Here is a 48,649-nt window from a genome sequence, read left to right on the forward strand (position 1 = left end):
ATGGCCCGCTTCTGGTACGGCTTGCATGTGGCCGGCGGCATGTATGCGCTTTTGCTTATACTGGTCATGGCATTGACCGGGCTTACCTGGTCTTTCGGCTGGTATCGCACGGCCTTTTACACAGTTTTCGGAGTTGATACGCCCTCCCGCATGGAACACGGACACGCAGCCGTGAATATGAATATAGAGAAAAGTAAGAAAGGAAACGGACGGAAAGAAGGTAAAGAGTATGACAGGAAAGGCGATGCCCTGCACGGCAATACCCTCTCTTTTGTCTATTGGCAGCAAGTGTACGAAGAACTGGCTAAAGAAAATCCCGGCTGCAAGCAAATCAGCGTGTCCGACGGCTCAGCCAGTGTGTCTTCCAACTTTTTCGGCAACACACGGGGAGCGGACCGCTATACCTTCGACTCCCGTACCGGAAAGATTACCGGCGTTTCCCGTTACGCAGAAATGGATAACTCCAGTAAAATACGCGGCTGGATTTATTCGGTACATGTGGGAAGCTGGGGAGGAATGCTTACCCGCATTCTATGGTTTCTCGCAGCCTTATTGGGAGCCAGCCTGCCGCTGACGGGTTATTATTTATGGATTAAACGCATTTGCCGCAAAAAGCATTCCTGATGCTGTTTCGGGAATCAACAACAAAAAAAACAAAGAATGACGACCATGAAATCGTCACTCTTTGTTTTCTATCGTTTCAGAAAGGGGTTATTTTCCTCTCTTTCCCGTTTCGAAGAAGAAGAGTTCCACCTTTGTATGCCGGTTGGCTTCCGTGGGGACATAATCGGAAATACCGCCTTCGCCGGTCTTGGTCAACCTGTCTGACGGTAATCCCCGTTTGTTCAGTTCCGAGGCGATATAGTCGGCCCTCGAAACACTCAAGGCATTGTTGATACCGATTGTTCCAGTCGCACTATCGGCTGCTCCCGTGACTTTGACCTTCAGACCGTATTTCTTTGCCACCCGTGCCAGTTCGTCGAGATTGACCAACTGGGAGGTGTCTGTCAGGTGCGACGTGCCGAGTTCAAAGAAAAAGAAGATGGGAGCACCGATACATTCCCGTCCGGACTGCATCCGCACGGCATAGTCTGCCAAGGTGCTGTCAGGAAGATTCTCGAACTGTCCTGTTCCGAGGCCAGACACGCTGTCCTGCCTATGCTGCAGGCTGTCTGCCCGGCCATTCCCGTTCAGGGCTTGTTTTTCCAAGGGCGATTTCCCGTTCCAATGCCTGTTCTTCAACCTTGCCCGCAGAGAGTTCAGTCCGCTATAATTGTTCCTCGGATAACCATTGCGCCCGATGGTATCGTCATCGTCAAAAAGATGACAATACGTGTCAAGCAACCCTTCGATTTCCAGAATCTTCTTCAACTCGGCCAGCGTCCGGCGGTCCTTGTCATGCTGTCCCGCATAACGGCTGTTCTGTTCCGACAGGACATTGACATAATCAACGAGCCACTGGTCGCGACGAACGTAGGGACTTGGGTCTATGGCCCGTTTCCAGCCGACTTTGCCAATATGGAAAGAGAATCCGGCGGTAAGTGAAAGCATGTGGTCGCCTAATCGGTTTGCCTTACCGTACCCGTCAAAGTCTTGGAAGGTGGTCGTACCGGAAAGTTCCACAAGGGCGCTAACCCTTTTGGAAATCCGGTACTGTCCCTGTATGCCGTAGGAGATGGCAAGTGGGTTGTGGCCATTCGTCGCATGATGCAGCAGCCCGATACCGGCAAAGGGAGCCAGATGCCAGCGAACCTGTTCCTGCCGGGCATAGCTGCCGCCGAGCACATTCCATAGCAGATCCGCATGGAGGTGGTGGTACTCTTGCACGGCCAACATACCGTCCTTGAACTGCAATCCGCTATAATTTATCCGTGCGCCGACCCACGGGGTGAACCACTTGCCGAGGGCAAAGCTGTACGAGGGTTTCAGCCTCCCGAACAGGTCTTCGCAGCCGAGCGGGGTGCCGAGAAAGGCCGTCGTGCCTCCGGCTATACTGACGAACCAGTTACCGTTCCCCCGTGCCGGAACGACCACTCCGTCAAGGTATGAGGGCTGTAACGGCTGCAACAGTTCTGTGTCATCGTAACGGAACGTGCAGCGTACAGTATCCTTCTCCGTGGGTTGTACATCCGCACGGGCTTGCAGCGTACAGAACGCCGCAAAGATAAAGATGATATTCTTTGTCATAATTCCAATGTTTTTAATTATAATCTATTCGGTTTCCAAACATTCTTTGCCGTTTATCGTTTGGGCTTTTTGCCGATGGCCGGACGCATCATGCGGCTCGCCATTCTCATGCAGCGGAGCGCCCATGCCCGGTTGTCCTCGTCGTCATCGCGTCCCCATTTGAGGTCACTGCCGCCACCACCTCCGCCATGTGTTTCGGCAAATGTAGTGGCATCATCGACCATGCCGAGGAACAACAGTGTGGCGCAGTGCATGACTTCCGTGCCTTGTTCTGCCACGGAGCGCACGAGCGTGTCATCGAACAGTTGCCGTTCGGAGGGCTTCATACGTGCCGAAAGTTCCCGCCACTCATCGACCATGTTTTCCAGCATGGCATCCTTGAGCAGGCTGTCCACTTTGGAATGTACATCACGGGTGTATTCGTAGGCTTCTTCCTTAAGCTGTTCCGTGCGTTCCTGAATGGCATCCATATTCTCTTTGAGGTCGGAAAGCTGTCGGTCGGCAGTCCGTAACTTCTCCTGTTTGTCTGCCAGTTTCCCTTGGATAGCGACCAGTTCTTTTTCGAGTTTCTCTTTCTCGGCGAATATGGCCAAGGCATCGTCTTTTCGGGAGTTCATGTCATTTTCGAGTGCTGCCAGTTGGGCCTCCTTTTCGGATTTCTCTCGTCGCAGATTTTCCACCATTGAAGTGAGACCTTTTACCCTGCGCTCTGCCAGCCGTATATCCGAATGAAGATCGGAAAGCACTTTTTGGTGGCGGTCAATATTCTCCTCGATAGTTGTACACTCTTCCGAGAGCATACGGCGGTATTCTTCCGTCGTCCTGTGCCGTGCGCCGGTCTCGGCGACGCTCCGGCCTCTCGCCATTCCCCATTTCGTGTTGACCTCGGCGAAAAAGTCCGTATGGAGCTGTTTCATCCTTGCGCTATATTCGAACTTGTCCTTTCCGGCGAATATCTCCTTGTACGCAAACTTCCCGTCTTTAATCGGCAGAAGCGTGCAATGCACGTGCGGGTTCAACTCATCGAGGTGTACTATGAAGGCGGCGACATTCTGTTCGCCGTATCTGCCACAAACGAATGAATAGACATCCTTGGCCCAGCGTTCGATGTCGCTCTTCCTTTTGATGCAGGTATTGTCCGCACCTTTTTCAAAATCCACCTTCTGCGTGCCGAAAGCGAGTTCGTGCATCCGCTCCCGCGAACCGCCGAAGATAATGTTTACCACCGTTCGGTACTTCGGTTCAATCAGTCCCTCATTTGGGTCCTTGATTCCGCGACGGTCCAATATGTCCGCTATCCGTTCCGGGATATTGCGGCTCGTGTCGATGGGGCGAACCTTTCCTCCGGGCACAATCTCGAAATTCAGATGTTTGCGGGTGGGGTCGTAGTTACCCTTGCTCATGGCGTACTGCTCCGCCTCTTTGCTGCGATTGCGCAGGTGTTCGTTGCCTTGGGCGGCAGTGATCCCTTTCGACACCTGAACGTCAAGAACCTGTTTTGCATTTGCCATACTGTTTCCGTGTTGTTTCGGACAATCCTCCGTGTCCCAGCTTGCTGCTTGTACGGACACCCTTCCCACCGACGAATGTCGGTCGGGGTATTAGGCTCCCCCTTCCCTTTGTTCAGTGGCAGGCGGGCAAGCCCGGATGCCTGCTATAACTGGAAGGATATTTGGACCGGAACCGGGGCGAATTACCCGTGGTTATACAATCTTTGTCCGCGAATCCCTGTTCAACTTTCTTCCTGCGCCTTCGCCAGAAGCGATAGAAAGGGTTTACGAAGCGATTCAAGGCGTTCCGTCTCTTCGTCCGTACCGAAGTCTGTTCCATTCGTCTTGCCGTCGATAATAAGCTCTGCAAGCTCTTTCGAGGCTTCGATGAATGCAGCCCACTCCCCACCAAGATCGAGCCGGAAGAATTGCACGAGCGGTGAGCCGTCGTCGAATCTTGACTTGCGCAGAACCCGCCAAAGGGCGGCATGGGCGATACACTCCAAAACGGTCTCACGCAATTGTTCTTCTGACCGGTGGGTATGCACGGATGTCGTACCGGAATGATTGTCCGGATAGGCCCGGCTGTCCCGTCCGGCTATCTCCGCCAAGGTCTGACGCATGATTTGTCCGCATGATTTGCCGACATCGAAAGAGGTTGCTTTGCCAATCACCCAATCGTACAGTATTCCTTGTATTCTTGCGGCAAAGTCCGTTTCTTTCTGTCCACTGTCCGGCATGTCAGGCGTACCGATTCGCAGGTGCATGGTAATGATGACGCTTTTCGCCAGCCGGATACGTTCCAACTGCCCGAATGCTTCGAGCGTGTCCAGAAACGAGCGGACGGTGGCGCGGTGCCAATGCCACTCGGATGCAAGGTCGGAAACGGTCACATGGCACTGGCAGGGACCGAGGTCGTAGTCCTGTTTCCTTAAAAACGGGGAGACGAAACCTGCCAGCGATTTATCCAACAGGTCGCAGTAGGCTTCTGTTCTTGTTTTCCGCTCGCCGACTTTTTCTTTCAGATAGTCGAACACTTCCGTGTTGGCCAGTATGGTGGCGGGCGCTTCATTTCTATTTCTCATTTTCGTTCTGTTTTTGATGATTCATATCGTGCGGATTGTATGAACTGCCATTATCCGCATTATCGTGACAGTCTTGCGTGATGATACTATGATAACTGTCGGCTAATGCTCCGGGATATTCCAACCATTCGAGGAATTTGCGCATGTCTGTCCTTTCGGACATGACCCTTGCCGACGGGTAGAACAGGGCAGCCAAAAGAATAAAGGCGATGGTTACGGACATCGTGTACAGATGCGGCACGAAGCCGATGACCAATGCCAAGAGCGCAAACCAGACGAAACGTTTCGGCCGGTCGAGCAAACAGCGCATCCATCGGTCCGCCCGCCGGAAAGAGGCCCATGCGGCACACACAATGGTGGATGGCACAACACCGAACTCGCCGGGGTGTCCGCTCGTATAGACATAATGGAAGAGGAGCAATACGATAAGCAGCACATGGGTGTACAACCTGCGGGCCTTTTCGCTCCATATCATTTTATCGTAGAATTTTGCCATGAAGTAACGTCTGCTCCTGTACAACAGTGCCGGAAGGACGACAGGCATTGCAAGAAACACAAACTGTAATATAATCCAAGTCATAACAGGTAATAGGGTTTGGAGGGTATGTGAACGGGCCGTACCACGAGTTCCAAGCGGACAATCCCGTGGGTGGCCAAGCGGATAATGTTCTCGGTGTCTTCAGCTGTCAGGGACGATGCGCCTTTCTTCATCCGGGACTTGAATGTGCCGTTCTGCTTACGGTATGTAGCCAGTGCCGCGTCCAGATCATGCTCCGGAATCGTCCACGTCATGCCCCGGTCGTATGTGCCATGCGGTTTGCAAGCACGCAGTACCAGCGTGCGGGACACCAGGAAATCGGTCCGGTTGTTCCTCGGAATGACGTGCTCCTTGTAGAGGTTGTCATCGGCCACCTCTATCCATGTGCGGTATGTGTCGATGCAGAAAATCATCTGGCGATATATCGTGTTTCGCATAGGAACTGTTTTACATGAAATCCAACAGCACGTCTTCCAGCTCCTTCTTGTACTTGAAGCTGCCGTTTCCGGTGTGGAGTTTCAAGTCGAGAGACAGGTCGCCGTACATCAGTTCCAACGAATCGTAAACGGTCGCGATGACGCGGTTTACCTTGCCGTCCGCGTCTGTCCGGGCGTTCATCTTGAACATTTGTCCGAAAGCGGGATTGGAGTAGGCACAGGTGCTATGACCGGATTTTTCCAATCCGACCGGCACATGGTGGTAGAGCGTGATCAGCTCCATGTCGTCCTCGAATATGTCCATGACCTCCTCCAAATCATAGGGGTCCCGCAACGGAAATGTGAGCAGAACGTAGTCACCGTAAAACTGCGGCTCCTCCATTGTCGCCACATTGAGAAGCTGCGGCATTTGCAGGGGCACGAACGACATAAAGTCATCCAGAAAGTGTCGTAACATAATCATATATCGTTTATTTTGTGAATAGGCTTTTACAAAGAGGCGATGAATATCTCCATGAGCATACCGGGCAGCTCGTCCAACCGATTTCTCTCCGATGGCAGGATTTTACGCAGTGTCTCGAAAGCGCCGGGTGTTTCGGTCGCAATCCGGTCGAGGGCTTTCTTATCATCCGGGGAGAGAAGCGTCATACAGAGGCCGTCCAAGGAAGCGTAGGGCTGGAGTATCATCCAGATGTAGGCGTGCGCCTGTTCGGGTGTCGCGACTTCGCCCCGATGTATGTCGTCGAGACAGGTACGCACGTTCTGTATCAGTCGGCGGTCGGCACGCAGGGCCATGTATATCAGGGCCTCCTTGTAGGTAATCTCTTTGCGTCCGGCAGCGAGAAACACCTCGGAACAGCACTTCTCCGTGTCGCGGGTAATGTCGGCCATGTTTGCACTGCCGGAATCGTGCAGACCGGACAGAAAAGCGCGAAAAACGGCGTCTTCTTTCTCGATGAATCTCTTGAGGTCACGACTGTCGTGTATGCCGTCGTTCAGGGTTCCGGCAAGCAACTTACGATATGCCGACAGCGTTTGCTCCTTGTTGCCACGGTAGGCAGGCCGTTTATCCAGTGCTGCGAAAAACGGACGGATCTCCTCGGCGGAACGGTGTAGTTCCACGTCTTCAGCATAGGGAGAGAACCGCTCTTTCAGGCTCAACACTTCCTTGTAGGTGCGCGGTTTCGACAGGGCCAACCGGGAAAGTTCCGAGCAAATGGAATCGTGTAACAGACGACATTCTTTCCGTGTGCCGGAATGGACCTGACGTGCCGTGTCCTGCCGAATGGCTGCAGCCACGGAATCTTTCAAGGTTTGCCATTTCCCGATACATACGGTCAGCTCTTCAAAGGAAAATTCTTGGGACTTGCGTATCTCGGAGAGGTACTCTCTGTACAGACCGGCAGGTGTGTCTTGGGGTTCCACCAGTGATTTGCCGTTCGGACCGTCGCATGACGGGAATGTAAAAACGGCAATCGAAGCGGCAGAAAGTCCAGCAATGGAAAGTATGATTTTTAAGTATGATTTTCTACTATTCATTGTTCAATTTTGAATTTTATAGCGCAAATCTAAGTATTATTTTCAAGATGGCAAGTGTTGAAATTTGTTTTATAAGCCATTTTTAACATTGTACTTAATAGTTTGATTTTCAGTGAAAACAAGTGAAGAAAACGGGAGGTTTAAGTGCTTTATTCGATTTTCCGTTCAAAGTATGGTTTAGTTTAAAATAAAACTGTTATATTTGTACTTGTTATCATAGAAGTGTACAATGAGATGGCAAAAGTAGGTTACATATTTAAGGCGGATCGTTACGACGGGTTCGAGGCTGACAAAGAATGGATGCAGAAGTACGGCTGTGTACAAGTGATAGAGGAACCGGTCGAAAGCGAGGCGCTACGGCCTAAATGGAAACAGCTTGTGGCGAGCCTCGAAAGGGGCGACGAGGTAGTGGTGGCCAAATTCAGCAATGCCCTCCGAGGGTCGCGCGAACTGTCGGCTTTCATTGAGTTGTGCCGTATCAAGGTGGTACGCATCATATCCATCCATGACCGGATCGACTCACGGGGTAAACTGTTTCCCGAAACGACGGTTGCCGATGTGCTGGAGATGTTCGGGGCGCTTCCCGAAGAGGTGGCGATACTGCGATATTCGTCCGCACATGTCTTGAGCCTGCAACAGAACGCGAAGATTCCGAAGAAAACGATGAAGGCTATGGATAAGGCCGACAAAGAAAATGCTATTGTTGACATGTATGTCAACGGTCATTCGTTCGAGGACATCATGGCGGTAAGCGGGTACAGTAGCCGGAGTTCGGTGTTCAGCGTGCTCAACAGACATGGAGTAAAGCTCAATAGAGGAAAATTCAAAGGACCGTTGGGCAAGCGTAAGCCGAAAGATGAGCAATGAGTTTTTACATTCTCGTGCGGATTAAATATTTTTGAGAATTAGGATTAATCCTTTCTATTCTCGTTGATTTTATAGTGTTTTGCATTAACTTTAAGTATTATAGAATATGGGAGAACTTATCGTTTTTATAGTGGTTTTCTATGTTATCGGAAAGATTCTGAAAGCTATATTCGGAGGTTTCAGCAAGAGCGATTACCATCATGACCGGTAAACGGGGGCTGGGTTCTTGCCGGCCTTGGTTACAGGATCGGGATTTGTATGTTTTATACTCCATTCCTTTTATCAGCGGTTGTCCGTATGTCTGGCGGGAGTAAAACGGTTTGTATAAATTACTGATATGAATGAACAATGAAGACTTATCTTATCTTGTTTTTGGCTATCGTTTTTGAAACCGTAGCCACCTCTTTTTTGAAACAGAGCGAACAGTTTACCAAACTCGTTCCATCCGTATTGACCATTTTGGGGTACGCGGCGGCTTTCTATTGCCTGAGTGTCGTACTGAAGAGCATCCCGGTAGGCATAGCTTACGCCATTTGGTCGGGAGTGGGTATCATTCTTATTGCGCTTATCGGCTTTTTCGTTTTCAAACAGCACCTTGACATGGCTGCCATTATCGGGCTGGCCCTGATTATTGCCGGAGTGGTCGTCATCAATGTTTTCTCTGACTCGGTTTCCCATTGATGGAAGTGTCCCGTCATTGTGTTCTATACCAAACGAAAAGAAAGAAATCATGTTTTTCATCAGCATGGTTTCTTTCTTTTTTCAGCATTATAGGAAGGAGTCAAATATATACATTCAACATAAGATACAAGTATGCCTTTTCGTCCTTACTGTTATGATGCTCAAGTTCGAATTGTACCTTATCTTCACGGGCCAACCAGCCAATAGCACTACCCAACTCGGCATCATCCATCCCTGTAATTTTCTTTATCTCTGAAAATTCCCATTTACGGAGATGGTCACTATTCAATAAACGCCAAACTTTACCAGCGTTCTCGCCAATGATGTATTTATCCATAAATTATAATATATTTATTGTTATATGCATATAATATGTTATGCAAATGTACAGTTTTGATAACGAATTATTGTTTATGCCCCATTAATGTTTATTAATACATCATGCATTTGGCGGAATTTTTATTCCGGATAACTGCTCAGAATGCCGCTACCAATCAAACTTTTTTGATAGCGGCATTTTACATGGAACCTAAATCCGAAAAAATTACCTGCAAATTATGGCACGTTGCCGGGAATATATCCAAAATGTAACGACAATCACTAAAGTCGTCAGAATTTCAGACAACGGTAAGGCGAGCCAAATTCCTTTTACTCCCATTATGGCAGGTAATACCATGAAGCACGGAACCAGAAAAACAAATCCACGTAAGACTGCAAATGTTATGGCCGGCTTTACCCGTTCCATGCTCTGATAATATCCAATAATGGAGAGATTCAAAATAAAGAAGATGAACCCCGTGCCATAATAAGGGAATCCTTCTATCGCTATGCGTGCGGCAGTATTGTCAATGCGCAGGAACAGTCCGACAAGCAATTCAGGAAACAGGATAAAGGCGGCAGTAGAAATGACTCCGCAAACTAATGCCGCAAACACGGAAACGCGTAAGGCGGAACGAACTCTTTCCGTGCTTCCTGTGCCGAAATTGTAACTGATAATAGGCTGGGCAGATTGGGCAATAGCGTTACCTATCATGAAGACGAACGGGAGATAATAACAGCTTACTCCGAAAGCACCTACTCCGTCATCTCCCAAATGGCGCATGAATACATGGTTACCGATGAACAGCAATATCGCCATTGTCAATTCGCCTAACAAGGCGGATGAGCCTATCTTGCACTGCATTCCTATATCATGGAAGAAGAACAAAATCCTTTTTCTACCCAGACGGAGAGAATGCAAACGAGTGTCACGGGCATAGAACAACAAGTAACCCATCGCCACTGCTGCCCCGGCCAAACAACTCAGGGAGGTAGCAAATGCCGCCCCCATCACTCCCCAGCCCAGCGGGAAGATGAACAGCCAGTCAAGAACGACATTCACCACTGCGGCTATGATACTGCACCACATGGCAAGTTTCGGAGCACCATCCAGCCGCATGGCAAACAAGGCAACGGCAATCCACAACTCGAACAGCAGAGACGGGGAAAACCAGACCAGATAATCGACAACCAGCGGCAGCAAATGCTCCGACGAGCCAAGCATACGGGCGGTTTCTTCGGGAAACGCCAGAATGAATCCCCCGACGGTCACGGATATGAGCGTCACGAAAAGCATGGCTTGAGTGATGGTCGCACGTGCCAAAACGGTTTTCCCTTTCGACAAGTAAATGGAAGCGATTACGGAACAACCTGCCCCCATCATCAGCCCGGCACCCATGAGTGACATCAGCAGAGGGACGCAGATATTTACAGCCGCAATCCCGTCGCTGCCCACGCCGTGTCCCACGAAAATCCCGTCGATGGTCGTTACCGCCGACATACTTAACATTCCCAACAGAGTGGGGAAAAACAGTTTCTTAAACAGAATGGAAACTTTCTCATTCCCAAAATCAATCACTTTTTCTTTCATACGTCTTTGTATTTTATGTTATATGGTTTACCTCCGGCAGAAAATGACGGAAGCCGGATAAGACGATGGTTTTACCCAGTCATCTTATCCGGCTTCCATAGCCCTCCGATGAGGATTATAAAATGTCCTTTGCGTTATTTCGCCGCAAAGGTGAGCCAAAGATTTGACTTATCCAAAAAAAGTTGCATTTTTGTACATTGCTATTTTTCTTACAAAGATATGACAAAAGCAGGGATTCTTACCCGGATTGCACAGCAGACCGGATTACAGAATGATGACCCGGCATCATTCGGATTTCCACTTTGGAATAGGGCTATTTTTCTTCATATTCCTCTATACGGAACCGATAGACAGTCACATTCAATAAATCATAACTTGCCCGATAAGCCACTGCACGTATTGCCATTCCGTCATTCGCTTCAAGAATATATTCATTTTTACTATTGTTCATACGATACCACATGCCATTTTGACTATAAATGAATCTTATAGAATTTGTTTCAGACTGGTAATCCCAACTGATTTTATATTTGGCAGTTTCACCTTTATGGAAAGAGAAGGTACACGTATGTTCGTCATAGTTGATATAGTCCAAATCCGTAATCTCTTCCTTATAGAAATTCAAGACTGCAACTTTACCTAAAGTATCATAGGCAAGCTGTACATAGTTTTCCGGAATACACTGATATTTAAAGGTCTCGCCCAAATGTAATTTAGGCAGTGGAGTATATTCTCCTATTTCATCATTGTCGCAAGACTGGCTTACACAAATCATAGACAAACACAACAATATAGTAAATATCTTGTTCATTTTCTTTTATTTAAAGTTATTAAAAATTTCCACTTCATTCCTCATGAACGAAGTGGAAAAATTGAATATGCAATGTGCGAAGTGGTTAAACTGTTTACCCATTCCGCTTCTTTTTACCGTTTTATCATCGGTACATGGCATTATTTGTTTTTATATGATTCAAAGTGCCCGTCCTTTGAAAACATCAGACTTGCCGGAAGGGAGTAAAACTCCGTAAAGCGTAACCCGGTTGGAGTGGAAATTGGGATTTACCGTTACAGAAGCCATGTAGCTGTTTTTGGGTAACGATATGTCCACCATTGCCGAGAGTCCTGTCCCAGAGACACTCATGGTAAGGATAACATTCCCTTTCTTGTCCGTCTTCAGCTTGATATTGGAAGCCCTTCCTTCAAGCGTTATTCCCCCGACACCGTTCGGGCCTCCACCATAGAAAGGCGCTATCTGTATGACGGCCTTGTCGTCCGACAGGGAGACAAAATTCGTGTTGGAAGTGACAAAGGCCGTTTCTCCCCGTTTGAAGGACAGCCTGTTTGCTTCCAGTACAAAGTCCAATTGCTCCAAGGCTGTAAAGGCTTCCACCGACCGGATAGAGTCCTGTATCGCCTCGATACGTTTTTCCACTTCACGCTTCTGGGCGCTTTCCTGTTCCGCTTTCGTATAAATGCGCCGTTCCGTCTGCGCTCCGGCTGCCACGGCACTTGCCAGCAGCATAACCAATAAAATCAATCTTTTATCCATAGTGCAAAAATTTATTGTATGCTTACATTGTTTCCGTCATCATCCGAATTTTCGGTCTCCTCATTGTTTTCAGACGAGGTGCGGTAATACCCGCCGTCCTCCCATGTAGCCACGGTACCTCGATGCGTGTACCACTGCCACTTGAGCTTTACATACACTTTCTCATTCTTTCCCTCCGTAACCTCTTCCATATTGAAGGAAGCGGTGGCGGTCCCCATTCTTGTCCGGACGGTATCGGCAAAGGCGTTGTGCCGCAGGGTCAGGAAAATGGTATCGGCCGTACTCTTCACATCGTCGTAAACCACGTTCACCAGATGCGAGGTATTCGAGGACGGATTGTATTCCAGTCCGAGCCTCATGTTGAGATAACCTCCGCCGAACCACGCATCCTTTACCTGTACCGGCTCATCGCCCAGCTCTTCATCGTCCGTATCGGAGGCCCGAACGATGTCCTTCGCCAGGAGCTGGTAGTATTTGTTGATCCTGACGCGGTAGGTGTTTATATCCTCCCGGTCCAGAATACTACAGTTGACAAACACCCGTTCGCCGTCCGTCAGGTCATGCCCGACAGAAGACTCGTCAGGAATCAACACATTCCCCTTGTCCGTGGTGATAGTTCCTTCACCGGCAACTCCCATACTGACAGAACCCGTATAAGGGGCAGGGACACGCACATACTTCTCGTCATCCGAACAGGAGGACAGAACAAACGGTAATGATACCGCAACAAGCAGCACCATACCCGACATCAAAATACTTTTTCTACCCATAACTATTCCTATTATTAAATTAAACAACCGTCTCTTTCATTCTCTTCTTCGTCCGCAGGAACAGGCAGACCGCCAGCAAAAGGGAGAGGACGTCCGCCACGGGCTGTGCCGCCACCGCCCCGCCCAACCGGAAGAGCCGGTCGAACAGCAGCAGGCACGGAATGAAGATGATGCCTTGCCGGCTGATGGAAAGCAGGAACGAGTACCCGGCCGCACCGACAGCCTGCAAAGCATTGATATAGATAAATAACACACCCATCACCGGACCGGACAGCAACAGGGTCCGGACGAACGGGACGCCGTATTCCCTGATACTTTCCGAGTCGATGAAACAGGCGACTAACGAATCGGAGAACCATCCGCACAGCAAGGTAAGCGAGATTCCCATCCCCAGTCCGGCCAGCAGGGACAACCGCATGACTGCCTTGAAGCGGTCCCAACGCCGGGCGCCGTAGCAATAGCCCAATAGCGGCTGTATGCCCTGCCCCAGTCCGAGCTGCACGAGGACGACCATCATGATGACCTTCGAGGCGACTCCCATAGCGGCGACCACCCTGTCGCCGTAGGAGACCAGACAGACATTCAGAATGATGGTCGAGACACTCATCATGATGCAGTTCAGCGAGGCGGGAATGCCGATGGCAAATACCGGAGCCGCCGTTTCCGCTTTCAGGTTGAAGCGGGACAGGGATATGGTCAGGCCGGAACGTTTGCCTGTCAGCAGGAGAACGTAATATGCGGTGGCTACCGTATAACCGATGACCGTGGCCCATGCCGCGCCGGCAATGCCGTAATCGAGCCACAGTATGAACACAGGGTCGAGCACGATGTTCAGCACGGTACCGATCAGCACCCCGTTCATGGCCTCTTTCGACTTTCCCTCGGCCCGGACGATGTTGCTGAAAGCCGTGGAGACGATGACGAAGGGGGCGCTCCACGCCACACACGACAGGTAAGTCCGCGCATAGCCTTCCGTGTTCCCGCTCGCCCCTATCCACTGTAAGATATAGTCCATGCCCGACAGAAAGACGAGGATACAGAGAATGCCCGTGAAAACAGACATCCAGAAACAGAAGGAACCGACCGTGCGGGCGAAATCGTCTCTCCCTTCCCCGAAGGCACGGGAGATGACGGACGTGCCGCCTATGCCGTAGAGTGTCCCGATGGCCATGAAGAGCAGGAACACGGGGGTGGCCAGCGACACGGCGGCCACCTGCATCTCGTCTCCCGTCTGCCCGATAAAGAAGGTGTCGGCCACATTGTAAATCAACGTGACGAGCATACTCAGGACGGCGGGAACCGCGTTCACCAGCACCGCTTTCGCTACCGGCATGTCTTCAAAGGCCTGTTTCGTATCCATATCTTTTTATCTTTTGTTACTTGATTCCGCCACCCAGGGCATGGTAAAGGCTGATTACGCCCTGAATCTCCTCGTACTTGTCCGACACCTCCGTCAGCTGTGCCTGCAGGAGCGTCTGCTGGGCGGTCAGCACTTCCAGATAGTTCGTGTTGCCGTGCTCCATCAGCAGCTGCGTGCTGCGTACAGCCGTCTCCAGCGTCTCCACTTTCCGGCTGTCCAGTTCCAGACTTTTCCGCGCCGTCTGCCACTGCGTCAGGGCGTTGTTCACCTCCGCCCCGGCGTCCAGCAGCTTCTGCCGGAAAGCGACCAGCGCTTCCTGCTGCTGTGCCTTGGCGATCTTCAGGTTGGCCACGTTACGCCCCCGGTTGAAGAGCGGCTGTACCAGCGAGCCGACCGCATTGAGCAGCCAGTCGCCCGGATTGACGATACCCGTCCCCGAACTGTTGGTCCATCCCGCCGAGCCGCTCAGCGTAATCTGGGGATAGAATGACGAGCGGGCCTTGTTGGTGGCATAAAACGCTTCGGCCAGCTGCCATTCCGCCTGCCGCACGTCGGGACGCCTGCCAAGCAGCTGCACGGGAACCCCGACGGACAATTCTTCCGGAAATGAAAGTTCCAGCAGCCGGCCCCGCTCGATCTCTGTCGGCACAATGCCCAGCAGCGTCGAGAAGGAGTTCTCCAGTTCGTGCAACTGCCTTTCCAGAGAGAGGACGGAGGATTCGGCTTCCAGCCGGCTCGCTTCCGCCTGTGCCACGGCTGCGTCGTCCCTTTCCCCTGCACGTTTCAAGGCTTTCATGGCACGCACGTTCTCCCCCCACTTGCGTGCCGTCTCACGGGTGATGGCCAGTTTCCTGTCCAATGCGAGAAGCGAGTAGTAGGTTTCGGCTATGGTCGCCACCAGCTGTGTCTGCACGGCCTGCTCGTAGGCACGGCTTGCTTCCAGTGCCGCACGGCTTCCCTTCTTCGCGTTACGCAGCCCGCCGAATGCGTCGATTTCCCATTCGGCCGTACCCCCTAATGAATAGGTCTTCGACGGCTTTGCCCCGCCGAAGCTGCCCAGCGAGCCTTGCGGCGTCAGCGAGACGGAAGGCAGGAAAGCCAGCCGGGAGGCTTGCAGCGAGGCTTGCGCCTCTTCCGTGAGAAGCCGGGCCGTCTGAATGTCGCTGTTCTTTTCCAATCCCACCTCTATCCATTTTACCAGCAAGGAATCGGTAAAGAGTTCCCGCCATGAGAGGTCGGCCAGCGAGGAGGTGTCCTGCATGGCCTCCGGCACGTCGCGGTAAAGGCTGTCCACCGGAAGCGATTCCGGACGGTGGTAGTTCGTATATATTCCGCAGCCGCTGAACAGCAACAGGGCCGGCAGAAAGATGATTATCCGTTTATAGTCCATATTTTCTCCATTTTAATCAAAAGTAATAACAGGGGACGGAAACGAAGAAACGCTCCTTTTCTGTCCGGGGATCACGGTCCATTTCTATGGTGTTGTCCCTCACGAGCCAGCCTATCGCTGTGTTCAGTTCCCTGTCGCTAAGGCTCGTGGCGGACTTTAATTCCTCATAGCTCCAATAAGTGTGTTGCCTGGAGGTGAGCAGTTCCCAGACAATGCCGGCATTCCGGCCTATCATGTTCTTGTCCATTTCTATTTCGTTTATAAATTCTTATCCATAGTTTCAATGCTTCCGTTTGGGCATCACCCGCTCTTCTATGCTCTGGAAGACGATAAACAGCACGGGGACGACAAACAGCAGGGCGACCGTCCCGATCAGCATACCGCCGACAGTACCCACACCGAGCGAGATGTTGCCGTTGGCTCCCGCACCGGTGGCCACCACCAGCGGCAGCAGGCCGATAATCATGGTCAGCGCCGTCATCAGGATCGGACGCAGGCGGACGGCGGCAGCCGAAAGGGCCGCCTGTGCGATGCCCATGCCGTGACGGCGGCGTTCCGAGGCGTATTCGGTCAGCAGGATAGCGGTCTTGGCCAGCAGTCCGATGAGCATGATAAGCCCCGTCTGCATGTAGATGTTGTTCTCCACACCGAATATCTTGGCGAACAGGAAACTGCCCGCCAGTCCGAACGGAATGGAAAGCATGACCGCCAAAGGTATGAACAGGCTCTCGTAAAGCGAGCAGAGAATGATATAGACGAAAATGATACAGATGATGAAGATAACCATGATGGACGTGCCTGACGAAGCCTCCTCACGCGAGGTTCCGCCGAACTCGAAGCCATAGCCCGCCGGCAGGGTTTCCCTGGCCACCTCCTGCACGGCCCGTATGGCGTCTCCTGAACTATACCCCGTGGCTGCCGAGGCGTTCACCGAGATGGTGCTGAACAGATTGAAACGGCTCAGGATTTCAGGCCCGTAGGTCTTGGTCAGCGTAACGAACTGCCCGACGGGAGCCATGTCGCCGGAGGAGGCACGCACGTACATGTTGTTGAGCGACTCCGTGTCAAGCCGGTATTCGGGTCTGGCCTGCACCATGACGCGGTATATCTTGGAGAAGCGGTTGACGTTGGAGGCGTAGTTGCCGCCCACATAGCAGGACAGGACATCCAGCACGTCCGAGGGCGATATGCCCGCACGCTTGCAACGTGCGGCGTCCACTTCCACGAGGTATTGGGGGAAGCGGGTGTCGAACGTGGTCACGGCACTCTGTATTTCAGGACGGGCGTTTAAAGCCGCTATAAAATCCTTGGTATAAGAGAACAGCGTCTCGATGTCGCCACCCTTCTGGTCCTGCACGTAGATTTCAAGCCCGTTGGTCATGCCGTAACCCATAATCATGGGGGGTGCGAAGGCGAATATCTGCGCGTTCTTGATGTCGGCAGTCCGGGCCATCACCTGACCGATGACGGCATCCTTGCTGTCCGCTTTTCCTTTACGTTCGTCCCAGTCCTTGAGACGGACAATGAACGTACCTCCCGCGCTGCTCTGTCCGCCGCCCATCATGTTGTATCCGCCTACACGGGCATAGAGGTCTATCTGGGGAATGTCGTTGATGCGCTTTTCCACTTCCTCCAGAATGCTTTTGGTCTCGGCCAGCGTGCTGCCCGGAGCGGTAGTGATGGACACGAACACCGTACCGGTGTCTTCATCAGGGATCAGTCCCGTCTTGGTGGTCCGGATAAGCACGAACAGCAGTACGCAGGCTGCCGCCAGGGCTACCCCTACCATCCATTTGCGGCGGAAGAAGTATTTCACGGCCGTCTTGTATTTATTCACCATCCGGCCGAAAGCCGTGTCGAAAGCGATATGGAAACGGGACGAGAAACTCAGTTTCTTCCCTTCCTCCGCCTGCATGTGCGGTGTCATGATAAGGGCGCACAATGCCGGGCTGAGTGTCAGGGCGTTTACAGCGGAGATACCTACGGCCACGGCCATCGTAAGACCGAACTGGGTGTAGAACGTACCCGTGGTACCACCCATGAAACTGACCGGAATGAACACCGCCATGAACACCAGCGTCGTGGTGATGATGGCTGCGGTGATACCGCCCATCGCGTCCACGGTGGCCTCGTATGGGGACTTGTAGCCTTCATCGAACTTCGCCTGTACGGCTTCCACCACCACGATGGAGTCGTCCACCACCGTTCCGATAACCAGCACCAGTGCGAAAAGCGTCAGCAGGTTGATACTGAAACCCGCCACATAGAGGAAGGCGAACGTGCCGACGAGCGAGACGAAGATACCCACCAGCGGGATAAAAGTGGAACGCACGCTCTGCAGGAACACGTACACCACGATAATGACTAAGATAATCGCCTCAATGAGCGTCTTGATAACGTTCTTGATGGAGGCGTCGAGGAAGGACTTCACGCTCATCATGTTCTCCAGCACCAGACCTTCGGGCAGGTCCGCCCGTATCTCGTCCACCACCCCGTTGATTTCCTCGATAATCTCGTTGGCGTTGGAACCGGCCGTCTGCATCACCATGAACGTGGCGCCGGGATAACCGGACACGCCGCCGCTGAAATTGTAGGACGTGGTGCCCAGCTCGATGTCGGCCACATCCTTCAGGCGCAGGGTGTTTCCGCCTTCGGTAGTCCGGATAACCATTTCCCCGAATTCCTCGCCCGTTTCGTAGCGCCCCCTGTACTTCAAGGTATATTGGAACGTGTTCTCCGAGTCCTCGCCCAGCGTACCGGTGGACGCCTCGATATTCTGCTCGCCCAGCACGGTAATGATGTCCGACGGTACAAGGCCGTACTGCGCCATCACGTCGGGTTTCAGCCAGATACGCATGGCATAGTCATTGCCCATCACCATGACCTCGCCCACACCGGAGATGCGCTGGATACGCGGCACGACGTTTATCTTGAGATAGTTGGCAAGGAATTTCTCGTCATAGTCGCCGTTGGTGCAGTAAAGCGACATGAGCTGCAACTGGCTGTTCTGCCGTTTCTGCGCCGTGACTCCGATTTTGGTTACTTCACTGGGGAGCGTGCCCTGCGCCTTGGTCACACGGTTCTGCACGTTGACGGCGGCCATGTCCGGGTCGGTTCCCTGCTTGAAATAGACGTTGATGCTGCCGCTGCCGGTATTGGTGGCCGAGGAGGTCATGTACATCATGTTCTCCACGCCGTTGATCTCTTCCTCCAGCGGCACGATAACCGCTTTCTGCACGGTTGCCGCGCTGGCTCCGGTGTAGGTGGCGGACACCTGCACGGTCGGAGGAGCTATATCGGGGTATTGCTCCATCGGAAGGTTGACAAGCCCGATGATTCCCAGCATGAGTATCAGTGCCGAGATACATGCCGCCAGAATGGGACGGTCTATGAACAGTTTCGGTTTCATTCCATCTCCTCCTTTCTTACTGTGCGGCGGCATCGCCGGCATCCGCGGTTATTTGATTCACAGAAACACCGTCACGCAGCAGTCCCGCCCCTTCGGCGATAATCACGTCGCCCGTTTCCAGACCGGATTCCACGATATACTCCTTCCCGTCGTTGATGCCGAACACCGTAATCTGTGCGGATTTGGTTTTCCCGTCCACGACCTTGTAGACGAACACCTTGTCCTGCAATTCGTATGTGGCGGTCTGGGGAATGACGATGCAGCCTTTTTTCTCGTAGGGGAACCGTATATTCCCCGTGCCGCCGCTGCGCAGGATACGCTCCGGATTCGGGAAGACCGCCCGCAACGTGACAGCACCCGTCGAGGTGTCTATAATACCGCTGATGGCGTCAATACGGCCTTTTTCCGGATATTCGCTCCCGTCGCTCAACCATAGCCCGACCTGGGGCATTGTTTCCAAGGCGTTCGTCAGAGAACCGTTCTGACGCGAGAGGGAGAGTATCTGCTTCTCCGTCATGGAGAAATAGACATACATCTCCCCGTTGTCCGAGACGGAAATCAGGGGCGAGGAGATGGAAGGACTGACCAGCGCACCGATACGGTAGGAACTCATGCCGGCAGTGCCGTCCACCGGACTTTTGATTTCCGTGTAGGAAAGGTTGTTCTGCGCGTTGGTCAACTCCGCGCGGGCCTGTGCCAGGGAGGCTTTCGCAGACCGGAGCGAGTTACGTGCCGTTTGCAAGTCGAACTGGGAAACCACGTTCTCCTTGAAGAGTTCCTCCTTGCTGTCGGCCGTCATCTGCGCCGTGGCGACATTCGCCTCCGCCGTCTCCACATTGGCCATAGCAGTTTCCAAAGCTGCCTTGTACGGTATCTGGTCAATCACAAACAAGGTTTGTCCTTTTTTCACGGCAGCCCCCTCGTTGACGCGGACTTCGGTTATCAGCCCCGAAATCTGCGGGTAAATCCCCACGTCCTGTTTCCCCTGAATGGTCGCCGAGAAACTGGAGTACAGGGTCCTGTCCGAAAGGGTTACATTCAGGGTCTTGTAATCGCCGCCGTCCGGCCGGCCCTGCTGCTCTTTGCAAGAAACGGCAAGGGTCAAGATACTTGTCAGTATCAAACTGTTAAACAAATTTGTCTTCATTTTCATATTGGATTTCTACTAAAACATTATTCAGTCGCTCTCTTCCCTCGCCGGTGCAGATACCCGCCAGATAGGTAAGAATGGCGTTGGTGTAAATTTCCGCCTGCCTGTTCTCGTCACCGTCTCCGGAAGGCACCGTGAGCAAGGTTTTCTCAAAAAACTGGAAGGCAAATTCAAAATTGCTTTCCGGCTGTATCAGCCTCATTCTTTTAGCCTCCTCGAAGTGTCCGTAGCACATTTTGCACAGCGGGGTGCGGTACTCCTCCTCGAATAGCACGAGGGCATCAGGGTATTTCGGAATATCCTTCCGGAAAGCCGGATAGAACATTCTGGAGAAAGCGTATGCACCGTAATTCATGCAAACAATCGCCTCTATGGGACCGGCCGAATCGCACCGCCCCTCAATCCGCCTCCTGCTCGTTTCCAACCGGAATGTTACACACGCCTTCAAAAGGTCGCGCTTGCTTGGAAACGACTGGTAAAGCGTCCGTTTGGAGATGTGCAGGATTTCCGATATGAAATTCATGGAGGTATTCTTTATACCATATTTCAGGAAACACTCTGCGGCTGCTCCAATGATTCTTCTTCTTAACATATTGTTATTCATAATCATATATCTTTTTTGCAAAAATCGCAGTATTCCGTGGAAACTCTATTGTTCTACACAAGCCAAAATTTGTCATATTAAAACCAAATTCCTGTATTCAAAAATAATTATTTGTTATTTAGAACCTAAAATTGTCAATATGAAACCTAATCTCATAAAAGAAATAAAAATGCAGGTTCAAAGGGAGTTAGGACTTGCATTTTGTATTTATATTTGTTCCGCTATTGTTTATTTAATCTGTATATTATAAAATGGAAGCGATAAATTTCATGGATTTCGGACGGAAAAACAGGAACTGCTATACAAGTGAGGGGTTCGTGCTTTGGGAGATAACCGGCAATGAGAGCGGGATACCGGTCTTCCTGAAAGGGGACGGTACCAATATGATCGTGCATGTTCTCGTGTTGGCCGGAGAGATAAAAATGGGCAGGGAGGACAGGCTATATCTGTTGACGAAAAATTGTTTTGCCAATTTTATAGATTGCTCTTCACTGGTCATACAGGATATATCCGAAGATGCCCGGGCGTATGTGATGCTCTTTACCGCTCCGTTCATCACTTCCCTGCTGAAGAACACTCCGCCTTTCCCGCCTTCGTATGTATTGAAAGTAAAGGTGTGGCCCGTGTCCGTCATGTTTTCCGGAACCATAGAAACCCTTTTGAAAAGGGTGGAAAGCATGGTGGAGATTTTCAAGGACAATACCCATCATTTCCAGGCAGAAATGTTAAGGTGTACGCTGTGGATGTTCATGATGGACATGGCAAACGAGCATATCCGGCAGGAAATCGAGAGAGGAGAGTATGCGGAGACAGGCCGTAAGAATGTCCTGTTCAAACAGTTCATAAGACTTCTGCTCACCCATATACATGAAGAGCATTCCGTCGGTTGGTATGCCTCGCAGCTGTGTGTAACGCCCCAGTATCTGAACCGCACAGTAAAAAGCATATCACAAAAAACGGTTTATGAGCACATTTGCACTACGCTGACCGGGGCTGTCATAGAACAGCTGGAAAACACGGAACATCCCGTATCGCAGATTGCGGAGGATTTTCATTTTCCGGATTTGGCCACGATGACCAAGTTTTTCAAGAGGCAGACCGGAAAAACACCCACCAAATACAGACGGGAACACACCTTGTCATTGTGAAAGGATAGTAAAAAGGGAAAAAACGAGGCATAGAAGGGGGCATGATGTGTCGGAAAACGACTGTACGATGGTTGCACAAGATAGCAAATACCGCAACTGTATTTCGTGAACGGTTGCGGTATTTGTGTGTGTATGTCGTGCGCTATAAAAGGAAGACTTACCAAAGAGTAGCCGACAAAAGCCGGCTCTCTATGCTTTCCGCATACTCCAACGGGAACAAACTTGGATATATACATTTAATCCGTCACCTCCCAATAATAGCTTAACTCGTTCTCTTTAAGATTCTCCTTTGCGTATTGGTCGGCTTGTTCCCAAAGAGTATTGTAAAGTGCCGCCATATCCGGTCTGTTTTCATAGTATTGCCATATCTTATGGTTAAGTACCAATGTCAGTTCCGTCAAGAACTTGTAGTCCTCTTTCCACTCCTTGAAAGCCCTGTTGAAAGTGTCCAGAATAGCCGTCAACCCAAATCTGTCCGCTATTGAGAAATCTTCCCAAAAGGTTGTTTGTAACTCGTAACCGTTCTCTTGCATAAATTCTCTAAATGTCATACGCTCCAAATTTTAAAATTGATTATTTTTTTGTTTTTCCCTTTGGTACAATCCTGTACCGAAAGGTTGATTATTTTTCTGCCTACAGGATTGACGGTCGGTCCGGACAAGAAGGCTGCGAAAAATACACTCTCCAACAAAGTCGGAGAGGAAGATTTTTCGACAGCAAGCGTAAGCGGTTCTTGACAGGACAGACAAGCGGCAATCAAACTTTGCAGAAAAAATAAGCGGGCTTTCGGCATGGAGTGTTGGGAAACGGTCGTAAGGAGGATAAAACGGGGAAGCTAAAATGTTATAAAAGGATTGCTTTCCGGTTGGATAATCACGGTACAAAGGGGAACGGACCGCATTTCGATAAAAGGGAAAGAGCTATGAAGATATAAAGGGGCAATCCCGGCAAAAAAATTCAGGACACATCCATTGTCAATGTATCCTGAACCCACATAAGGTCGTCATCCGTACCGAATGTTTAAGAAACCCACTTGTAACCTTCGTCCGTCAGTTCAAAATATTCATCCATTCCCGGTTTCACAAAAAACATGATTTCAAAGGCTTCGTTGCTTCCACCTTCGGGTATCGTCATGTTGATTTCTCCATTGCGGGCTGTTCCTCTTCCCGTATTGAAACCTAAGTCTTCGTCCGCATAGGCGTAATGAAATTCCACATCCGGAAATATCGCGGAAAGTTTTTGGATAAGCTGTGGCACGCCATTCCATGCCGTATCAAACCAAAGTATGTTCGGCTCTTCAAAATTCTGGTGATAGGCATTCCATTTTGTACCCCATGTGGCGATAGACCACTCGTACCAAGTGGGATAACCGTATTTTTTCCGGTTTTCCAGATACGATGCTCCAAGCTGTAACGCTTCTTTTCTGTCCTTTTCCGCCAATCCTTCCATCCATTGAATGGTTCTCAAAGCATCATCGTCCAATAAAAAATAGAATGGCTTCAGCTGCATTGCTTTAAGATATTTCATACCCAAATCTCCACTGCTATTTTTTTCTATCAACAGTTCTTCAGGCATAGGAATGATGTTGTTGAAGTCAATGTAACAAGGCGTATTGTCATCATCGGTTTTACCTTTTAAGAAATTCATTACTTTTTGTACTGTTTCCCGGTCTGCGTTTATTTCTAAACGGTTTGTCACATGATTAGGCATAATCTTAGTTTTTTGAAATTGTTAATACTTATTTTCCCTTTTGTCGGTTCTTTCTTCCTGAACCGCTTTGGGGTTTTACGGATGCGGTACACGGCTGTCGGGAAAACTTCATACGGTGGCTTTCCTTGGAAAATTACTCTTACCCCGGTAAGGAAGAATTTTGCAAGAAATGCACTTCAAGCCACCGGATCAAGTGCGACGGCCTACCTTTGCATCTGGTAAAACCAAACCGGTGATGGAAAGAAGAAAAGACGGGAGATATACGAAAGACCGGGGGCGGTATAAAAGGCGGATATTACTCCGTGAGTAGTGATAAAAAAGGAATGAAACTGATTATAAAAGGCGACGGTTCTGTGTCTCGGCCATTCGATAAAGGATACCGCAACCATCTCTGGCAGATGCGTTGCGGTATTTTGTGGGCAGCATTTATGCGGCCTTGTCCGGCTTGCGCTGCCTTGTTTTCCAGCCGTACACGGCGGCTACATACGGATAGAGGGAACGTGTTCTCCGGCGGAAACCTTCTTCGTCGATTTCACGGTTGTAAATCTTATCGGCGATACGCTCCGCTTCATCACGGTCTTTGGCGATACGATACAAGGTGTAGTTCGTACCGTCATGATGGCCCATCCGTCCGCGAATGTTATAGCCGTCGCCGTACCATTCTGCATCGTCGCACTGGGATTTCAAAATATCGGCGATGTTGCTGCCCAATATTTGATAGCCTTGTCTCCGGCCGTTCCATAATCCCAAGTTGCCGAACACGACAATAATGCCGTCCACTTCTTTATTCAGGTTGCTCCGTTCGTCGTCCAGCCAGCGATATACTTCTTCTGTCCATTCTTCATCGCTGACCTCGTAACAGTCATCGTCCAATATTTCCCGTTGGGAATCTTGATAGTATTCTTTTGCCGTTTCGTCCAACAAGTCTTGGCTTGACCAAATCATCTGTTTCATACGTTTTGAATTTTAAGTTTGACTTTTGTTTTTTATCCCTGCCTTCGGAGGGTTTCCCTCGTCCGGCGGGATTTGATTTTACGTGCGGACCACAAGGCGGACAGAAGGGAAACAAGGCAAGGAGGAAGCGGATAGTCCTGTGGACGATTTCATTTGTGTTGAACAAGTATTGACGAGCTTGCGAGTTGATGGTTGTTAACCTCAAATGAAGCCGCGCCTTGCCGGTTCCCGACCGCCTTAACTTTGCACGGGAAAATCAATGGACGACGGCGGACTTTTCGTGTGGAGTATGAAGAAGTATAAAAGTGTAGACGCTCCGGAACGGTAACAAGTAAAACAAAAGCGGCTTGAAAGCCGCTTTGTCCCAATAAGGCAGGAATTACTTCTTGCCCTTTTTAGGTTTCTTTGCCGGTTCCGCAGGAACTTCCTCCTCTTTCTCGACAGCCGGATAAAATTTGACTGCAACCGTCACGATGCGGTTGTGCAGCACACCGTCCTTGTCGGTCCATTCTTCGGGTTTGAAGTAGCCCTCCACGGTAAGCAGCGTGCCTTTGGTAAGCTGATCGAACGACCCGGTATTCTCGTTTTTGCGCCACGCTTCAATGTTCATGAAAGCGGATATACGCTTGGTATCTTCGCCGTTCTTCTCCTGACGGGCCACTGCCAGCGGGAAACGTGCGACACTTGTGGTGGTGAACTGACGGACTTCGGCATCTTTTGCCACGAATCCGGTTACTGCGAAATTGTTCTCGATCTTTTTCATTGCGATTGCTTTTTGAAGTTAATAAATCAGTTTTACGGTGCGTAAAAAGTAGGTGCAGTAAAGGGCTGCACCAAGGATAGCGCATAAATACTCTTTATTTTGGAGGCGAAGCCCCAAACCGCAGGCCCGATAAAGGAAGATTTGTGCGATACGCCATTGGTCAAGACCACCAGGTCGCGCCCGTCTGCATACTAACTTTGCAACGAAAAACGATATGGCGACTTCAAATATAAAGCGGTCGCGAAAAAGTCGAGGCAAAACAATCCGCAGCGGGTTCGGAAACATGAAAGACCTGTCCGTCCACCGACACAAGACCGCTCTCATTCCGGCAGGTGGGCGGGAAGAACATCAGGCGAGAAAGAGTATCGGCTGTTTGGGGTTGAAGCGGCAAGAACGATATGCCGTTTAACAACCATATACGCTGCATCGTGGGAAATACTATCGGACAAAGATCCGCCAAAAGGCGCGTGCGTCGTATAGATGTCTCTGTCTCTATCCGGCAAGAGAAATGAGGGAATGAAGAGGTAAAGGAAAAATGGCCGGAGTCTGCCTTGAAACAAAGCGGAGAAGCCGCCTTTGCATGAGTGGCCGTTCGATATAAAAGGATATGGCGCAGCCGAAAGGTATAAAGGGGTATTTCCGAAGGAAACGGTATGAGTGTCTGTTCGGAAATAAAAGAGGGTATAGCACCGGTATATCTGTCTTAGCCGGTGTAAACGGGCTGAAACTGATACTACAGCCCGTTACTGTATTTACCTTTTTCTGTTTCGGTCTGTAATTCTACCGGCTCGTCATCCCATGTCAGTTCTTTGCCGAGAAGTTTGTAAACAGTCCCTTTGGGGAGTTCTATCTCAATTGGTACGTTGTACACTTCTTCCAGATACTCCCAATGCCCACACCAGCCCCGAACGGGCTTTTCGGGCACAATCCATTCTGTTCCGTCTTTATTTACTGCCAACCATGCCATAATATCACATTTTTAGTCTGTTCCTTAGTAGTAATTTTATTCTTCTTGAGCTATCATTCTCTTACTGTATTCCAAAATTTTATCCATTGTAAGCCACTCCGGTTTTTCTCCCTCTTTGAAACTCTCATGCAGTTTTATCATAAACTCAATTTGTAATTTTTCATCGCCAGCCCACAAGGATTTGGGATGTCTGTTACCGTAATTAAGGTAATACTCGCAGTCTGACCGTAAGCGGTCTAACAATTGGTATCTGAAAACCGAATCCCTGTGTATTACTTCGTCTACCGTTACTCTTCCATTTGAGTTTGTTACATCGTTTGCCATAATCTATAAAATCTTGAGTTTTCTTTTTCCCCTCTTGTAGCACCTGCTACTTTCGGGCCTGATTTAATTATGTCGCCTCGAAAGGTGTCATGGCTCTTTATGCAAGGTTTCACGATTAAATACTACCCGTGCGAAGCGGAGGGTGGAGATTTTGTCGTGAACCGTTAGGCTTTGACCTTGCATACAAGAAAGACATGACAAGTACCTTTGCGACACAATTCATATCAGGCAGCCCGAATGCGGATGTGCAAACACAGGGAAGAGAAGGCCTCGTGTAAAAGGTTGATGGTTTATAAAAAGGGGGTTGCAGCGAAAAGAAAAATATGACGTGGAATGTTTTTTTCTTTTGGCTGTACAATGGGACCGGAGTGTTTTACGAAGTTCGGGAAAAGGTTTAGTTTAGTCCATTAGCCTATATATATGCTAAATCAAAGTAAACTATATTTAGGCAGACAAATTTGCCTGCCTATAAGTTTTTCCTTATCTTTGTATGAACTAAAGAATACTTGCTTTTTTCTTTTGGCTGCAGTGGTTTTTGGAAGCTCACATGCAACCATCGGACGGAAAAAAAATCTGGTGGGAAGCTGTTCAAGAAGTCCCGATTATAAGCAAGTGCAAAGAAAGAAACAGAGTGAAAACAAAAAATTGGGAAATACCTTTAATTAACGATTTTGTTTCTTGTTTGTTCCTCAATTAAAATTGCAAAAATTCCAATAAACTGATTTTTAAATCATTATATAAGCTATTTTTGAGAGATTGAATTTATTACCAATAAAACTCACTAAATACCCCTAACTGAAACTGTTTGTTTACGCAGGATTAAGCTGGAGAGAAAACTCTATTAAACTCATTTGGCAAGTGCCAAGTACTTTCTTTGGGCATAAGGCATGACGTTGTTGCAAATGATTTGTTTTATGCATAAAAAAAAACTACTTACAACATAAAATCAAATCCCTTCACATATAAATCAGTAAATAAGGGAATTTCGATTGTCGTTATAGTCAATTATTTAACGTGAGTTCGATATAACTTAAAATGACACAAGTTGCCTGTCCTTGATAAAAATCACATCAATGGCAGGCATCTTATCAAAATAGTAGGCAGCAATAGTTGAAATGATATTGGCTATAAAGTTGTTGGATGCCCTGTGTCTGGAATGTTCAATCTGTGCAATATTTTTTGTCTTATATCGGACTCACGTTAATTAAATGGGTGTAATGTTATATTGAACTCATGTTAATATCAGATTATCTGAATTTATCCTGAAACTAGTTACTAGTGTTCTTAGATATTATATATTAACTAAAAACAGTAATTATTAGCACAATTCTTTGTCTTGAATTATAATATTTGCAAAATATTACTTGTAATGATTGTGTATAAATGAAACAATGTAAAAAATTATAATTTATAAATACCTAAATCTTTAGCTATGATTGTTGAAAATAATTTACATGTAAAATTAATAAAAAAGGTAAAACAAGGTTCTTATGAAGATTTTACTCGTTTGTATTTTATTTATGCACACTTACTTTATGGTTTTATATTAAAATTAACAAAAGATCCTAATGATGCTGAAGACATTTTACAAGAAACTTTTTTGAGAATTTGGCAAACTAAAGAAAATCTTTCTTTAGAGATTTCATTTAAATCCTATCTTTATACTATTGCACACAATCTTATCATAGATTCATTTCGTAAGAAAATTGATAGTGTTGAATTTGAAGTTTATATTCAAAGTGACGCATATCAGAATTATACGGAAAATGATACAGAAAATAAAGTATATTTTGATGAATTTCTCGATAAACTAAATGAGGCTAAAAAGAAACTTAGCAGTAAGCAATTAGCTATTTTTGAGTTGAGCCGTGAAAAAGGATGTTCGATTAAAGATATTGCCGAAAAAATGGCTATTTCAGAAAAAACTGTAAAGAATCAATTGACTCTTGCATTGAAGACTTTAAAATTAGAATTATCTCCCTTGCATTATTTGTTATTAGTCTTATTATTGCATTATTAAGGAACGAATTTAAGTTTATGTTTTGTAACATATAAATTTGGTCGGGACTAGTCGGAGCTATTTGCGTATTTCTTAAAAATGGAAATATGAAAAATAATTTGCTCCAAGTTTTGTTAAGGCGGTTTTTTCATGAAAAAGTTAGTCCTGCTGAATATACAGTCCTTAAATCTGAAGTTCAAAGAGCAACGGATGAGACTATGGACTCTGTATTGGATATTTTGTGGGAAGAGCAAAACCTGCAAGTTCCGGTGATGGATGATACTGTTAAATTCAGAGTTCTTAATAATATTCGAAATCAGATAACAGACAACAGGCCTTCACATAATTTTTCTTGGGCACGAATTGCGGCTGCAATTTTGATACCGCTTCTTGTTTCGGCTGCTTCATTTTATTACTTTTCAGAAAAGTACAACAGGCAAGGGGATGTCTTTACCGTATTTGCAGAAAGAGGACAAAAGACACAAATATTCCTTCCGGATGGAACCCAAGTCTGGCTTAATTCGGATTCTTATCTTAGCTATTCTTCCGTATTCAATCGTGATAACCGTGAGGTGACTCTCAAAGGCGAGGCTTTTTTTGATGTGACCAAAGATGATGAGCATAGTTTTACTGTTAAAGCAGAAGGTATTAATGTAGTGGTACACGGTACAGCTTTCAATGTTTCTGCCTATCCGGACGAAGAAATGGCAACCGTTTCTTTGCTCAGAGGAGTTGTCACAGTGGAGAATGCTGTAGAAAGTGTACAATTAGAACCTGGGCAGCAGGTACAGATACCGAGAGACAGACAATCATGGAAACTATTTCCCTGTGATGTTGAGATGGAGTGTTTATGGACACAGAATATGCTTAGGTTTGAAAACACTCCGGCGGTAGAAGTGTTTACGAAGTTGGAAAAATGGTATGGAGTAAATATTCACGTAGAAAATTTGAATTCGTCTGTTAAATATGGATTTGTTCTGAAAAGTGAATCATTAAGAGAAATATTAGATCTAATAAATAGAATAACAGCAATTGATTACCAGATAAACGGAGAGGAGGTGAACATCAGATATAAGTGAAAATATAAATTAAAATATATATTAAATTAATCATTTCTTTTTTACTTAGTCATAATATTATGGAAAAAATAACAAAAAAGATACTTGTTAATGTCTTTTTTTTCTTATTGATATTTCAGTCTTTGAGTGCCCAAAATTCTCAAAGAATAGATTTATCTTTGAAAGAACAAACGCTTAAAGTCTTTCTTGAGATAGTCGAACAGAAGACGAATTATACATTCATGTATAATAATCTTGATTTGGAACAAAAAATATCGGTTCAAGTTAAACAAGTTACTATTGATGAATTGCTGACAAAAGCATTGCCCCCACTGCATATTAATTTTGAAATAGTCAATGATAAAATTATTTTAACAAAACCAGATCAGGTAAATAATGGTTCAACCACAGTAACAGTGAAGGGGGCTATTGTAGACAAAGCGGGTGAGCCTCTAATTGGAGTTAATATAGCTGCAATGTCCACAGGTAAGGGAACGATCAGTGATATCAATGGAGAGTTTACTGTCGAAGCAGCTAAAAATGAAATTTTGAATATATCTTATATAGGTTATATTTCACAACAAATAAAGGTCGGTACTCAATCTTCTATCCATGTAATCCTTAAAGAGGATATTCAGACTTTGGACGAAGTTGTTGTTACTGCATTGGGTATCAAGCGTGCAGAAAAGGCATTAAGCTATAATGTACAGCAGGTTAATACAGATGCGGTGACGGAACATAAAGATGCCAACTTTGTGAATGCCCTTAACGGTAAAGTGGCAGGTGTCACAATTAATGCTTCTTCATCAGGAGTCGGAGGCGTATCTAAAGTTGTAATGCGTGGAACAAAATCCATCATGCAATCTTCCAATGCATTGTACGTAGTAGACGGTGTCCCGATGTTTGCCGGTAGTAGTAAAGGTGGGGGAAAAGAATTTGATTCTCAAGGAGCTACCGAGCCTATTGCAGATATCAATCCGGATGATATTGAATCTATGTCAGTTCTGACTGGTGCCGCTGCCGCTGCGTTGTATGGTTCGGAAGCTGCCAATGGTGCTATTATCATTACGACTAAAAAAGGAAAAGTCGGTAAGGTTAGCATATCTGTAAATTCAAGTATGGAGTTCAATCAGCCTTTCGTAATGCCTCGTTTCCAAACCCGCTATGGAACCGGTGTAGGAGGAAGCTTCCTGGATGGTTCAGATCGTAGTTGGGGAGAAAAATTAACAGTGGCTAATTATCATGGCTATGATCCTAAGTCTGATTACTTCCAGACTGGTATTATCAACACGGAAAGTGTTTCTTTCTCTACCGGTACAGAAAAAAATCAAACTTATGCATCGGCTGCTGCCATCAATTCAAAAGGTATTACTCCTAATAATAAGTACAGCCGCTATAATTTCAGTGTACGCAATACCACTTCTTTCTTGAACGACAAGATGACTCTCGATATAGCCGCCAGCTATATTTTGCAAAATGACCGTAATATGGTGAACCAGGGAGAATATAATAACCCGTTAGTGGGAGCTTACCTGTATCCTCGCGGTAATGACTGGGAAGATGCGAAGTTGTACGAACTGTATGATCCGGCACGTAAAGTTTATCTTCAGAATTGGTCAATCGGTGATGCTGCAATGACGATGCAGAATCCATATTGGGTGAATTACCGCAACTTGCGTGAGAATAAGAAAGACCGTTATATGTTGAGCGCAAGTTTGAATTATAAAATATTGGATTGGCTGACTGTTTCAGGACGCGTAAGTCTGGATAATGCCAATAATGATTATACAGAGAAATTTTATGCTTCTACCAATACACAGCTTACGGAAGGCTCTTCTCGTGGTTTGTATGGTATAACCAAGACTTCGGATAAACAATTGTATGCAGATTTTTTGGTAAGTATCAATAAGGACTTTGGTGAAGACTGGAATCTGAGTGCTAATATCGGTGGATCATTTACTGATGTGCGATCAGATCAAATGACCGTCCGTGGTGGAATTGCTGATGGCAGTGATGCATTTCCGGGTGAGCAGGTCGGTTTGACCAATTATTTCGCTATTCAGAATTTGAGCCAGAAAGCCCGTCGTCTGCAAGAAGGATGGAGAGAGCAGACTCAGTCTATTTATGCTTCTGCTGAATTGGGATATAAGAGTACTTATTATTTGACACTTACCGGACGTAACGACTGGCCTTCACAATTAGCCGGACCTAATTCTACATCAAAGAGTTTCTTCTACCCGTCAGTAGGTTTGTCTGTTGTTCTTTCAGAACTGATGCCTAATTTGAATAAAGATTATTTGTCTTATCTTAAATTTCGTGGTTCGTTCGCCTCTGTCGGTTCGGCTTTTCAACGTTATCTTGCCAATCCGCGCTACGAATGGAGTACTTCTGCCAATCAATGGAGCGTACTGACTCAATATCCGATGTATTCATTGAAACCGGAACGTACTAATTCTTTTGAAATCGGTTTTAATGCTCGTTTCTTGAAATATTTTGAGTTGGATGCTACTTATTATAATGCAAAAACTGAAAATCAGACTTTTAATCCGCAACTTCCGATTAATAAATATTCAAAAATGTATATTCAAACCGGCAGCGTACGCAATCAAGGTATAGAGCTTGCTCTGAATTTTGAAAATACATGGCGTAATTTCACATGGATGAGTGGTTTGACCTATTCAATGAATAAGAACAAGATTGAATCTTTGGCGGACAATGTCATCAATCCTATAACCGGGGAGCTTTTCTCCATACCTTCACTTGATATGGGCGGGTATGCAGATTTACGTTTTATCCTGCGTGAAGGTGGTAGCATGGGAGATTTATATTCACGTACCGATTTACGTCGTGATGCTAACGGTGCTATTTATATGGATGAATCGAATAATGTATATACTCAGAAAATAGATAATCCCGATTCTTATATCAAGTTGGGAAGTGTATTGCCGAAGGGAAATCTTGCATGGCGCAACAACTTTATGTGGAAGAATTTCCATGTAGGATTCATGATTTCTGCTCGTTTGGGTGGTGTAGTATTCTCAAGAACACAGGCTGTACTTGATAAGTTTGGCGTTTCCGAGGCTTCAGCCGATGCGCGTGATAATGGTTTTGTATTGATTAATGGAAATGACAGAATTAATCCGGAGAATTGGTATACAACAGTAGGTAGTACCGCTGTGCCGCAGTATTATACTTATTCGGCTACCAACGTTCGTTTGCAGGAGGCTTCGATAGGTTATACTATTCCGAGAAAATGGCTGGCTAATATCTGTGATATCAAAGTTTCATTGATAGGTCGCAACTTGTGGATGATTTACAACAAGGCTCCTTTCGATCCGGAGGCTGTGGCATCGACAGATAATTTCTATCAGGGAATTGACAACTTCATGATGCCTTCTTTGCGTAATGTAGGTTTCAGTCTGAATTTCAAATTCTAATAAAAGTGACTATGAAAAAGATATTAAATACATTTATTTTCGCTTCATTAATGGTGGTTGTGTCATCCTGTACCGCCAAATATGAGGATATCAATTCAAACCCTTACCAACCGGGCGACTTGTCTGCCGATGACTATGCTTTGGGTTCGGCCATGAACAACCTTGCCGGTTGTGTGGTCTCTCCGGATGTCAATACGGCACAGTTTACAGATTGTTTGCTGGGTGGTCCTATGGGAGGATATTTTGCCGATTCCAAAGCATCATGGGAACGTACGATTTCGAACTTTAATCCTGAAGATGGTTGGACAAATGTTTTTCTGAAAAGTGATAAGGTGCTTCCGGTACTTTATTCCAACTTGAATATTGTAGAGGTGGTATCACAAAATACGAACAATCCGGTTCCTTTGGCTATTGCGACAATTATAAAGGTTGCAGCCATGCATCGTATTGCGGATGCTTACGGACCGATTCCGTATTCTAAAATAGGGGCGGATGGTTCTTTGACAACTCCGTATGATTCGGAACAGGAAGTTTATAATAAATTCTTTGAAGAACTGAATCATTCTATCGGTGTGTTGAATGAGCACCCGAATGACCGTTTGACAGCTTCGGCTGACTATATTTATCAGGGTGATGTGAAAAAATGGATTCGTTTTGCCAATTCGCTTAAACTTCGTCTGGCTATTCGCATAGCCAATGTTGACAAGGTGACAGCACAGAAGATGGCGGAAGAAGCTGTTGACCCCCAAAACGGTGGTGTGATCGAACAGAATACGGATAATGCGGCATGGAGTTATTTCTCCGGTTCTGTGAATAACCCTATTTATGTGGCTAAGGAATACAATCATGTCAGTGCTCACGAAGAAGATAATAGCGCCTGTTTGACAGGTGGAGATACACATGCAGCAGCCGATATTATCTGCTATATGAATGGTTATGAAGATGCTCGGAGGGAAAAATACTTTGTCAAGTCGGAATGGAAAGGATATGAGTATGTCGGATTGCGTAGAGGTATTATTATCCCGGTGCTTGAAACTACCGGACACAAATATTCTGGAATTAATATTAAGCCGAATGATCCGTTATATTGGATGAATGCTGCGGAAGTCGCTTTCCTGCGTGCAGAAGCAGCGGCTGTCTATAATTTCAATATGGGAGGTGAAGCCGGTGAGTTTTACAATACCGGTATTCGCTTGTCATTCGAACAGTGGGGAGCGGACGGAGCAGAGGAATATCTGAATAACGAGACTTTACGCCCTGAAACTTATGTAGATCCGGACGGAAAGAATTCTTATGACAGAGACTTGTCCAGAATCACAGTGAAATGGGATAATGCTGCTTCACCAGAAGAAAAACTGGAGCGTATTATCATTCAGAAATGGATCGCTAACTGGCAGTTGGGTAATGAGGCATGGGCGGATTACCGTCGTACCGGCTATCCGCACTTGATTCCTGCTACTACGGCCGGTAATAAGAGCGGTGGTATCGTCGACTCGGAAAGAGGTGCGCGGCGTATTCCTTATCCAGCATCGGAATATGGAGATAATCCTGTAAATATAAATTATGCCGTGACTACTTATTTGGGTGGCCGGGATGATATGGGACGCGATCTCTGGTGGGCTAAAAAAACAAAGTAATACATAAAGTAGATAATGTTTATGAAAAATACATTTGAATATAGCGGACTGTGTGTTGCGATATGCATGACTATGTCACTCTCATTCTGTTCTTGTGAGGACTGGACGGATGTGGAGAGCTTGGATATACATACTCCTTCGCTTGAAGAACAAAATCCTCAATTATACGCTGATTATCTGAAAGATCTAAATATTTATAAAGCAAGTGAGCATAAATTGACTATAGTATCTGTGGAGAATGTGGCAGACCCTTCCAAACAGGCCGAAAGATTGTCCGCTTTGCCTGACAGTATTGATTATATCAGTTTGAATAATCCGGATAAATTGTCCGGAAATATGCTGGACGAAATAAGAATAGTCAGAGAGAAAGGTACGAAGGTGGTGTATGGTATTGATTTTTCCAAATTTGAGGAAGAATGGAAGGAGATGAAGAAAGCTAATCCTGACTTGACGGAAGAAGAAGCGCGGGCGTATTTGGACAAACGTACGGATGAGATGCTTTCTTTGGCTGGTAATTATGATGGTATTATTGCTGATTATACCGGTCGTTCTTTGGTTAGCCTGAAAGGTGAGGAGCTTGAGGTATATACATCTCGTCAGACAAACTTTTTGAACAAACTGAAAGAGTGGAAGCAAGCATCCAATAAGTCGTTGCTCTTTTATACTAATGTGCAATATCTTACTGCTGAAAATCAGGGAATAATAGGGTTGGCTGATTACATTATTCTTAAAACAGCTTTGTCAACAAATGGTGATGATTTAAGTGTCAAGGCATTATTGGCTGTTCAGGCAGGAGAAGATGCGAAAGAACTGTATGAAGGGATAAATCCTGTTCCTGCTGACCGTTTTATTGCGTGTGTTCAATTGCCGCAGCCGGATGACAAGAATCAGGTGATAGGATATTGGAATACAGTTAACTCTGAAGGGAATAAAACTTTAGCTACTCAGGGAGCCGCATGGTGGAATGTGCAGGCGTCAACTGGATTTGAAAGAAAAGGAATGTTTGTTATGAATGTACAAGATGATTATTATAATAATACGTTCTCTTCAATTCGTGAGGTTATTAGTATAATGAACCCGTCAAAATAAAAGAAGATATGAAATTACATAAGTATATGTTTGCTTCCCTTTCTTTTTGCTCATTAGTATTGGGAAGTTGCCAAAATAATGATATTGATGATGAACACCATTATGATAATAAGGTGTTTGTCACTTCCCAGCAAGTTAGGGATGATTTGTTGATTAAAGAGACTGTTTCGGAAGCTACCCGGTCCATATCTTATCGATTGGCTGAGCCGTTGGATAGAGAAGTGAATATTTCTTTTGATGCTGCTCCGCAATTGACTGCTGCTTATAATTTGGCTTTTAATGATAGTGCTCAGGTTTTGGCTGCCGATTATTATGAGATTCCGGTTAAGTCGGTTACGATTAAAGCAGGAGATATCAGTAGTGATGATGTTGTTGTTAACTTTAAAAACACAAACAAGTTGGACAAGTCAAGGCGCTATGTGTTACCGGTTACAATAACGGATGCGGATATTGAGGTACTTGATAGTAAAAGAACTGCTTATTTTATATTCAAGGGTGCGGCATTGATCAATGTGGTAGCTAATATTGAGAAAATGTATTTCCCTATTAAATGGAAATCAAATGTGAATTCTTTGCAAACAGTAACTGTAGAAGCTTTGGTAAGAAGCAAGGATTGGGTTGCAGGACGTGACAATGCATTGAGTACTGTATTTGGAGTTGAAGGTACATTCTTGCTTCGTATTGGAGACGCTGACCGTCCTCGTGATCAATTTCAATGTGTAGCTCCGGGGGGAAATTTCCCAAATCCGAATGCAGTACCAGGTCTGTCGGTTAATGAATGGGTACATTTGGCTGTAGTTTATGATGCAACAACAGGTGAACGCATTTACTATAAAGATGGAGTGAAGGTGTATGCTGATACCAATGCACGAGGAAGTGTCAATTTGAGTGGAAGTAATGGTTGCTATATTGGTAAAGCTTGGGATGATTCTCGCTGGTTGCCAGGTGAAATATCTGAGGTACGTGTTTGGAATATTCAACGTAGTGCTGAGGAAATAGCAAAAAATCCTTATGAAGTAGATCCGCATTCTTCAGGATTGGTAGCATATTGGAAGTTTAACGAAGGAACTGGAAGTGATATAAAGGATCATACAGGAAATGGTAACAACATCAGTGCTGTAGATGGTACTCCGACATGGGTAAATGTTGAACTTCCGCAAATAAAATAATAACAAACTTAATATATGATTGTACATATGAAACGAAAAGATATATATACGTTATTGTTTGGTATTTTGTGTTGTGCAGGAACATCATTATGTTTTTCTTGTGCTGATGATTTAGAGATTGGAAAACAGTTTGATGAATCATCATTAAACAGTATTTATGAGAACCGTGTCTTTTTGGCAGATGGTTTGTCAGGCAGAGTAAGTAATGTTGTAGAATTGTATGTTGAGCAATATTCGACTACAGTGAGTATGTTTTTATCAAAAAATGCGTCAACTTCAACTTCAGCCAAAGTTATGATTGATGAAACATATTTGAAGACGTATAATGAATTGCACAATACTTCGTTTGAAATGTTACCGGCAGACATTGTAACTTTGGGTAATGAAGGTATTATGAAAGTGGCAGAAAAAGGTAAGCAGTTGGATGTTGAATTGACTTTTCATGTGGAGAACCAGTTAGAAGCAGGCAAGACTTATGCATTGCCGTTGGCTATTGCTGACAACAGTTCTGATATTATGATTAAGGATGAAGAAAACCGTCATTGCGTTTATTTGGTGAAAGATATGCGTGCTTTTGGAGATGCTTTTAAAGGAGAAGACAAACCAAAAGGATTTTTATTTTTTGAAGTAAATGACGTAAATCCATTGAATGCTTTCTCTTTTCAATTGGAAAATGGTAAATACTTGTGGGACGTTGTTGTCTTGTTTGCAGCTAATATCAACTACGATGCTGAAGCAGGCCGTCCATATGTAAAATGTAATCCGAATGTACAATATCTGTTAGATAACAATGAAACCTTATTGCAACCTTTGCGTAAGCGCGGAATTAAAGTATTGTTAGGTTTGCTTGGCAATCACGATATGGCCGGATTGGCACAACTTTCTAAGCAAGGAGCAAAAGATTTTGCGCGTGAGGTGGCCCAATATTGCTATGCTTATAATTTGGATGGAGTTAACTATGATGATGAATATTCGGGTATGCCGGATATAGACAATCCATCATTTGTATATCCTTCAACGGAAGCTGCTGCACGTTTATGTTATGAAACGAAGCAAGCAATGCCTGATAAACTCGTAACTGTGTTTGACTATGGACAAATGTATGGAGTGGATAGTGTAGATGGCGTTGACGCAGATGAGTGGATTGACATTGTTGTGCCTAACTATGGGGGGACAGCCTATCCTATTGGTAATATGTCTAAAAGGAAATGCGCCGGTTTAGCCATGGAATTTAATTTAGGCGTAGGTAGTAACTTGAGTTCTCAGACTGTGAAACACTTGTTAGCAGGTAATTATGGCTGGTATATGGGATTTGCTCCATTCCCTGATCGGTATAATTCTATTTTTAGACGATTGAGTGGAGCAGAAGAACTGTATGGTTCACGGTTAAAAGAACCAACAATCTTTTATAAGAAAAACGATCCTAATCCGTCCAATTATCCAGATGATCTGTAAATAAAAAATATATATCATGAAAATACAAAATATATTAATAATAGGAGTCTTGGGTATGGTTACATTACACTCATGCCAAGATGATGAAGTCCTTGATTTGAAAGATTTCCCGATAAATAGAGCTGAAATTATAATGCAGGATGGCGATAATTTGCCTGCAAAACTTTTTGCATCATATCAAAGTGATGGTACTTTGGCATTGAATGGTATCTTGGCAAGAACTTACATATATCGTTTTAAAGCTTCATCTGAAGAAATAAAAGTAAATTTTACACCAATTTGCACTAATATAGCTAGTGATAAGGTACAATTGAGTACTGATAATATTACATTAACTCCAGGTGAAACAGATGCGGTGGTTACAGTATCGTTGACTGATGATGATTTTAGTTTTGCAGCTTCGAATTTTAAATCAGAAATTTATGAATTGGGGGTAGCAGCTGTGGCTCAAGGTTATAATATTGTTTCAGAACCTCAAGAAAATAAGTTGATTATTGAAAAGGAAGCGTATCAAGTACATGCTTCTTTTAAATGTAATACTAGTATTACATTTAATCGTACGTTAGCTGCTGGTGATATATTAGAATCAGAACCCATGAAATATACTTTTTCGGTAGTTTTAGATAAACCTGCTCAGAAAGATATTTCTTTGTCTGTTATTACAGAAGGTTTAGATGAAAAGTACTTAGATTTAATATCATTAATTCCTGAGCAGATTATAATACCTGCGGGTGAAATGTCTTCGAAAGAGATTTCCTGGACTATAAGTAATGATCTTTTAAAAGAGAATGCTCTTCCTGCTGCATTCGATTTAGTATTAAGGTTAAAAGCTTACTCAGAAGATGAAACAGTTCAGTCTGAATCTGCAAATTGGGTAGCTATTGGTATTAATAAAAAAGTAGTCAATGTGGGGGTTGTTGATGGTGTGTTGGATTCTTGGTCAGAAATAGCTAAACAGTCTTGTTCTGTTTCTTCTATAACAGGGTTTACTTCAGGTGATGCAAAATGTTTATTAGATGGAAAAACTAGTCCTGGTACTGGTATGGTAGCATGCTATACATGGAATTTGCCTGCAACTATAGTTCTTGATTTGAATGATACAAGAATTGTGCAAGGTATAAAGTTGGACTATTCTGATTTTTATGGTTCTCCGACATGTGCAAATGATTTAACTGTTTATACTTCTAGGGATGGCAGTAAATGGTTGGAAGAGGCTAATGTTATGGATTTACCAAGTACTCTAAAGCATGTATTACGTTTTTATAATCCGATAAGTACACGATATGTAAAGGTACAATTCAATAGTAGTACTAACTCCCTTTTGGGTGTAACAGAGTTTACAACATTTGAGTAATAGTGTGTATTTGATTTAGTCAATATAGATTTGACGCTAATCGAATTAAGAAAGTGTATAAAATTTTTTGTTTGAGACTCTGTCCAAAATTTTGTGTAAATGGAAACAGGATTCAGCTGTAAGTTTATTCTTATATCTGGATTCTGTTTTCAAACATAAGCATAAATTGATTCATAATCAAGCCCTAGTTTGAAATAGGCATTGCCCATTTCTTTTCAATCTCCATAAGCGAAAGATATACGGTCTTTTTTACGGTATCGTCCGAAGGGAATGAAAGCTTTGATTTCGTGTACTTTCTGATTTTTCCGTTCAGATTTTCAATGAGATTGGTTGTGTAAATTATTTTTCTGATTTCCAGCGGGAACTGGAAGAAAACAGTCTGGTCATCCCAATTGTTCCTCCATGAAAGTATGGCGTATGGATACTTTCCTTCCCATTCCTTTTCCTGGTTGTCAAGTTCTGCGGCAGCAACTTCCTTGTTGGGTGCATTGTAGATATTCTTCATGTCTGCCGTAAACTCTTTCTTATCCTTATAAATGACATATTTACAAGAGTTTCTAATCAGATGTACCACACTGATTTGAGTGGAAGACTGAGGAAATACGGCACGTATGGTGTCGGTAAACCCGTTCAGGTTGTCAGTGCAGGTAATCAGTATGTCCTGCACTCCGCGGGCTTTCAAATCTGTCAGGCCCCTCATCTAGAATGAAGAACTTTCTGATTTTCCCACTCACATGCCAAAGACTTCTTTCAAATCGTTCTGTTTCAAATCGATACAGAGATGGACAGTCTTGTTTATGATCTTACCGTTATCCCATACCTTAAAGACAATACCGTTCATCCAGACTATCAGGTAAACAGGATCAAGGGGACGGTTCTGCCACTCCTGGGCAGCCTGATTGACTTTGTTGGTAATGATGGAAATGGCAGGTGTAGAGAGCTCTATTTTATAAATTTCACGCATCTCTTTCTCTATATCAGAAACGCTCATTCCTTTGGCGTATAGGGATATAACGAGCTTTTCTATGGAAAGTTCACGGCTTTCGTGTTTGGGCACTGTTATCGGCTCAAACTGGCCGTTACGGTCACGTGGAATAGAAATAACAGACTCTCCATGTTCGGTCTGGATTTTCTTCGGATAACTGCCATTCCGGGAGTTGCCAGTATTGTTCCCTGTCACAGAATTCTTTTCATAGCCCAAATGGGCATCCATTTCGCCTTTAAGCATCTTCTCCAGCACCTGGGCATGCAACTGTTTCAGAAACTTGCTCACATCAGTTCTGTCTTGAACTGGCTAAGGAACTTCTTGCTTAGCACCTCATCGGGCACTACTTGATTCTTTTCTTTCATAATCTTCTTCATTTTGTAAATCTGATAAATAAAAAATACGAGGCTCAAACTTGAATCCCGTATTTTCATTTACACAAAATATTTTATAGTTCCTTTTAAAGTAAAAATCGGAGAAGATGAAATACTTTCTTTGATAGAAAGCATAGAGGTTTTCATATAGTTCCAATCAGGTTTTCCATAACCATCTATTGGGAGTTTAATTGTTTCTCTCTTTAGCAAATTAGGGAATAATCCATTACTGTAAGAATACTTTCCGACTATAGTTTGAAGACAGGCTATCATAAACAGGCAAGATTCCTTGGGAATGCCACGTGTGTCTATGTAATAAATATCCCTTCCGGAACACCACTCTTCTTCTTGATAAAAAAACGTGGCATTTTCTGAACCGAAAGAAATGACACCATCGGGCGAAGTCACAATGCTGTTATTTTTAGAGACCCTATATTTTATTCCGTTATCGAATTTCGAACGAACTACATAAGGGATGCCATTCGGGTTTTCTTTTACTTCGTATGTATGATATACTTTGGGCTTATAGATTTCAAATAAATCGCCAACCATGAATGTATCCCATTTGCTTATGTTTAAGGACTTTTTGCCCCCCCCTATAACTTTTATTAACTTATCAAGGGAGGCTTTCGTTCGTTTCTTTACGGCTTTCATATATTGTTCCATATATCCCCAATCAGGCTCGCCGTAACAGTTTGCTGGCAATTTGATTGTTTGAGCAAGAAGTTTATCCTTTGTTACAGCATCGCCCCAATTATACTTGGTCTGCAATGAACATTTTAAGACAGTGATAACAAATAAGTACACAAGTTCATTGCCGCAATTTTTGCAATAAAGCACAATGTTATGGCTATCATTTGAAACAAAATCGTCTTTTTGATATGTCAATGTAAATGTCTTACCACCAATTAAAATACAATCACCTTTGATGATATCATATTTACTCGCATCTATATAGGCAGCAACACCATTATTGACACCGCTTGCTGTAACAAAGGGGGTACTACCTGAATCATCTATTACGTCTCTATTCAAAATATTGCCTGTATTTTTTGCATCAAAATAGACATCAATCAAGAAATCTTTCCACTCTTTTACGCTCATCTTGCTCATACCTTTGCATGTTTTGGGAATTCTATTACCACAGCGTCATTATTCTCTTTTATAGTACTGCCGTACAATACGGATTTTATAATTTTTTCATTGAAATCTTTCACATCTATCCCATGTTTGAACATCTCGTAGTCCATCATTGTTTTGACGAAATCTTCTTCAAATATCTCAAAAGGGGCAGTGGGCATCTGGTACGAAAGATGTTCTAAGGGATTGATTATTTGACGTGTATTATACAAAACATCTACTCCATCTCTGATGGCTGCAATCCAATAGTCCTCTTTTTCTTGCCAGCGGTTTTTGATGTCTTGCCGTCCTTGATTTTTCACTGTTTCTAATCCGTCTTCTTCAATGTAATAGCCTATAATGTTACGTCCGTTTTGTGGTTTCCCTGCTTCAAAGGCGAAGATGGAAGTTGTCACTCCAACACCGAAAAACAGATTTTCGGGTAATTTGATAATAGTTGTGAGTGTATTGTTCTTTAAAAGTTTGTTACCATATTTTTTGTCAGCATAATCTTTTTCCAATTTCTTATCGGGTAGAATGAAAGCACATTTCGTTCCAATAGGTACAGATTTCAATACATTTTCAACAATCTTCAAGCATCCGTATTTTCGTTCGTATGGAGGGTTCATTAGTACTTTTGTTATTTTCTTGCTCTTAATCCATTCGCAAGCCTCTTCCGTTCGAGTATCCAGTTGTTCTAGGTTCGTTTTCCCGTCTTTGTGAATGAGCATGTTGGCACAGGCAAGCGCAAAAATTTCTCTGTCAAATTCGATTCCAAACAATTGGCTTGATTTTATTGCCATTGCTTCCGAAGTGTTTACGCCACCGGCTTCTTTCACCATATTACACATTGCCTTCACAAGAAAAGCTCCAGAACCACATGTGGCGTCAAGTACTCGGTCATGTTGGTTTACTTCTATGAGCCTATACATGAAAGACGTAATATGGTCAGGCGTGAACACCTGTCCGCTTTCCGACTTTTTCTTGTAACGGTTAAACTCGTTGAAGAATATGCCCATTACATCTTCACCATTCCAATAATCGGAATTAACGCAATCGGAAATTTCAGAAACCCATGTTATGAAGTTGTCTATTGCCTCTTGGTTGTTTGTCATGTTCATCTTTATTTCTGAATAAACTTCAACAAGGAGGTCTAGTTTCAAGTTCTGTTTCCTGTCTTTCTCAAGCGACTTAGACAAAGTATTCAGTATGGAGGAGGTCATTAAAGAATATTCCATTCCTTTTTCTATAATTGTATTTAGAACGCCATAACAACCAAAAATAACAAGAAACATCCAAACATAAATCTTTAATTGTCAAGCTATTCTGAAAATTAACACTTCCCGGATGCTTTTTGATGCTTCCCAAATTTCCACATATTTTTGAGACATATTTCTGACGTGGAGAATTTGCGGAGCTTATTTTTTGTCACATCATGCAAGGAGTTGACAAGGGCTTACAACCGTTTACGATAAGCGACAACAACCGCCCCGATATGCAGCGACAATCACATCGTGCAGAAAGGCGACAACAGTTGACTTCCGTTTACACCCGTTCACCATTTCAGAGATATACGAGTGAAGAAATGAACACGTAAACGATAAAGCAGTATGAAAGCAACCAAGAAATGCCAATTTTGCGGCAAACCGTTTGTAACCCGAAGTGGTATGCAAAGGTATTGCAGCGAGGCTTGTCAGGCGGAAGCCAAGCGAGCCAGAACGGTACAGAAGAACAACCTCTTCAAAGTCGCCCGACCACTCATGGAGATACAGCATCAGGAGTATCTCACCTTTTCCAAAGCTGCCACGCTCATGGGCTGTTCCCGGCAGTACGTTTATAAACTTGTAGCCCTCGGCAAGCTGAAAGCCTCACGTATCAGCAGCCGCATGGCATTTATCCGCAAGGCAGACATCGAGCGGATGCTGGAGGGCAACCCGTATCATCGTGTTTTACCCGGCAGTACCTCCGCATCGAGAAAGCCAGCTCCATCTTCCTTGCCTGCCAAAAAAGAAAAAAGGGAAAAGGAAACCGATGAGGTGCCGGACTTCTATTCGGGCGAAGAGGTGATGACCCTTTATAAGGTCAAGCAGTCTTGGCTCTATACCACCGCCAAGCGCAACCGCATCCCCATCTGCCGCATCGCAGGAAAGAACTATTACAGCAAGAAGCATATTGACGATTTTTTCGGTGTGTCAGTTGATATAAGTAGGATTACCGACTGGCTCCTGACAGAAGAAGCGGAAGAATTGTTCGGCATGAAGCCCTCCGCACTCCGGGCATACGTCTATCGTCACAAGATACCCACCAAAAGAGAATACGGGCGCACCTATTATTCCAAATCCCATCTGGACGAGCTGCGCAGAACCGACCTTGTAAATGATGAACGCTACTATACCGTGGAACAGGTAAAGCAGATTTACGGGCTTTCCTCCGCCAACATCTGCCATATCGTCAAGGTAAAGCACATCGAAAAGATAAAGGTCGGTGTAAAGAACCTGCTTTTGCGCTCCGATGTGGAGCGTGTCATGGCAGAGAGGAACAAGTAACCGTGAACAACCTACATTACCGGAAAATTATTTCAGAATGATTGTCCGTGAGGTTTCTCACGGTTGTTTCACGTTGTTTCTTTGCCATCGAAAAGTTCGGGAAACACCCACAAACGTATTATCAATTAAAACAGTATCCATATGAGCAAATGCAAAACAGTGACCTTGCGCAAGCGCAAGATTAAGAACGGGACACAGTATTCATTGTGTCTGGACTATTATCCGGGCTACCGTGACAACACCACCATGAAAGTGATTACACGTGAAGCTCTGGGGATCTACATCTTCGCCAAACCTGCCAACCAGCAGGAGCGTGATTTCAACGCACGCATGATGAAAAAAGCGGAGATACTGCGTAACCGGCGTTACGAAGCCATCTTCAATGAGAACAATGGTTTCTTTGACAAAGCCAAGATGAAAGGCGATTTCCTTGCCTACTTCAAGGCATTGGCAGACAGGAAGAATATCAAGTGGCGACACGTCTATAAACATTTCGAGCGGTTTGTGAACGGCAAATGTACCTTTGAGGAAGTGGACGTGGACTTGTGCCGCAAGTTCATGGAGTATCTGCTTGGAGCTCCGCAGTCGATACATACCAACCAAAAGCTGCATATAAATTCCGCAGCAGGGTACTGGTCTGCTTTCCGTGCCGTTCTCCACACCGCCTACCGTGACAGGAAGATAAAGGAGAATCCCAACGGTTTCTTAGACCGTATCGAGAGCATTCCTACCATGAGGGAACATCTGAGCCAAGAGGAACTGATAAGGCTTGCCGAAACCCCATGCGAAGAAGAGGTCTTAAAAAGGGCGTTCCTTTTCGGTTGCCTGACCGGACTGAGGAAGAGCGACATCAAGCAACTCACTTGGCAACAGATACAACCGTACACTAACGGCAAGATGTTCGTAACCACCCGTATGCAGAAGACAAAACAGATTGTACACAACCCCATCAGCGATGAAGCCTACGGGCTGCTTGGGGAACGGTGCGAGGGGCTTATCTTTGACGGTTTCAAGGACAAGATGCTGCAAGGACCGCTGAAACGGTGGCTCTTGGCGGCAGGGATAACCAAGAAGATAACCTTTCACTGCACACGGCACTCATTCGGAAGCCTGCACGTGGAAATGGGTACGGACATGGCTGTCATTCAAGCCTATCTGGGACACAAGAACATTACCACCACACAGATTTATTCCAAGATGGCAGCGCGGCAGATGTGTGAGGTCGTGGATAAGATAACCCTGAAACGCAAGAAGGCATAAGGCGGTCTCAAGCCATGAATTGTTCACAGGGAGCGGTTATTGCGTGGAGCTTTAACCGCTCCCTATATTTTTGACGGTAGCCAATAAGTCCTTAAAGTATGATAATCGAGTATGAATTCGGACTTTTGGTGAAAAACATTGAAAAAGAAACCACTGACAAAGGATAATGAGTAATAATTGAAAGAAGACTATTAAATTTGCGAGAACAGTAACAAGTAATAACCGAATAAGACAAAGAATATGGAACCGTCCGTAAAAGACAAATATATCATTTTAGGATTTGTCGGCTTTGCCATCCTCCTAATATCTTCCATAGCGACACTGATTGTCGCTGAGAAATTCAATCAGGACAACTTTGTCAGGCTGATAGTTTTTGTATGCGGCAACCTTTTAGGCTGGCTGCTCTATTTCTCCTTCCAGACAGTCATCTTCGATACATACGAAATCTACAAAATAAAGTTCGGCAAGAAAAAGACACTTGCCGAAACCATAAAGGGACGGGAAGAACTGCCTCAAAGTACACTTGAACCGACAGCGGCACTAAAACCGATGCCGACAAACGGAGAAGCCCCCGCTGGCACAGAGCCGCCGATAAAACTTTCCATCGCTCCGGAACTTCACGAGAAGAACCGTGCCGACTATGAGGACAGGGAAAAACAAGAAAAGGAAGAGCGTATCCGCATGGTCATGGAGTATATTCATTTCTACATGCCCCGTATCGCTGACGAAGAGACTGTGAACCATATCTGCAAAGAGGTGAACAGTTGGATGAACCTTCACACTTACAAGCCGAAGCCGATAACAAGACGGTTGACGAAAGAGATTACCAATATCCCACTCCGCCATTTCGTGTGGAATATCTCCGAGCGCTTCATGTACAAGAAATATTATAATGGGGACAACCGTGCCCGTTTCATCAAAGCCCTTTTCCCACATGAATTTGCTGATACGGATATAGCGACCATCAAGAACTTCAAGGTAGAACCGTTGAAGACACTTATTCCGATTGACGAACCCGAAAACGGCAATCTGGATTTCCATTATCCTGCGGATTATGTACGGGAGAAGCAGATTTAAGCCTGTTTTAGAGAAATCACGATAATAACGACAAACATCCGACAACTCATAATCTGCTGTTTTACAATGTTTCCTGAATAACTTTACCCGTCATTTGCGGTTGGGCATCGTTATTCGGGAATTATTTTGCAATGACCTGTCGTGGAGATATTCACGGTTATATCATTGTTGTCCTTTGCGCCAAGTCTTACAAAAGAGACGAGCGCAAAAATGGAAAAAACAATTCTTACATTCAATGACCTCCCCGAGGTTGTGGCTCAACTTCGAGACGAGGTGATGAGCCTTAGAAGCCTGCTCACCGAGCAGCACAGTGTAAACAATGCAAAGGCAGTGGACAGCCATGTCCCCATGTCCGTGGACGAAGCGGCAGAGTATCTGGGTATTCCAAAAGGTACGCTCTACATGAAACTTTCGGAAGGAAGCATTCCTGCCACCAAGCCCGGAAAACGCTACTGCCTCTACCGTGACGAGCTTGACAAGTGGCTGGAATCCTCCCGGAAGAATCCCGTTCCGTTATCCGATGAGGAACTGGGCGAGTCCTTATCCTCTTCCCACCGCCGCAAACCCAATCCCCGTAACTGGTAAATGTCATGGAAGAGGACAAGAACTATATCAGCCTGATACATGGCGACCTTACAAGGGCTGCCCAAGTGCAGGACGGTATGCCGGAGAGTATCGGTGTGATGAGTATCAAGACCGCCAACAGGACTGTACTCGAAGCATCGCTGTTGCCCACGCCCCGTGCGTTGTGGGACAGTTTCTGGTACGAGGGGGAACTATCCTGCCTCTTTGCCGATTCCAATGTGGGCAAGTCCATCCTTGCCGTACAGATAGCTGACCGCATCGCACGGACTGACAATGTACTGTATCTGGACTTCGAGCTGTCCGACAAACAATTCCAGCTCCGCTATACCGATGAATACGGATACCTCTACACCTTTCCGGAAAAGTTGTATCGGGTATCTCTTGAGTGCAATTCGCTGTTGGAAGCAGACTTTGAAGAGGCGATTATCGGCAGCATCGAGCAGATGGCGTTGCAAACCCGCTGTAAGATTTTCATCGTGGACAACCTTACCTACCTGTGCTGTGCAATGGAAAAGGGCGATGCCGCCGGACGGCTGATGATACAACTCAACAACCTCAAAAAGAGGTATGACCTGTCTATGCTTGTCTTGGCGCATACCCCCAAACGCTCTTTGGATTGTCCCATCACATCCAATGACCTTGCAGGAAGCAAACGGCTCTACAACTTCTTTGAC

44 protein-coding genes and 1 pseudogene (1 of these 45 running past the window's edge) are annotated in these 48,649 nt (G+C 45.6%); 18 read left to right on the top strand and 27 right to left on the bottom strand.

What is annotated here, in order from left to right; all coding sequences use genetic code 11:
• Positions 1–624: the 3' portion of a PepSY domain-containing protein gene (locus AB5903_RS03075; RefSeq protein WP_149923551.1), read on the top strand. Its footprint begins 546 nt before the window's first position; 624 of the gene's 1,170 nt are visible here — the last part of the coding sequence; its start codon lies beyond the left edge, outside the window; it ends in the stop codon at positions 622–624.
• Positions 625–711: 87 nt separating this feature from the next.
• Here AB5903_RS03075 and AB5903_RS03080 read toward each other — a convergent pair whose 3' ends face one another.
• From AB5903_RS03080 to AB5903_RS03110, 7 genes are all read right to left on the bottom strand, one after another.
• Entirely contained in the window at positions 712–2,187 is a 1,476-nt protein-coding gene (locus AB5903_RS03080; RefSeq protein WP_149923550.1) for an OmpA family protein, read from the bottom strand.
• Between the two features lie 53 nt (positions 2,188–2,240).
• The gene (gene mobV / locus AB5903_RS03085) at positions 2,241–3,698 is read right to left on the bottom strand and encodes a MobV family relaxase (RefSeq protein ID WP_149923549.1); all 1,458 of its coding nucleotides are present in this window, start codon (positions 3,696–3,698) and stop codon (positions 2,241–2,243) included.
• A 221-nt stretch (positions 3,699–3,919) separates the two neighbouring features.
• Positions 3,920–4,762, bottom strand: coding sequence for a MarR family transcriptional regulator (locus AB5903_RS03090; RefSeq protein WP_149923548.1), 843 nt, complete (start codon positions 4,760–4,762; stop codon positions 3,920–3,922).
• Positions 4,752–5,342, bottom strand: coding sequence for a hypothetical protein (locus AB5903_RS03095; RefSeq protein ID WP_149923547.1), 591 nt, complete (start codon positions 5,340–5,342; stop codon positions 4,752–4,754). The genes AB5903_RS03090 and AB5903_RS03095 overlap by 11 nt, the downstream gene beginning before the upstream one ends.
• Positions 5,339–5,737, bottom strand: coding sequence for a hypothetical protein (locus tag AB5903_RS03100; RefSeq protein ID WP_192910181.1), 399 nt, complete (start codon positions 5,735–5,737; stop codon positions 5,339–5,341). The genes AB5903_RS03095 and AB5903_RS03100 overlap by 4 nt, the downstream gene beginning before the upstream one ends.
• Positions 5,738–5,747: 10 nt before the next feature.
• Positions 5,748–6,200: a hypothetical protein gene (locus tag AB5903_RS03105; RefSeq protein WP_007571948.1), complete on the bottom strand. Its 453-nt coding sequence runs from the start codon at positions 6,198–6,200 to the stop codon at positions 5,748–5,750.
• A 26-nt stretch (positions 6,201–6,226) separates the two neighbouring features.
• Positions 6,227–7,276: a hypothetical protein gene (locus AB5903_RS03110; protein WP_149923546.1), complete on the bottom strand. Its 1,050-nt coding sequence runs from the start codon at positions 7,274–7,276 to the stop codon at positions 6,227–6,229.
• Between the two features lie 234 nt (positions 7,277–7,510).
• On the opposite strand from AB5903_RS03110, the gene AB5903_RS03115 reads away from it, so the two are divergent.
• Together AB5903_RS03115 and AB5903_RS03120 are read left to right on the top strand one after the other, a co-directional pair.
• Positions 7,511–8,143, top strand: a complete 633-nt coding sequence (locus AB5903_RS03115) for a recombinase family protein (protein WP_149923545.1) — start codon at positions 7,511–7,513, stop codon at positions 8,141–8,143.
• Between the two features lie 348 nt (positions 8,144–8,491).
• Complete coding sequence (locus AB5903_RS03120; protein WP_054350105.1) at positions 8,492–8,824, top strand: multidrug efflux SMR transporter; 333 nt, start codon at positions 8,492–8,494, stop codon at positions 8,822–8,824.
• 100 nt (positions 8,825–8,924) lie between these two features.
• Here AB5903_RS03120 and AB5903_RS03125 read toward each other — a convergent pair whose 3' ends face one another.
• The 11 genes from AB5903_RS03125 to AB5903_RS03175 form a co-directional block, all read right to left on the bottom strand.
• Entirely contained in the window at positions 8,925–9,161 is a 237-nt protein-coding gene (locus tag AB5903_RS03125) for a winged helix-turn-helix domain-containing protein (RefSeq protein ID WP_007571944.1), read from the bottom strand.
• A 207-nt stretch (positions 9,162–9,368) separates the two neighbouring features.
• Positions 9,369–10,733, bottom strand: coding sequence for an MATE family efflux transporter (locus AB5903_RS03130; protein WP_149923544.1), 1,365 nt, complete (start codon positions 10,731–10,733; stop codon positions 9,369–9,371).
• A 313-nt stretch (positions 10,734–11,046) separates the two neighbouring features.
• Positions 11,047–11,544 (bottom strand): hypothetical protein, encoded by a 498-nt coding sequence (locus AB5903_RS03135; RefSeq protein ID WP_149923543.1) that lies wholly within the window; start codon positions 11,542–11,544, stop codon positions 11,047–11,049.
• A gap of 159 nt (positions 11,545–11,703) precedes the next feature.
• Positions 11,704–12,282 (bottom strand): DUF4251 domain-containing protein, encoded by a 579-nt coding sequence (locus AB5903_RS03140; protein ID WP_149923542.1) that lies wholly within the window; start codon positions 12,280–12,282, stop codon positions 11,704–11,706.
• 11 nt (positions 12,283–12,293) lie between these two features.
• Positions 12,294–13,052, bottom strand: coding sequence for a NigD-like C-terminal domain-containing protein (locus tag AB5903_RS03145; protein WP_149923541.1), 759 nt, complete (start codon positions 13,050–13,052; stop codon positions 12,294–12,296).
• 19 nt (positions 13,053–13,071) lie between these two features.
• Positions 13,072–14,412 (bottom strand): MATE family efflux transporter, encoded by a 1,341-nt coding sequence (locus AB5903_RS03150; protein WP_149923540.1) that lies wholly within the window; start codon positions 14,410–14,412, stop codon positions 13,072–13,074.
• A 16-nt stretch (positions 14,413–14,428) separates the two neighbouring features.
• Entirely contained in the window at positions 14,429–15,802 is a 1,374-nt protein-coding gene (locus tag AB5903_RS03155) for an efflux transporter outer membrane subunit (protein WP_149923539.1), read from the bottom strand.
• A 16-nt stretch (positions 15,803–15,818) separates the two neighbouring features.
• The gene (locus AB5903_RS03160; RefSeq protein WP_149927850.1) at positions 15,819–16,049 is read right to left on the bottom strand and encodes a winged helix-turn-helix domain-containing protein; all 231 of its coding nucleotides are present in this window, start codon (positions 16,047–16,049) and stop codon (positions 15,819–15,821) included.
• Positions 16,050–16,082: 33 nt separating this feature from the next.
• On the bottom strand, positions 16,083–19,211 hold the full coding sequence (locus tag AB5903_RS03165; RefSeq protein ID WP_149923537.1) for an efflux RND transporter permease subunit: 3,129 nt from the start codon (positions 19,209–19,211) through the stop codon (positions 16,083–16,085).
• A 16-nt stretch (positions 19,212–19,227) separates the two neighbouring features.
• Entirely contained in the window at positions 19,228–20,364 is a 1,137-nt protein-coding gene (locus tag AB5903_RS03170; protein ID WP_149923536.1) for an efflux RND transporter periplasmic adaptor subunit, read from the bottom strand.
• Positions 20,339–20,965 carry a TetR/AcrR family transcriptional regulator gene (locus tag AB5903_RS03175; protein ID WP_162487390.1) on the bottom strand — a complete coding sequence of 209 codons (627 nt, stop codon included), beginning with the start codon at positions 20,963–20,965 and terminating at the stop codon, positions 20,339–20,341. The genes AB5903_RS03170 and AB5903_RS03175 overlap by 26 nt, the downstream gene beginning before the upstream one ends.
• Positions 20,966–21,216: 251 nt before the next feature.
• Between AB5903_RS03175 and AB5903_RS03180 the strand changes: the two genes are divergently transcribed.
• Positions 21,217–22,113, top strand: coding sequence for an AraC family transcriptional regulator (locus AB5903_RS03180; protein WP_149923534.1), 897 nt, complete (start codon positions 21,217–21,219; stop codon positions 22,111–22,113).
• A gap of 236 nt (positions 22,114–22,349) precedes the next feature.
• On the opposite strand, the gene AB5903_RS03185 is transcribed toward AB5903_RS03180, so the two are convergent.
• The 4 genes from AB5903_RS03185 to AB5903_RS03200 form a co-directional block, all read right to left on the bottom strand.
• Complete coding sequence (locus AB5903_RS03185) at positions 22,350–22,664, bottom strand: hypothetical protein (protein WP_149923533.1); 315 nt, start codon at positions 22,662–22,664, stop codon at positions 22,350–22,352.
• A gap of 469 nt (positions 22,665–23,133) precedes the next feature.
• Positions 23,134–23,823, bottom strand: a complete 690-nt coding sequence (locus AB5903_RS03190; protein WP_149923531.1) for a hypothetical protein — start codon at positions 23,821–23,823, stop codon at positions 23,134–23,136.
• Between the two features lie 426 nt (positions 23,824–24,249).
• Positions 24,250–24,777 (bottom strand): hypothetical protein, encoded by a 528-nt coding sequence (locus AB5903_RS03195; RefSeq protein WP_149923530.1) that lies wholly within the window; start codon positions 24,775–24,777, stop codon positions 24,250–24,252.
• Between the two features lie 379 nt (positions 24,778–25,156).
• A complete protein-coding gene (locus tag AB5903_RS03200) occupies positions 25,157–25,540 on the bottom strand; it encodes a single-stranded DNA-binding protein (RefSeq protein ID WP_149923528.1) in 384 nt (127 codons plus the stop codon).
• Positions 25,541–25,754: 214 nt separating this feature from the next.
• On the opposite strand from AB5903_RS03200, the gene AB5903_RS03205 reads away from it, so the two are divergent.
• Positions 25,755–25,949 (top strand): hypothetical protein, encoded by a 195-nt coding sequence (locus AB5903_RS03205; protein ID WP_149923527.1) that lies wholly within the window; start codon positions 25,755–25,757, stop codon positions 25,947–25,949.
• 324 nt (positions 25,950–26,273) lie between these two features.
• Here AB5903_RS03205 and AB5903_RS03210 read toward each other — a convergent pair whose 3' ends face one another.
• Positions 26,274–26,507, bottom strand: coding sequence for a fructan hydrolase (locus AB5903_RS03210; protein ID WP_149923526.1), 234 nt, complete (start codon positions 26,505–26,507; stop codon positions 26,274–26,276).
• Positions 26,508–26,543: 36 nt separating this feature from the next.
• Positions 26,544–26,831 carry an LPD11 domain-containing protein gene (locus tag AB5903_RS03215; RefSeq protein ID WP_149923525.1) on the bottom strand — a complete coding sequence of 96 codons (288 nt, stop codon included), beginning with the start codon at positions 26,829–26,831 and terminating at the stop codon, positions 26,544–26,546.
• Positions 26,832–28,263: 1,432 nt separating this feature from the next.
• Here AB5903_RS03215 and AB5903_RS03220 point away from each other — a divergent pair.
• From AB5903_RS03220 to AB5903_RS03255, 8 genes are all read left to right on the top strand, one after another.
• Complete coding sequence (locus AB5903_RS03220) at positions 28,264–28,851, top strand: RNA polymerase sigma factor (protein ID WP_272709944.1); 588 nt, start codon at positions 28,264–28,266, stop codon at positions 28,849–28,851.
• Between the two features lie 86 nt (positions 28,852–28,937).
• Positions 28,938–29,909, top strand: coding sequence for a FecR family protein (locus tag AB5903_RS03225; RefSeq protein ID WP_272709945.1), 972 nt, complete (start codon positions 28,938–28,940; stop codon positions 29,907–29,909).
• 59 nt (positions 29,910–29,968) lie between these two features.
• Complete coding sequence (locus AB5903_RS03230; protein WP_272709946.1) at positions 29,969–33,325, top strand: TonB-dependent receptor; 3,357 nt, start codon at positions 29,969–29,971, stop codon at positions 33,323–33,325.
• Positions 33,326–33,336: 11 nt separating this feature from the next.
• On the top strand, positions 33,337–34,962 hold the full coding sequence (locus AB5903_RS03235) for a SusD/RagB family nutrient-binding outer membrane lipoprotein (RefSeq protein WP_272709947.1): 1,626 nt from the start codon (positions 33,337–33,339) through the stop codon (positions 34,960–34,962).
• Between the two features lie 21 nt (positions 34,963–34,983).
• Positions 34,984–36,051 carry a glycoside hydrolase family 18 gene (locus AB5903_RS03240; protein WP_272709948.1) on the top strand — a complete coding sequence of 356 codons (1,068 nt, stop codon included), beginning with the start codon at positions 34,984–34,986 and terminating at the stop codon, positions 36,049–36,051.
• An 8-nt stretch (positions 36,052–36,059) separates the two neighbouring features.
• A complete protein-coding gene (locus AB5903_RS03245; protein WP_272709949.1) occupies positions 36,060–37,220 on the top strand; it encodes a DUF1735 and LamG domain-containing protein in 1,161 nt (386 codons plus the stop codon).
• Positions 37,221–37,247: 27 nt separating this feature from the next.
• On the top strand, positions 37,248–38,675 hold the full coding sequence (locus AB5903_RS03250; RefSeq protein ID WP_272709950.1) for a DUF1735 domain-containing protein: 1,428 nt from the start codon (positions 37,248–37,250) through the stop codon (positions 38,673–38,675).
• Positions 38,676–38,691: 16 nt separating this feature from the next.
• A complete protein-coding gene (locus AB5903_RS03255; RefSeq protein ID WP_272709951.1) occupies positions 38,692–40,029 on the top strand; it encodes a DUF4989 domain-containing protein in 1,338 nt (445 codons plus the stop codon).
• 184 nt (positions 40,030–40,213) lie between these two features.
• On the opposite strand, the pseudogene AB5903_RS03260 reads toward AB5903_RS03255, so the two are convergent.
• The 3 genes and pseudogenes from AB5903_RS03260 to AB5903_RS03270 all read right to left on the bottom strand — a co-directional run bounded on the left by AB5903_RS03260 (position 40,214) and on the right by AB5903_RS03270 (position 43,745).
• Positions 40,214–41,391 (bottom strand): annotated as a pseudogene (locus AB5903_RS03260) (IS256 family transposase).
• 57 nt (positions 41,392–41,448) lie between these two features.
• Positions 41,449–42,501 (bottom strand): restriction endonuclease subunit S, encoded by a 1,053-nt coding sequence (locus AB5903_RS03265; protein ID WP_368117642.1) that lies wholly within the window; start codon positions 42,499–42,501, stop codon positions 41,449–41,451.
• Positions 42,498–43,745: a class I SAM-dependent DNA methyltransferase gene (locus AB5903_RS03270; protein ID WP_368117643.1), complete on the bottom strand. Its 1,248-nt coding sequence runs from the start codon at positions 43,743–43,745 to the stop codon at positions 42,498–42,500. Before AB5903_RS03270 ends, AB5903_RS03265 begins: the two co-directional genes overlap by 4 nt.
• A 372-nt stretch (positions 43,746–44,117) precedes the next feature.
• Between AB5903_RS03270 and AB5903_RS03275 the strand changes: the two genes are divergently transcribed.
• From AB5903_RS03275 to AB5903_RS03295, 5 genes are all read left to right on the top strand, one after another.
• Positions 44,118–45,053: a helix-turn-helix domain-containing protein gene (locus AB5903_RS03275; RefSeq protein WP_046416274.1), complete on the top strand. Its 936-nt coding sequence runs from the start codon at positions 44,118–44,120 to the stop codon at positions 45,051–45,053.
• Between the two features lie 141 nt (positions 45,054–45,194).
• Positions 45,195–46,313 (top strand): site-specific integrase, encoded by a 1,119-nt coding sequence (locus AB5903_RS03280; RefSeq protein WP_046416273.1) that lies wholly within the window; start codon positions 45,195–45,197, stop codon positions 46,311–46,313.
• Between the two features lie 240 nt (positions 46,314–46,553).
• A complete protein-coding gene (locus tag AB5903_RS03285) occupies positions 46,554–47,390 on the top strand; it encodes a transposase (RefSeq protein ID WP_368117644.1) in 837 nt (278 codons plus the stop codon).
• 210 nt (positions 47,391–47,600) lie between these two features.
• Complete coding sequence (locus AB5903_RS03290; protein WP_368117645.1) at positions 47,601–47,975, top strand: helix-turn-helix domain-containing protein; 375 nt, start codon at positions 47,601–47,603, stop codon at positions 47,973–47,975.
• Positions 47,976–47,980: 5 nt separating this feature from the next.
• The coding region (locus AB5903_RS03295) for an AAA family ATPase (protein WP_368117646.1) at positions 47,981–48,649 on the top strand (669 nt) is incomplete at its 3' end.

The organism is Bacteroides sp. 2201st1_D9_2201SCRN_220225 (assembly GCF_040928965.1).
GTDB lineage: Bacteria > Bacteroidota > Bacteroidia > Bacteroidales > Bacteroidaceae > Bacteroides > Bacteroides stercoris.

Bases quoted from the DNA above. Each gene is read 5' to 3' on its own strand.
- AB5903_RS03080 (WP_149923550.1), bottom strand. From the start codon at position 2,187: ATGACAAAGAATATCATCTTTATCTTTGCGGCGTTCTGTACGCTGCAA.
- mobV (WP_149923549.1), bottom strand. From the start codon at position 3,698: ATGGCAAATGCAAAACAGGTTCTTGACGTTCAGGTGTCGAAAGGGATC.
- AB5903_RS03090 (WP_149923548.1), bottom strand. From the start codon at position 4,762: ATGAGAAATAGAAATGAAGCGCCCGCCACCATACTGGCCAACACGGAA.
- AB5903_RS03095 (WP_149923547.1), bottom strand. From the start codon at position 5,342: ATGACTTGGATTATATTACAGTTTGTGTTTCTTGCAATGCCTGTCGTC.
- AB5903_RS03100 (WP_192910181.1), bottom strand. From the start codon at position 5,737: ATGCGAAACACGATATATCGCCAGATGATTTTCTGCATCGACACATAC.
- AB5903_RS03105 (WP_007571948.1), bottom strand. From the start codon at position 6,200: ATGATTATGTTACGACACTTTCTGGATGACTTTATGTCGTTCGTGCCC.
- AB5903_RS03110 (WP_149923546.1), bottom strand. From the start codon at position 7,276: ATGAATAGTAGAAAATCATACTTAAAAATCATACTTTCCATTGCTGGA.
- AB5903_RS03115 (WP_149923545.1), top strand. From the start codon at position 7,511: ATGGCAAAAGTAGGTTACATATTTAAGGCGGATCGTTACGACGGGTTC.
- AB5903_RS03120 (WP_054350105.1), top strand. From the start codon at position 8,492: ATGAAGACTTATCTTATCTTGTTTTTGGCTATCGTTTTTGAAACCGTA.
- AB5903_RS03125 (WP_007571944.1), bottom strand. From the start codon at position 9,161: ATGGATAAATACATCATTGGCGAGAACGCTGGTAAAGTTTGGCGTTTA.
- AB5903_RS03130 (WP_149923544.1), bottom strand. From the start codon at position 10,733: ATGAAAGAAAAAGTGATTGATTTTGGGAATGAGAAAGTTTCCATTCTG.
- AB5903_RS03135 (WP_149923543.1), bottom strand. From the start codon at position 11,544: ATGAACAAGATATTTACTATATTGTTGTGTTTGTCTATGATTTGTGTA.
- AB5903_RS03140 (WP_149923542.1), bottom strand. From the start codon at position 12,282: ATGGATAAAAGATTGATTTTATTGGTTATGCTGCTGGCAAGTGCCGTG.
- AB5903_RS03145 (WP_149923541.1), bottom strand. From the start codon at position 13,052: ATGGGTAGAAAAAGTATTTTGATGTCGGGTATGGTGCTGCTTGTTGCG.
- AB5903_RS03150 (WP_149923540.1), bottom strand. From the start codon at position 14,412: ATGGATACGAAACAGGCCTTTGAAGACATGCCGGTAGCGAAAGCGGTG.
- AB5903_RS03155 (WP_149923539.1), bottom strand. From the start codon at position 15,802: ATGGACTATAAACGGATAATCATCTTTCTGCCGGCCCTGTTGCTGTTC.
- AB5903_RS03160 (WP_149927850.1), bottom strand. From the start codon at position 16,049: ATGGACAAGAACATGATAGGCCGGAATGCCGGCATTGTCTGGGAACTG.
- AB5903_RS03165 (WP_149923537.1), bottom strand. From the start codon at position 19,211: ATGAAACCGAAACTGTTCATAGACCGTCCCATTCTGGCGGCATGTATC.
- AB5903_RS03170 (WP_149923536.1), bottom strand. From the start codon at position 20,364: ATGAAAATGAAGACAAATTTGTTTAACAGTTTGATACTGACAAGTATC.
- AB5903_RS03175 (WP_162487390.1), bottom strand. From the start codon at position 20,965: ATGAATAACAATATGTTAAGAAGAAGAATCATTGGAGCAGCCGCAGAG.
- AB5903_RS03180 (WP_149923534.1), top strand. From the start codon at position 21,217: ATGGAAGCGATAAATTTCATGGATTTCGGACGGAAAAACAGGAACTGC.
- AB5903_RS03185 (WP_149923533.1), bottom strand. From the start codon at position 22,664: ATGACATTTAGAGAATTTATGCAAGAGAACGGTTACGAGTTACAAACA.
- AB5903_RS03190 (WP_149923531.1), bottom strand. From the start codon at position 23,823: ATGCCTAATCATGTGACAAACCGTTTAGAAATAAACGCAGACCGGGAA.
- AB5903_RS03195 (WP_149923530.1), bottom strand. From the start codon at position 24,777: ATGAAACAGATGATTTGGTCAAGCCAAGACTTGTTGGACGAAACGGCA.
- AB5903_RS03200 (WP_149923528.1), bottom strand. From the start codon at position 25,540: ATGAAAAAGATCGAGAACAATTTCGCAGTAACCGGATTCGTGGCAAAA.
- AB5903_RS03205 (WP_149923527.1), top strand. From the start codon at position 25,755: ATGGCGACTTCAAATATAAAGCGGTCGCGAAAAAGTCGAGGCAAAACA.
- AB5903_RS03210 (WP_149923526.1), bottom strand. From the start codon at position 26,507: ATGGCATGGTTGGCAGTAAATAAAGACGGAACAGAATGGATTGTGCCC.
- AB5903_RS03215 (WP_149923525.1), bottom strand. From the start codon at position 26,831: ATGGCAAACGATGTAACAAACTCAAATGGAAGAGTAACGGTAGACGAA.
- AB5903_RS03220 (WP_272709944.1), top strand. From the start codon at position 28,264: ATGATTGTTGAAAATAATTTACATGTAAAATTAATAAAAAAGGTAAAA.
- AB5903_RS03225 (WP_272709945.1), top strand. From the start codon at position 28,938: ATGAAAAATAATTTGCTCCAAGTTTTGTTAAGGCGGTTTTTTCATGAA.
- AB5903_RS03230 (WP_272709946.1), top strand. From the start codon at position 29,969: ATGGAAAAAATAACAAAAAAGATACTTGTTAATGTCTTTTTTTTCTTA.
- AB5903_RS03235 (WP_272709947.1), top strand. From the start codon at position 33,337: ATGAAAAAGATATTAAATACATTTATTTTCGCTTCATTAATGGTGGTT.
- AB5903_RS03240 (WP_272709948.1), top strand. From the start codon at position 34,984: ATGAAAAATACATTTGAATATAGCGGACTGTGTGTTGCGATATGCATG.
- AB5903_RS03245 (WP_272709949.1), top strand. From the start codon at position 36,060: ATGAAATTACATAAGTATATGTTTGCTTCCCTTTCTTTTTGCTCATTA.
- AB5903_RS03250 (WP_272709950.1), top strand. From the start codon at position 37,248: ATGAAACGAAAAGATATATATACGTTATTGTTTGGTATTTTGTGTTGT.
- AB5903_RS03255 (WP_272709951.1), top strand. From the start codon at position 38,692: ATGAAAATACAAAATATATTAATAATAGGAGTCTTGGGTATGGTTACA.
- AB5903_RS03265 (WP_368117642.1), bottom strand. From the start codon at position 42,501: ATGAGCAAGATGAGCGTAAAAGAGTGGAAAGATTTCTTGATTGATGTC.
- AB5903_RS03270 (WP_368117643.1), bottom strand. From the start codon at position 43,745: ATGGAATATTCTTTAATGACCTCCTCCATACTGAATACTTTGTCTAAG.
- AB5903_RS03275 (WP_046416274.1), top strand. From the start codon at position 44,118: ATGAAAGCAACCAAGAAATGCCAATTTTGCGGCAAACCGTTTGTAACC.
- AB5903_RS03280 (WP_046416273.1), top strand. From the start codon at position 45,195: ATGAGCAAATGCAAAACAGTGACCTTGCGCAAGCGCAAGATTAAGAAC.
- AB5903_RS03285 (WP_368117644.1), top strand. From the start codon at position 46,554: ATGGAACCGTCCGTAAAAGACAAATATATCATTTTAGGATTTGTCGGC.
- AB5903_RS03290 (WP_368117645.1), top strand. From the start codon at position 47,601: ATGGAAAAAACAATTCTTACATTCAATGACCTCCCCGAGGTTGTGGCT.